General features: G+C 71.2%; 50 protein-coding genes and 4 tRNA genes (1 of these 54 running past the window's edge). 32 read left to right on the top strand and 22 right to left on the bottom strand.

Annotated elements, in window-relative coordinates:
* The 3 genes from ABZ297_RS10110 to ABZ297_RS10100 form a co-directional block, all read left to right on the top strand.
* Positions 1–72: the end of an aldo/keto reductase gene (locus ABZ297_RS10110; RefSeq protein ID WP_355342390.1), read on the top strand. The gene continues 768 nt to the left of window position 1, outside the view; the window shows 72 of its 840 coding nt (coding positions 769–840); its start codon lies beyond the left edge, outside the window; its stop codon occupies positions 70–72.
* A 258-nt stretch (positions 73–330) separates the two neighbouring features.
* Positions 331–885: a peroxidase-related enzyme gene (locus tag ABZ297_RS10105; RefSeq protein ID WP_355342387.1), complete on the top strand. Its 555-nt coding sequence runs from the start codon at positions 331–333 to the stop codon at positions 883–885.
* Positions 886–1,189: 304 nt separating this feature from the next.
* The gene (locus ABZ297_RS10100; protein ID WP_355342384.1) at positions 1,190–2,758 is read left to right on the top strand and encodes an NAD(P)-binding domain-containing protein; all 1,569 of its coding nucleotides are present in this window, start codon (positions 1,190–1,192) and stop codon (positions 2,756–2,758) included.
* Here the strand turns inward: ABZ297_RS10100 and ABZ297_RS10095 are convergent.
* The gene (locus tag ABZ297_RS10095) at positions 2,741–3,889 is read right to left on the bottom strand and encodes a glutamate--cysteine ligase (protein ID WP_355342381.1); all 1,149 of its coding nucleotides are present in this window, start codon (positions 3,887–3,889) and stop codon (positions 2,741–2,743) included. The two genes, ABZ297_RS10100 and ABZ297_RS10095, sit on opposite strands and share 18 nt — an antisense overlap.
* Positions 3,890–4,496: 607 nt before the next feature.
* Here ABZ297_RS10095 and ABZ297_RS10090 point away from each other — a divergent pair.
* The 3 genes from ABZ297_RS10090 to ABZ297_RS10080 all read left to right on the top strand — a co-directional run bounded on the left by ABZ297_RS10090 (position 4,497) and on the right by ABZ297_RS10080 (position 7,197).
* The gene (locus ABZ297_RS10090; RefSeq protein WP_355342378.1) at positions 4,497–5,459 is read left to right on the top strand and encodes an alpha/beta hydrolase; all 963 of its coding nucleotides are present in this window, start codon (positions 4,497–4,499) and stop codon (positions 5,457–5,459) included.
* Positions 5,460–5,738: 279 nt separating this feature from the next.
* Positions 5,739–6,107, top strand: coding sequence for a hypothetical protein (locus ABZ297_RS10085; RefSeq protein WP_355342375.1), 369 nt, complete (start codon positions 5,739–5,741; stop codon positions 6,105–6,107).
* 13 nt (positions 6,108–6,120) lie between these two features.
* The gene (locus ABZ297_RS10080; RefSeq protein WP_355342372.1) at positions 6,121–7,197 is read left to right on the top strand and encodes a hypothetical protein; all 1,077 of its coding nucleotides are present in this window, start codon (positions 6,121–6,123) and stop codon (positions 7,195–7,197) included.
* Between the two features lie 79 nt (positions 7,198–7,276).
* Here ABZ297_RS10080 and ABZ297_RS10075 read toward each other — a convergent pair.
* Positions 7,277–7,351: transfer RNA gene (locus tag ABZ297_RS10075), tRNA-Val, on the bottom strand.
* 451 nt (positions 7,352–7,802) lie between these two features.
* On the opposite strand from ABZ297_RS10075, the gene ABZ297_RS10070 reads away from it, so the two are divergent.
* The gene (locus ABZ297_RS10070; RefSeq protein ID WP_020547189.1) at positions 7,803–8,219 is read left to right on the top strand and encodes an SsgA family sporulation/cell division regulator; all 417 of its coding nucleotides are present in this window, start codon (positions 7,803–7,805) and stop codon (positions 8,217–8,219) included.
* An 11-nt stretch (positions 8,220–8,230) separates the two neighbouring features.
* Here the strand turns inward: ABZ297_RS10070 and ABZ297_RS10065 are convergent, their stop codons facing one another.
* Positions 8,231–8,881, bottom strand: a complete 651-nt coding sequence (locus ABZ297_RS10065; RefSeq protein ID WP_355342370.1) for a DUF305 domain-containing protein — start codon at positions 8,879–8,881, stop codon at positions 8,231–8,233.
* 83 nt (positions 8,882–8,964) lie between these two features.
* Between ABZ297_RS10065 and ABZ297_RS10060 the strand changes: the two genes are divergently transcribed.
* Complete coding sequence (locus tag ABZ297_RS10060) at positions 8,965–10,302, top strand: hypothetical protein (protein WP_355342489.1); 1,338 nt, start codon at positions 8,965–8,967, stop codon at positions 10,300–10,302.
* On the opposite strand, the gene ABZ297_RS10055 is transcribed toward ABZ297_RS10060, so the two are convergent.
* From ABZ297_RS10055 to ABZ297_RS10040, 4 genes are read right to left on the bottom strand one after another with little or no spacing between them, the layout of a single operon-like run.
* A complete protein-coding gene (locus tag ABZ297_RS10055; RefSeq protein WP_355342368.1) occupies positions 10,296–11,915 on the bottom strand; it encodes a serine/threonine-protein kinase in 1,620 nt (539 codons plus the stop codon). The two genes, ABZ297_RS10060 and ABZ297_RS10055, sit on opposite strands and share 7 nt — an antisense overlap.
* A 38-nt stretch (positions 11,916–11,953) precedes the next feature.
* On the bottom strand, positions 11,954–12,784 hold the full coding sequence (locus ABZ297_RS10050) for an aminotransferase class IV (protein ID WP_355342365.1): 831 nt from the start codon (positions 12,782–12,784) through the stop codon (positions 11,954–11,956).
* Positions 12,781–13,794 (bottom strand): chorismate-binding protein, encoded by a 1,014-nt coding sequence (locus ABZ297_RS10045; RefSeq protein ID WP_355342362.1) that lies wholly within the window; start codon positions 13,792–13,794, stop codon positions 12,781–12,783. The genes ABZ297_RS10050 and ABZ297_RS10045 overlap by 4 nt, the downstream gene beginning before the upstream one ends.
* Positions 13,761–14,678: a LysR family transcriptional regulator gene (locus ABZ297_RS10040; RefSeq protein ID WP_355342359.1), complete on the bottom strand. Its 918-nt coding sequence runs from the start codon at positions 14,676–14,678 to the stop codon at positions 13,761–13,763. Before ABZ297_RS10040 ends, ABZ297_RS10045 begins: the two co-directional genes overlap by 34 nt.
* A gap of 57 nt (positions 14,679–14,735) precedes the next feature.
* On the opposite strand from ABZ297_RS10040, the gene ABZ297_RS10035 reads away from it, so the two are divergent.
* Positions 14,736–15,923, top strand: coding sequence for a Rid family hydrolase (locus ABZ297_RS10035; protein ID WP_355342356.1), 1,188 nt, complete (start codon positions 14,736–14,738; stop codon positions 15,921–15,923).
* A 2-nt stretch (positions 15,924–15,925) separates the two neighbouring features.
* Here the strand turns inward: ABZ297_RS10035 and hutH are convergent, their stop codons facing one another.
* On the bottom strand, positions 15,926–17,476 hold the full coding sequence (gene hutH / locus ABZ297_RS10030; protein ID WP_355342353.1) for a histidine ammonia-lyase: 1,551 nt from the start codon (positions 17,474–17,476) through the stop codon (positions 15,926–15,928).
* A gap of 15 nt (positions 17,477–17,491) precedes the next feature.
* A complete protein-coding gene (locus ABZ297_RS10025) occupies positions 17,492–18,205 on the bottom strand; it encodes a helix-turn-helix domain-containing protein (RefSeq protein WP_355342350.1) in 714 nt (237 codons plus the stop codon).
* Positions 18,206–18,485: 280 nt separating this feature from the next.
* On the opposite strand from ABZ297_RS10025, the gene ABZ297_RS10020 reads away from it, so the two are divergent.
* The 3 genes from ABZ297_RS10020 to ABZ297_RS10010 all read left to right on the top strand — a co-directional run bounded on the left by ABZ297_RS10020 (position 18,486) and on the right by ABZ297_RS10010 (position 18,721).
* Positions 18,486–18,557: transfer RNA gene (locus ABZ297_RS10020), tRNA-Gly, on the top strand.
* Positions 18,558–18,571: 14 nt separating this feature from the next.
* Positions 18,572–18,645: transfer RNA gene (locus ABZ297_RS10015), tRNA-Cys, on the top strand.
* Between the two features lies 1 nt (position 18,646).
* A tRNA-Val gene (locus ABZ297_RS10010) sits at positions 18,647–18,721 on the top strand.
* Positions 18,722–18,833: 112 nt separating this feature from the next.
* Here ABZ297_RS10010 and ABZ297_RS10005 read toward each other — a convergent pair.
* Positions 18,834–19,127: a hypothetical protein gene (locus ABZ297_RS10005; protein ID WP_355342347.1), complete on the bottom strand. Its 294-nt coding sequence runs from the start codon at positions 19,125–19,127 to the stop codon at positions 18,834–18,836.
* A 270-nt stretch (positions 19,128–19,397) separates the two neighbouring features.
* Between ABZ297_RS10005 and ABZ297_RS10000 the strand changes: the two genes are divergently transcribed.
* The 3 genes from ABZ297_RS10000 to ABZ297_RS09990 all read left to right on the top strand — a co-directional run bounded on the left by ABZ297_RS10000 (position 19,398) and on the right by ABZ297_RS09990 (position 22,118).
* Positions 19,398–20,486, top strand: coding sequence for an LLM class flavin-dependent oxidoreductase (locus ABZ297_RS10000; protein WP_355342344.1), 1,089 nt, complete (start codon positions 19,398–19,400; stop codon positions 20,484–20,486).
* A 93-nt stretch (positions 20,487–20,579) separates the two neighbouring features.
* Complete coding sequence (locus ABZ297_RS09995) at positions 20,580–21,182, top strand: FMN reductase (RefSeq protein ID WP_355342341.1); 603 nt, start codon at positions 20,580–20,582, stop codon at positions 21,180–21,182.
* 174 nt (positions 21,183–21,356) lie between these two features.
* Positions 21,357–22,118, top strand: coding sequence for a chitosanase (locus ABZ297_RS09990; protein ID WP_355342338.1), 762 nt, complete (start codon positions 21,357–21,359; stop codon positions 22,116–22,118).
* Positions 22,119–22,179: 61 nt separating this feature from the next.
* Here ABZ297_RS09990 and ABZ297_RS09985 read toward each other — a convergent pair whose 3' ends face one another.
* Complete coding sequence (locus ABZ297_RS09985) at positions 22,180–24,303, bottom strand: glycogen debranching N-terminal domain-containing protein (protein ID WP_355342335.1); 2,124 nt, start codon at positions 24,301–24,303, stop codon at positions 22,180–22,182.
* A gap of 88 nt (positions 24,304–24,391) precedes the next feature.
* Between ABZ297_RS09985 and ABZ297_RS09980 the strand changes: the two genes are divergently transcribed.
* Genes ABZ297_RS09980 through ABZ297_RS09965 form a run of 4 tightly spaced genes read left to right on the top strand, consistent with a single transcriptional unit; the run spans position 24,392 to position 28,553 of the window.
* Entirely contained in the window at positions 24,392–25,396 is a 1,005-nt protein-coding gene (locus ABZ297_RS09980; RefSeq protein ID WP_355342332.1) for a LacI family DNA-binding transcriptional regulator, read from the top strand.
* Positions 25,397–25,454: 58 nt separating this feature from the next.
* Complete coding sequence (locus tag ABZ297_RS09975; protein WP_355342329.1) at positions 25,455–26,672, top strand: extracellular solute-binding protein; 1,218 nt, start codon at positions 25,455–25,457, stop codon at positions 26,670–26,672.
* A gap of 8 nt (positions 26,673–26,680) precedes the next feature.
* Entirely contained in the window at positions 26,681–27,721 is a 1,041-nt protein-coding gene (locus tag ABZ297_RS09970) for a sugar ABC transporter permease (RefSeq protein ID WP_355342326.1), read from the top strand.
* A gap of 1 nt (position 27,722) precedes the next feature.
* Complete coding sequence (locus ABZ297_RS09965) at positions 27,723–28,553, top strand: carbohydrate ABC transporter permease (RefSeq protein WP_355342323.1); 831 nt, start codon at positions 27,723–27,725, stop codon at positions 28,551–28,553.
* 10 nt (positions 28,554–28,563) lie between these two features.
* Here the strand turns inward: ABZ297_RS09965 and ABZ297_RS09960 are convergent, their stop codons facing one another.
* From ABZ297_RS09960 to ABZ297_RS09925, 8 genes are all read right to left on the bottom strand, one after another.
* On the bottom strand, positions 28,564–29,979 hold the full coding sequence (locus ABZ297_RS09960) for an L-fucose/L-arabinose isomerase family protein (RefSeq protein WP_355342320.1): 1,416 nt from the start codon (positions 29,977–29,979) through the stop codon (positions 28,564–28,566).
* A 180-nt stretch (positions 29,980–30,159) separates the two neighbouring features.
* Positions 30,160–32,220: a bifunctional aldolase/short-chain dehydrogenase gene (locus tag ABZ297_RS09955; RefSeq protein WP_355342317.1), complete on the bottom strand. Its 2,061-nt coding sequence runs from the start codon at positions 32,218–32,220 to the stop codon at positions 30,160–30,162.
* A complete protein-coding gene (gene rhaI / locus ABZ297_RS09950) occupies positions 32,220–33,365 on the bottom strand; it encodes an L-rhamnose isomerase (protein WP_355342314.1) in 1,146 nt (381 codons plus the stop codon). Before rhaI ends, ABZ297_RS09955 begins: the two co-directional genes overlap by 1 nt.
* Entirely contained in the window at positions 33,362–33,688 is a 327-nt protein-coding gene (locus ABZ297_RS09945) for an L-rhamnose mutarotase (RefSeq protein ID WP_355342311.1), read from the bottom strand. The genes rhaI and ABZ297_RS09945 overlap by 4 nt, the downstream gene beginning before the upstream one ends.
* A 14-nt stretch (positions 33,689–33,702) precedes the next feature.
* Positions 33,703–34,806 (bottom strand): rhamnose ABC transporter substrate-binding protein, encoded by a 1,104-nt coding sequence (gene rhaS / locus ABZ297_RS09940; RefSeq protein ID WP_355342308.1) that lies wholly within the window; start codon positions 34,804–34,806, stop codon positions 33,703–33,705.
* Positions 34,803–35,759, bottom strand: a complete 957-nt coding sequence (locus ABZ297_RS09935; protein WP_355342304.1) for an ABC transporter permease — start codon at positions 35,757–35,759, stop codon at positions 34,803–34,805. Before ABZ297_RS09935 ends, rhaS begins: the two co-directional genes overlap by 4 nt.
* A complete protein-coding gene (locus tag ABZ297_RS09930; RefSeq protein ID WP_355342301.1) occupies positions 35,752–36,804 on the bottom strand; it encodes an ABC transporter permease in 1,053 nt (350 codons plus the stop codon). Before ABZ297_RS09930 ends, ABZ297_RS09935 begins: the two co-directional genes overlap by 8 nt.
* Positions 36,801–38,297: a sugar ABC transporter ATP-binding protein gene (locus ABZ297_RS09925; protein WP_355342298.1), complete on the bottom strand. Its 1,497-nt coding sequence runs from the start codon at positions 38,295–38,297 to the stop codon at positions 36,801–36,803. The genes ABZ297_RS09930 and ABZ297_RS09925 overlap by 4 nt, the downstream gene beginning before the upstream one ends.
* Positions 38,298–38,419: 122 nt before the next feature.
* On the opposite strand from ABZ297_RS09925, the gene ABZ297_RS09920 reads away from it, so the two are divergent.
* Genes ABZ297_RS09920 through ABZ297_RS09905 form a run of 4 tightly spaced genes read left to right on the top strand, consistent with a single transcriptional unit; the run spans position 38,420 to position 41,988 of the window.
* Positions 38,420–39,754: a rhamnulokinase family protein gene (locus tag ABZ297_RS09920; RefSeq protein WP_355342295.1), complete on the top strand. Its 1,335-nt coding sequence runs from the start codon at positions 38,420–38,422 to the stop codon at positions 39,752–39,754.
* Positions 39,754–40,758, top strand: coding sequence for a substrate-binding domain-containing protein (locus tag ABZ297_RS09915; protein ID WP_355342292.1), 1,005 nt, complete (start codon positions 39,754–39,756; stop codon positions 40,756–40,758). The genes ABZ297_RS09920 and ABZ297_RS09915 overlap by 1 nt, the downstream gene beginning before the upstream one ends.
* Positions 40,759–40,790: 32 nt before the next feature.
* Positions 40,791–41,354, top strand: coding sequence for a hypothetical protein (locus tag ABZ297_RS09910; RefSeq protein ID WP_355342289.1), 564 nt, complete (start codon positions 40,791–40,793; stop codon positions 41,352–41,354).
* 28 nt (positions 41,355–41,382) lie between these two features.
* Positions 41,383–41,988, top strand: coding sequence for a cyclodeaminase/cyclohydrolase family protein (locus tag ABZ297_RS09905; protein ID WP_355342286.1), 606 nt, complete (start codon positions 41,383–41,385; stop codon positions 41,986–41,988).
* A 14-nt stretch (positions 41,989–42,002) separates the two neighbouring features.
* Here the strand turns inward: ABZ297_RS09905 and ABZ297_RS09900 are convergent, their stop codons facing one another.
* Positions 42,003–43,238: a transposase gene (locus ABZ297_RS09900; protein ID WP_355342283.1), complete on the bottom strand. Its 1,236-nt coding sequence runs from the start codon at positions 43,236–43,238 to the stop codon at positions 42,003–42,005.
* Positions 43,239–43,402: 164 nt separating this feature from the next.
* Here ABZ297_RS09900 and ABZ297_RS09895 point away from each other — a divergent pair, with 164 nt between their 5' ends.
* From ABZ297_RS09895 to ABZ297_RS09885, 3 genes are all read left to right on the top strand, one after another.
* Entirely contained in the window at positions 43,403–44,233 is an 831-nt protein-coding gene (locus tag ABZ297_RS09895) for a bifunctional 5,10-methylenetetrahydrofolate dehydrogenase/5,10-methenyltetrahydrofolate cyclohydrolase (protein ID WP_355342280.1), read from the top strand.
* Entirely contained in the window at positions 44,230–44,931 is a 702-nt protein-coding gene (locus tag ABZ297_RS09890) for a type 1 glutamine amidotransferase (RefSeq protein ID WP_355342277.1), read from the top strand. Before ABZ297_RS09895 ends, ABZ297_RS09890 begins: the two co-directional genes overlap by 4 nt.
* A gap of 92 nt (positions 44,932–45,023) precedes the next feature.
* A complete protein-coding gene (locus tag ABZ297_RS09885; protein WP_355342274.1) occupies positions 45,024–47,801 on the top strand; it encodes a WD40 repeat domain-containing protein in 2,778 nt (925 codons plus the stop codon).
* Positions 47,802–47,848: 47 nt separating this feature from the next.
* Here the strand turns inward: ABZ297_RS09885 and ABZ297_RS09880 are convergent, their stop codons facing one another.
* Both ABZ297_RS09880 and ABZ297_RS09875 read right to left on the bottom strand, forming a co-directional pair.
* Positions 47,849–49,462, bottom strand: a complete 1,614-nt coding sequence (locus ABZ297_RS09880) for an AMP-binding protein (protein WP_355342271.1) — start codon at positions 49,460–49,462, stop codon at positions 47,849–47,851.
* Between the two features lie 98 nt (positions 49,463–49,560).
* On the bottom strand, positions 49,561–50,682 hold the full coding sequence (locus ABZ297_RS09875; RefSeq protein WP_355342268.1) for an alpha/beta hydrolase: 1,122 nt from the start codon (positions 50,680–50,682) through the stop codon (positions 49,561–49,563).
* A 146-nt stretch (positions 50,683–50,828) separates the two neighbouring features.
* Between ABZ297_RS09875 and ABZ297_RS09870 the strand changes: the two genes are divergently transcribed.
* The 6 genes from ABZ297_RS09870 to ABZ297_RS09845 form a co-directional block, all read left to right on the top strand.
* The gene (locus ABZ297_RS09870; RefSeq protein ID WP_355342265.1) at positions 50,829–51,488 is read left to right on the top strand and encodes an endonuclease V; all 660 of its coding nucleotides are present in this window, start codon (positions 50,829–50,831) and stop codon (positions 51,486–51,488) included.
* Positions 51,489–51,676: 188 nt separating this feature from the next.
* On the top strand, positions 51,677–52,993 hold the full coding sequence (locus tag ABZ297_RS09865; protein ID WP_355342262.1) for an ABC transporter substrate-binding protein: 1,317 nt from the start codon (positions 51,677–51,679) through the stop codon (positions 52,991–52,993).
* The gene (locus ABZ297_RS09860) at positions 52,993–53,940 is read left to right on the top strand and encodes a sugar ABC transporter permease (protein WP_355342259.1); all 948 of its coding nucleotides are present in this window, start codon (positions 52,993–52,995) and stop codon (positions 53,938–53,940) included. Before ABZ297_RS09865 ends, ABZ297_RS09860 begins: the two co-directional genes overlap by 1 nt.
* 11 nt (positions 53,941–53,951) lie before the next feature.
* Entirely contained in the window at positions 53,952–54,797 is an 846-nt protein-coding gene (locus tag ABZ297_RS09855) for a carbohydrate ABC transporter permease (protein ID WP_355342256.1), read from the top strand.
* Positions 54,794–55,882 (top strand): substrate-binding domain-containing protein, encoded by a 1,089-nt coding sequence (locus ABZ297_RS09850; RefSeq protein WP_355342253.1) that lies wholly within the window; start codon positions 54,794–54,796, stop codon positions 55,880–55,882. The genes ABZ297_RS09855 and ABZ297_RS09850 overlap by 4 nt, the downstream gene beginning before the upstream one ends.
* Positions 55,875–56,732: Gfo/Idh/MocA family oxidoreductase (locus ABZ297_RS09845; protein WP_355342250.1), on the top strand; the 858-nt coding region annotated here is incomplete at its 3' end. The genes ABZ297_RS09850 and ABZ297_RS09845, both read left to right, overlap by 8 nt.

The following is a 56,732-nucleotide window of genomic DNA, read 5'->3' as shown; positions in this document are numbered from 1 at the left end:
ATCAACTCACTCGACCAGGGTGAGGCGGGCCGCCGCGGGCCGCATCCGGACACCTTCGACTACGTCCCGTAGTGACCTCCCGCCCCGCTCACGCCCTCCCCGCCGAGGGCCGGCCAGGTCTTGCGTCCTGAGCATCGTTGCGAGGCGCTCCCGGTGGCCGCGAGGGGCGCCTCGGCTGAGCGGCGTGCGCGCCGACGCGGGCGGTGCGGGTGCCGTGGCCGTACCTGAGTTCGGGCCGTCGGAGGCCCCGACCTAACACACACCACAAGATGCGGCGGAGAAACGAAAGACCAACGCTATAAGTATCCAAACTTCCACGAAGGGGTACTCATGGCTTTTATCTCCCTTAACTCCGACGAACCGGGAATTCGCAGTCTTTTTCTGTATCGTCCGGAGACCGCCCGCCCGTTGAACGAACTGGTGGAGGTACTGCTGTGCGGAGAGAGCTCCCTGTCCCGCGGAGAACGGGAGCTGATCGCGGCATACGTGTCGTCGCTGAACGAATGCCGGTTCTGCTTCTCCACCCACGCGGCGATCGCCGCCGCCCACCTCGACGAGGGCATGCCGCTGGTGGAGCAGGCCTGCGTCAACCTGAGCGCGGCGCCGGTCTCCGGGAAGATCCGGGCGCTGATGGACATCGCGGGCGCGGTGCAGCAGAGCGGCAATGCGGTCACCGAGCAGCACGTCGCCGCCGCCCGGGCCCTGGGGGCCACCGACATGGAGATCCACGACACCGTGCTGATCGCGGCCGCCTTCTGCATGTTCAACCGTTATGTGGACGGCCTGGCCACCTACGCCCCGGACGACCCCGCCGTCTACGCCGAGCGGGCGAAGCGGTCCGACGGTTATGTGGCAGGACTGACCGAATTGCAGGGCCAGGCCTGAGCGCCCCCGTTAGCAGGGGGTGCGGGACCGTAAAGGGCGACCATTAAAGCCGCTTTATCGCGTAATTTGGGAATAATTCGCCTATTGCTCGATCTGCGCCAAATGAGGGTTGACTTGGCCACGGTGATCGCTCACGCTGCGCGTGAAGTGTTCCGTCGCCCATCCCTTAAGGAGTGTCCATGGCGCATGTCACGCTGGGCTGTGATCAGCCGGGCGTTCCCGGCCCCTTCAGCCGTCGGCCGCAGAGCGCACGTCCCATGCGCGAGCGGCCCGGGGTGCCCGGCGAGCCGGGGCCGCGATGCCCATGACCGCGACCATCGCTCACCGTTATCTGATCATCGGCGCGGGGCCGGCCGGGTTGCAGCTCAGCTACTTCCTGCAGCGGGCCGGGGCCGACTACCTCACCCTGGAGCGTGACGCCGCCCCGGCGTCCTTCTTCCGCCGCTATCCGCGGCACCGTCGCCTGATCTCGCTGAACAAGGTGCACACCGCCCAGGACGATCCCGAGATCAAGCTGCGCTGGGACTGGAACTCCCTGCTCAACGACGCGCCCGAGCTGCTGTTCCCCCGCTACTCGAAGGAGTACTTCCCGAGCGCGGACGACCTGGTCGGCTACCTCGCCGACTTCCAGCGCGAGCACAAGCTCAACGTGCGTTTCCGCACACCGGTGGACCTGATCGAGAAGGTCGGCGGACGGTTCGCCGTGCACGCCGCCGGCCAGGTGTTCCACGCGGAGTGCGTCATCATGGCGACCGGCTGGGGCGGGCCGAACATCCCCGACATCCCCGGCATCGAGCTCGCCACCGGATATGAGGACATGCCGACGAGCGGGGAGGAGTTCGCCGACCAACGGGTGCTGATCATCGGCAAGGGCAACTCGGCGTTCGAGACCGCCCAGGCCCTGCTCCCGCACGCCGCCGTCATCCATCTCGCCAGCCCGCATCCCGTCCGGCTGTCCTGGACGAGCAAGCATCCCGGGGACGTGCGCGGCCAGTACGGCGCGCTGCTCGACAGCTACTGGTTCAAGACGCTCCACGGTGTGCTCGAATGCGACATCGACCGGATCTGGCGTGAGGATGACACGTTCAAGGCCGCCATCACCTACACCCTGGCCGAGGGCGAGCGGGCGCTGCTGGAGTACGACGCGGTGTTGCGGTGCACCGGCTTCCGGATGGACACCGGCCCCTTCGCCGACTCGTGCCGGCCCGAGCTCGCTCCGAACGGGCGGATCCCGGCGCTCGGCCCCGACTGGCAGTCGGTCAACGTCGACGGGCTCTACTTCGCGGGCACGCTGATGCAGGGTCGCGACTTCAAACGCGCGTCGTCCGCGTTCATCGACGGCTTCCGCTACAACCTGCGGACGATGTCGAGGCTGCTCACCGAGCGCTACGAGCAGGCGCCGCTCGACCACCAGGAGCTCCCGGCCGACCCCGACAGGCTGGCCGGCACGATGCTCGACCGGGTCAACCACAGCTCGGCGCTGTGGACCCAGTTCGAGTACCTGTGCGACGCGTACGTGGTCGACCCGGCCACCCGGCAGGTCCGGCACTACGAGGACCTGCCCGAGGACTACGCGGTCGAGCGATTCGCCGGCGAGGCCCAGGTCTTCACCGTCACCCTGAGGTGGGGCCGCCAGGACTACGGCGACGTCTTCGCCATCCAGCGCCACCCCACCCCGGACCGGGCCGAGGAGAGCGCCTTCCTGCATCCGGTCATCCGCCACTGGCGCCGCGGGGACCTGGCCGCCGAACGCCACCTCCTGGAAGACCTGCTCGCCGCATGGCGTCATCCCGTACGGCACGTGCAGCCGCTGTGCACGTTCCTGGCGCACGAGCTGGCCCCGCGGGACGGCGCGTCAGCCGAGAACTCCTGACGTGGTCTGCTCCACCAGATAGTCGACCACGTCGGCGGGCCGCCCCCGTTCGGCGAGGGCGGCCCGCTGACGTGCCGCCCCCGTGCCGGCCGCGCGCAGCCACGCCAGCCGCTCGGTCACCATCTCCAGGTCGCCGGTCTCCTCCAGAGCCGGCCGGCTGTGCCGGACGAGCGCGTCGAGCAGGTCGCCGGCGGTCAGCAGCTCGCCGGTGGCAGGGGAGATGCCGTACCCGTCCAGGCCGTCGCGGGCGGCCCGCCAGTACGCCACGCGCAGGAGCTCGGCCGACAGCTGTGGGCCGGGGTCGCCGGCCGCGACCCGCCCCAGCGCGGTCACCACCAGCGCCCGCACCACGGCGGCGAGCAGAGCCGACTCCTCCGCGGTGGCGGGCACGTCGGTCACCCGGATCTCCAGCGTCGGCAGCCGGGAGGACGGCCGGACGTCCCAGAAGATCGTTCCCGGGTCCACCAGCGCGCCCACCTCGGTCAGCCTGCCGACCAGCTCGTCGAACTCGGCCAGCGAGGAGAAGTACGGCGGGGGCCCCGCGACCGGCCACTTGGTCCAGCAGAGCGTGCGCCAGCTCGCGTAGCCGGTGTCACGGCCGGTCCACATCGGGGAGTTGGCCGTCATCGCGATCAGGACGGGCAGCCACGGCCGCAGATGGTTGGAGACGAGCACCGCCTTCTCCCGGTCGGGCAGGTGCACGTGGACGTGCCCGGCGCAGATGGCCTGCTCGTCGTGGAGCGATCGGTAGGTCGCGATCCCGATCTCGTACCGGGGGTGATCGGTGATCAGCGGCGGGACGACGTCGCCCAGCACCGGGGTGCCCGAGGCCACCACCGCCAGCCCGCGCTCCCGGGCCGCCGCCGCCGTGGCCGCGCGCATGCGCCGCACCTGTTCTTCCAGGTCGGACAGGTCGGCGCGCGGCGGCGTCTTGGCCTCCACCTGGAACCGGGTGATCTCGGTGCTCGTCCGCTCCCCCAGCTCCTTCGCGGCCTGCGCGATCACCTCTGCGGCCTGCGGAGACACCTCGCGCGTCAGGGGGTCGACGACCAGGTACTCCTCCTCCACCCCCACCAGCGGGCGGACGGCGTCGAAGGGGGCTGGCTGCGGGGATTCGGCGGTCTCCGTCATCGCTGCTCCGAAGGTGAGGGCTCGGCGTTGACCATCAACGTGCTCCGCCGCAACCGTACGTCAAGTCCGCGCACAATGATCTCAGTCGCGCCCCGAGGAACGTCGACCTCGCACATTGTTAGAAGCTCTAACCGCAACCTGGTGAACGCGCGATCAGTTTCTCATCGCCGATTGTCACGCCGAGGCCGACCTCAGGGAAATAGCAGGCCCTGAGAAGGCCGCCGATCCGGATTACGGAGTCTTCTGGGGAGGCGCTCCCGTCTCATGGACTGAGACGTCGTGGTGGGTCCGCAGGCCCGGCAGAGAGCACGATCGAAGAAGACGGCAAGATCTCCGGTCGTGCAGGATTCACTCGGACACATGACGCCAAGCGACCGGCGGCCTCCGCTGCTGCCACCCCCCAGCCTTGGTGTTGGTGGTGCGCGCCGACCGGTAATGGGCGCATTGCGGAAGTGAGCTCATGCCGCCGAAAGCTGGATGGTCACGTGGTTCTCTGCTCATGGAAAGGGAACTGGACATGCCGCTAGAGGAAACAACCGCGCGCGTTACCGTACAAGCACCGAGACCAAGGCTGCGCGTCACGAGACTGGGGCGAGCCGCCATCAGCGTGTTTGTCGCCCTGGTGGCCCTGTTCACCATGACCGCCGGCGCCGACGCCAGCGGAACGCCCAAAGAGCCCTCGACCGGCCCGGCGCTCTTCGCCCCCGGGTTCACGCATGGGAAGGTCGCCGTGGACGGCGGCACCCTCCACTACGTCATCGGCGGGTCGGGCCCGGCCATCGTGCTCCTGCACGGTTGGCCGCAGACGTGGTTGATATGGCGTCAAGTGATGCCCGAGCTCGCCCGCAAGCACACCGTGATCGCGTTCGACCTGCCGGGGCTGGGAGACTCCTCCATACCGACCGGCGGCTACGACAAGGTCACCACCGCACAGCGGATTCACCAGGCCGTCAAACGTCTGGGCTTCAACCAGGTGGCGCTGCTCGGCCACGACCTCGGCGCCCTGGTCGCATACCCCTACGCACGCGACTTCCCGACCGAGGTGACCCGGCTCGCCGCGATCGAGACGCCGCTGGCCGGCTTCGGTCTTGAGGAGCTGTACGGGTTGAGCTGGCACTTCCGGTTCAACTCCTCCCCAGCGCCGATTCCCGAGCAGATCATGGACAACGACGACGTCCCGACCTACCTCGGCATGATGTTCGACTTCAGTTACCGCCGGGACGCCGTGGATCGCGAGCCCTTCTACGCGGCCTATGCGGACCCGGCCAGGCGGACCGCGGGGTACGGGTACTACCGGGCGTTCGCCGGGGACGCGGAGAACAACAAGGCCAACGCGGCGAAGCGGCTGCCCATGCCAGTGCTGGGGATCGGTGGGCAGTATTCGTTCGGGCCCGGCGTCGCCGACTCCTTCCGCAAGGTCGCCGACGACGTTCGCGCGGCGGTGGCACCCGACTCCGGGCATTTCGTCCCCGAGGAGAATCCGAGCTTCCTGGTCGATTGCGCAGGCCTCTTCTTCGGCACCGAGAACACCACGCCGCCCCGGCCCGAACTCGCCGGCTGCGCACGGTAGCGCCGGGCACTCATCCGAGCCACCTGACCAGAGGCCGTACGCCGGCCTCTGGTCAGGCCTTTGCGCAGGCCTTCAACTGAAGCGGAGCCGACGGGGACCCGGTCCCGGGCGTGCCTTGCCAGGAGCCGCAAGCGTTCACGGTCGAGCACGTTGGAAGAAGAACTTCGCCGCCCCGATCATCACAATTGTGTGGTGATCCGTCCACATGCGCGACGCGAGAGTTCGCCGTGGTTCTTCGCAGTCTTGGGGCTCGTTGCGGGCTTTCTTCTCTTCCTCGCAGTGCCGAGTGTCATGCCCGCCATCCGGGCCGCCCGGACGGACGGGACGCCTGGCGTCTTCACGGCGGAGAGGCTCGACTGCGTCTATCACGGCCCGCACGAGCAGTGCACCTGGCTGGGCGACTTCCGCGCGGACAGCGGGGAGCGGCGGCAGGTCTCCCTGTACGGCAGCGACAGGGACACGCTCCACGTCGGCCAGCAGACCAAGGCTTTCGACGTCGGCCGGTCGAGCCGCGTATACGGCCCCGGGGGCTCCAACGAGTGGGTGTTCACCGCGCTGCTGCTCGCCGCGGGCCTCTCACTGCTCGTCTACGCGGTGAGGCGGCTCGCTCCGCGGAGTGCGCATTCCGACAGAAGCCCCGTCGCGTGAACAGCCTCATCCTGTGGGTGAACTGCCGCGACACCGCACTCCGGCCGCCATCTCGCCGCAGCGCCGGGCGCGACTGCGGACCACCCCCTCGCCGGAGGAGATCACGATGGCACGTCCAAGGAGCATGCCCGACCGCGAGGCCCTTCATCCCGCCCCCGCGACGTCCACCTTCGTCAACGGCGCCTTCCCTCGCAGGCGCTGGCTGGTCGTGCTGCTCAGCGCGCTCGGAGGCTTCCTGCTGACCGTCTTCTGGTCGGCGCAGTTCGTCGACCAGGAGATCGGCGACAGCGTCGCCAACGCGCTGCTCGGGCACGACGCGAAGGCGACACCGATCGCGGGAATGGCTGCGGGCATCACGTTCGCGTTCGTTTCCGGGCTGGCCGGCACGTTCACCGCCTGCAACGTCGCCGCGCTCAGCGCGGTGGCGCCCCTGCTCGGCGCCGGCGGCAGCCGCTGGGGGCGGCTGCTGCGCACGCTGAAGCCGCTGGGCTGGCTGTCGGTCGGCATGCTCGTGGTCTCCGCCACATACGGCGCGATCGTCGGGCTGGTCGGCACCCGCATGCCGCAGTTCTCGACCGCCCAGAACGTCGCCGGAAGCCTTTCGCCGCGCAGCATCCAGTCGATGGCCGTCTTCGGAGTGATCGGGCTCGTGATGCTGTACCTGGGCCTCGCGGCGCTCGGCATCGTGCCCGACCCCTTCGCCCGGATCGCCGCGCGCTTCCCGAACGTCCCTATGGTCTTCATGGGCGCGTTGATCGGCGGATTCCTGATCGGGCGCCCCTTCCCCCTGTTCCGGCAGATGTTCCGCGATGCGGCCGACAGCGGGAACCCGCTCTACGGCGCGGTCGCCTTCAGCCTGCAGTCGCTCGGGAACATCGTCATCATGTCGGTGCTGTTCCTCGCCCTGACCGTCGTCGCAAATGGTCGGCCGCAGCGGTGGCTGGCCGCGAAGCCGAGCCGGGTCGCCGTCCTGACGGCCTCGGCCCTCATCGTCGCGGGCGCCTTCACCTTCCTCTACTGGGACGTACGACTGCTCGCCGGACGGGGGATCATCCCGTGGTACCCGATCGTGGACTGGTTCCCGTCGTAGGGCACGAGAGTCGCAGGGCGCGAGAAAGGTCCCGGACATGACAAGAGGCCCTCTCCCGCATGGGAGACGGCCTCTGACATGGTGGGCGATACTGGGATCGAACCAGTGACCTCTTCGGTGTGAACGAAGCGCTCTCCCGCTGAGCTAATCGCCCGCCCTGTGCGGCCCTCGCGGTGCCGACGGGGAAAACCATACCGCACTTCGGGGGGTCCTGGCGAAGCGACGATCTCCCGATCCGGGGGGTAGCGACGAAGGCCGGTGGGGAATCGGGGGGAAAGGGGGCGGTTGCCCGTCGGTGTGGCTGCTCGTTGTCATACCATCGTCGTGTCCCGGAAGGTGCCGATCGTGATCTTTAGTAGGAAACGTTCTTGGTCGGCCCGCCGAGACAGGCTCCACAACTCGCAAAACCCTTGCAAATACGACCCGATTGATGCCGTTTAGCCAGGTAGTTGCCCAAATGTCCAGCTGTGATGTGCGTTACAGAAGGGCCTTGGAGCGGAATCTTTCCTACAGGTTTCTTCGTTCCGCGTCATAGCTCAGGACGAAGTCCGTCAGAGCAGTGAAAGCCCCGTGTGGGGACCTACGACGAAAAGGTTTGGCTGACGATGAACAGCACCACCGTCTCCGCCGAGCTTGGCCTTCGGCTTGTGGTCCCCGACCGTACTACCGTCCCCCTCCTTGCCGGGCTGAGCTATACAGCCGACGACCCGTATGCCATACGCATGGCCTTCCACGTAGGGAACGACGAACCGGTCGAGTGGATCTTCGCCAGGGAACTTCTGACCGTTGGCATCGTGAGACGTGTCGGCGACGGCGACGTGCAGGTCTGGCCTGCGCGCGCCGACGGCGAGCGCACCCTCCATATCAGCCTGACCTCACCGTTCGGTCAGGCTCTCTTCGAGGTGCCGCTGGCCCCGCTGACGGAGTTCCTGCACCGGACGTACGAGAAGGTGCCGGCCGGTCGCGAGACCGACTTCATGGATCTGGACGCCGAGCTCACCAACATGCTCTGGCCGTCCTGAACCAGCGCGTGTCACCCCGGCAGTGAGTCCAGGGTGGCGCGCATTCTGCTGATCTCGATGCTCTGGCCCGAGTAGACGTCCTTCGCCATCAGGCGCATGCGCTGGTCCTGGCCTGCCTTGAGTTCCTCGCCCGCCATCCGCACCGCTCCCCCGTGGTGCCTGATCATCAGGGTGAGGAACAGCCGGTCGAACGCGGCGCCCCTCGCCGCGCCCAGCTGGTTCAGCTCCTGCTCGTCGGCCATGCCGTCGCCCGTCTGGGCGTGGGCGTGACCGGCCGGCGCTGAGCGGCCGAGCTCGCCCAGCCAGTCGGTCATCAGCTTGATCTCCGGCTGCTGGGCCACGGCGATCTGTTCGGCATAGCGCCTGATCTCCGCATTTGTGGTGCGATCCTTGACCATGCCGGTCATTTCCAGCGCCTGCCGGTGGTGCGGGATCATGGCTTCGGCGAACCGGACGTCGGCCGCCACCGGCCCCGGCGGCTGTTCCCCCACCCGCTCCCCCGGGGTGGCCGTCCTGGCCGAAGTGCCCGGACCCTGTGGGACGATCACTGGTGCGCCGGTGCCCACGGCCTGTGGCTGCTCGGGTTCCTCGGCGCAGCCCGCGAGGGCCAGCGACGCCAGAAGGGCGACCAAGAACACGCGCGCCGGACTCTTCGCTGACATAGCTTCCATACTGAGTCAAAACGATACGGGGGACACGCGTGAACGCTGCCAAACTCGGAGGGGCGGTGGCATGCGTGTTGCTCATGCTCGTGTCCGCGTGCGCCGTCACGGCACCGAGAGCCGGGACGTCCGAACCCGGGAAGGGCACGGCGGAGCCGGGCCTGGCGGCCACCCCGGGAGCCGCAGGGAACGTCATGACGAGCGCCAACGTGACTCAGGTCGCCCACGTGCCCCGCGCAGCCCCGCTGGCCGGGGAGATGAACTGGAACACCGACCTGGCCTTCCAGGGCGACTACGCGTTCGTCGGCAACTTCGGCGGCTTCGCGATCTACGACATCAGCGACCCGACCAAGCCCAAGACGGTCAGCCAGGTGGCCTGCCCGGCCCAGCAGAACGACGTCTCCGTCTACGGCGACCTGCTGATCCTCTCGATCGACGAGCCGCGAAGCGACGAGACCTGCACGTCCACGACGAAGGAGCGGGTCTGGGAGGGCCTGCGGATCTTCGACATCAGCGACAAGACGAGCCCCAAGTACGTCGCGGCCGTCGCCACCGACTGCGGGTCGCACACGCACACGATGGTGCCGGACGGGGGGCCCGACGGCGAGAACCTCTACGTCTACGTCTCCTCCCCCGGCCCCGAGCCGGATTCGGTGACCTGCCCGCCGCCGCACGAGCTCCTGCAGATCGTGGAGATCCCCACCAAGAACCCCAAGGCGGCGAAGGTCGTGGCCAAGCCTCCGCTGATGGCGGATCGCCCGCAGCAGGGCACCGGCTGCCACGACATCACCGCCTTCCCCGAGAAGCACCTCGCCGCCGCCGCCTGCTTCGGCGACGGCTTCCTGCTCGACATCTCCGACCCGGTCAACCCCAAGGTGCTGCAACAGGTCCGCGACACGGAGAACTTCCAGATCTGGCACTCCGCCACGTTCAACAACGACGCCACCAAGGTCGTCTTCAGCGACGAGCTGGGCGGCGGCTCGGCCCCGACCTGCGACCGCAGGACACCCCCGACCAAGGGCGCCGACGCGATCTACGACCTGGTCGACGACCGGCTGGAGCTCCGGGGCTACTTCAAGATCCCGCGCGAGCAGCAGGAGAAGGAGAACTGCGTCGCCCACAACGGCTCGCTGATCCCGGTCAAGGGCAAGGACGTCATGGTCCAGTCGTGGTACCAGGGCGGCGTGTCGATCTGGGACTTCACCGACTCCAGCAACCCCAGAGAGATCGGCTACTTCGACCGCGGGCCGTTCACGGGCGGCGCGGCGGGCTCGTGGTCGGCGTACTACTACAACGGCTACATCTACTCCAGCGACATGCGCGAGGGCCTGGACGTGATCAGGATCGACGACCCGCTGACCGACCCGGCCAAGCAGGTCAAGATGGACGACTTCAACGTCCAGACCCAGAAGACCTACTGAGGCGCGGTGATCGTCCCTGACCGCCAGTGGCTGTAGCGGGTCTCCCAGGTGGAGCTCAGCATGTCGCCCTGGATCGGATACCTCCAGACGAGCAGGTACGACACGGGGCGGTCCTGGGAGTCCAGCTCGACCTTCCAGTTCAGGGTCGTCTTCGCCAGCTCCTTCTGCGTCCAGCCGCCGGCGATCTCCATGAGGATGTCCTGCAGGGTCTGCGGAGTCGTCACGGTGTCGAGCGAGCCGGTGTAGACGCGTCCCGAGCGGCGCACGGCGGGCGTCAGCGCGACCAGTTCGGTGATCACCGCGACCGAGGCCATCATCTCGATGAGCCGGACGTGGGTCACGATCTCGGACGGATCGCGCTCCTTCGTCTTGCGGCCGTTGATGTAGATGCCGTAGTCGGCGCCCTGGCGGATGACGACGGCGCTGACCCGCTTGTCGCCGGTGGCGGGCGTGAGAACGGACAGTTCGTAGCTCACCGCGTTCGCCCCGGACCCCGCGCCGAGGTCGTAGACGAGCCTCCCCTTGGCGTCGGCGTGGAAGTCGCTCTGCGACAGCCCTCCCTCGTAGGTGAGGTCGGCCATCGGCGTGGCGCCGAGCGCCGCCTGTAACGCCGCCATGAGCGCGCGCGGCTCCGCCGCCGGACCTGAGGGGGACGCGGTCACCGCCGCCGGGCTTCCCGAGGCAACCGGCGACGCGCTCGTGCCCGCGGCGGCCCTCCACCACAGCAGCACCCCGCTCGTCGCCGCGGCGGCCAACACGGCCCCGGCCCCGATCAGCACGCCCCTGCGCGACACCCGGGGCAGGCCCGCCTCCACGGTGCTCAGGTCCAGCTCGGCCGTCCCGTGTTCGCCGACCAGTTCGAGGAGCACGTCGCGGGCGGTGGGCCGGACGGCAGGGTCCTTGGCCAGGCAGCGCGCGACCAGCCCGCGCAGCGGCGGGGTGAGGTCGCCCAGGTCGGGCTCGGCCTGCAGGATCCGGTAGGCCACCGCGGCGATGCTGTCGCCGCGGAACGGCGGGCGCCCGGACGCGGCGAACACCATCGTCGAACCCCACGCGAACATGTCGGCGGGCGCGCCCACCGGCCCGTCGCCGAACTGTTCCGGGGCCATGTACCGGGGCGTGCCGGCCAGTTCGCTGTGGGAGGCGGTGAGCCCCGACAGCCGGGCGATGCCGAAGTCGATGACGCGCGGCCCGTCGGGCGCCATCAGCACGTTGGCGGGCTTGAAATCCCGGTGCACCACGCCGGCCCGGTGGATGGCGGTCAGGGCGGTGGCCGTGCCGATGGCCAGCCGGATCAGCGCCGCGCCGCCCAGCGGGCCGACCGCCGCCAGCGACGGGCCGTCGATGTACTCGCTGACCACGTAGGGCGGGTCGTGGTCGAGGTCGGCGGCGATCACGCGGGCGGTGCAGAACTCGGCGACCTGGCGGGCGGCGGCCAGCTCGCGGTCGAAGGACCGGTCGAGGTCGCCCGTCATGACCTTGATGGCCACGCGCTCACCGCCTGGGGTCTGCGCGAGGTAGACCACGCCCTGCCCGCCCTGGCCGAGCCTGCCCACGACGGTGTGCTCGCCTAGCCGCTCGGGATCGCCCGAGCGGAGCGCGCCGACAGCCACGTACGCCTCACAAGATCCGCTTGTGAGGCAAGGTTATATCAGGGGTTCAGGTCGGCCGCGGCACGCTCGGCGAAGACACGCATGGCCTTGGCGGTGATCGGGCCTGGGGCGACCGGCAGCTCGGTCTGGTCGACGAGCTTGATCGGCTGGATGTCGCGGGTGGTGGACGTGAGGAACGCCTCTTCGGCCTCGTACAGGGCCGACAGCGGCACGTCGACCTCGTCGCCGCCGCACCACTCCAGGACGAGCGCCCTGGTGACGCCCGCCAGCGGCCCGGCCTCCAGCGTCGGGGTGAGCAGGCGGCCGTCGCGGACGATGAAGATGTTGGAGCCGGTGCCCTCGCACAGGTTGCCCGCGAGGTTGCCGAAGATCGCCTCGCCGCCGCCGCGCGCCTTGGCGTAGGCGAGCGCCTTGGCGTTGTCGCCGTACGAGGTGCTCTTGACGCCCGACAGCGCGCCGCGCTCGTTGCGCGGCCAGGGGACGACGGTGACGTTCGCGGTGCCGGGGAACGGCTTCTGCTCGTCGACGATCACGACGGAGGTGGTGCCCTGGTTCCCGCGGTCGGAGCCGAGGGGGCCCGGGCCGCTGGTGTAGGTGATGCGGATGCGGCCGAGCGACCAGTCAGGGGCGACCGCCAGGCACTTGGCGACACCTTCTGCGATGGCGTCGACGTCGGGCTCGGGCAGGTCCATGCGCTGGGCCGACAGCTTGAGCCGGTCGAGGTGGCGGGTGAGCGCGAACGACTCGCCGTTCACGATCTTGATCGTCTCGAACACGCCGTCGCCGACCATCAGCCCGTGGTCGAACACCGAGACGGTGGCCATCGACGGGTCGATCAGTTCCCCGTTGACCCAGACAGGGATGTTCATGTGTCTCCTCCTGTGGATGCCAGTGCGATGAGTCTGGACGCCTTCAACTCGGTCTCGAGCCACTCCCGCCCGGGGTCACTCCCCCAGGTGATGCCCGCGCCCGTGCCGAACCGGATCTCACCGGCGGAGATCCAGAACGTGCGGATGCCCACGGCCAGCGCCGCCCTGCGACGGTCGGCGTCGACCCAGCCCACAGCCCCACAGTACGGCCCCCGGGGCACCGGTTCGAGCTCATTGATGATGCGCAGCGCTGACGACTTGGGCGCGCCGGTGACGGAGCCGGGCGGAAACGTCGCCGCGAACAGCTCCGGCCAGCCGTTGCCCGGTTCGAGCCTGGCCCGGACCGTCGAGACGAGGTGGACCAGCCCGGGATGCTCCTCGACCGCGCACAGCGACGGCACCTCGACGGACCCGACGGCCGCGACCCTGCCGAGGTCGTTGCGGACCAGGTCCACGATCATGACGTTCTCGGCGTAGTCCTTCTCCAGCAGGTCGCCGGCGGTCACGCCGGTGCCCTTGATCGGCCTGGACTCCACGACGTCGCCGTCGCGTGACAGGTACAGCTCGGGCGAGGCCGACACCACGCTGAGGCCGGGCACGTGGATGACGGCGGCGTGCGGCGCCGGGTTGCCGGCCGCGAGCCTGGCGGCCAGCGCGAGAGGGTCGGCGTCGTGCGCCACGGGCGCGCTCAGCACGCGGCACAGGTTCGCCTGGTAGACCTCGCCCTGCTCGATGTAGTCGCGGATGGCCCGCACACCGTGCTCGTAGGCGTCACGGTCGAGCGAGCTGCGCCACTGGCCGGGGTGCGGCCCGCGCCAGGCGGCGGCCGGACGGGGCAGCGGAGCCGGCCGTACGCGGTCGAAGCGGGCGCACGTCACCTTGCCCTCGTAGTCGACCACCACCGCCCACCAGCCTTCGCCGTCGAGGGCGGCGAGATCGGTCGTCAGATCGCGCACCCCCGTGGCGAGGACGTGACCTATGTGGGCGAAACCGTCGTACACGTCTGCCATTCTCCCAGGAGCCGGACGAACTCGAGCGCGGCGGGAAGCGGGGTCTCCGGCAGCGCCGCGTAGACCTTCCGCGCGGGCGCGAGCCCCCGCAGCGGGCGCAGCACCAGATCGGGCGGAACGGCCCGGGCCGCCAGCTCCGGCACGAGCGTCACCCCGAGCCCGGCGGCGACGAACCCGAACTTCCCCGACCATTCGGCCACCCGGAGCCCGCTGCGCGGCGTGAACCCGGCGGCGGCGCAGGCGGTGACGAGCAGCGTCGGCCGGCCGCGCGGAGCCGCCTCGATCCACGTCTCCTCGCGCAGGTCGCGCAGGTCGACGCTGTCCGCGCCGGCCAGGCGGTGCGCGCGGGGCAGCGCGACCAGCAGCCTGTCCTCGCGCAGCGGCAGGACCTGGCCGTCCTCCGCGGGCAGCCCGGCCGGGTAGTCGCTGATCACCGCGACGTCCAGCCTGCCCGCGCGCAGCCGCTCCATCAGCCGCGGGGTGAGCCCCTCGACCAGCCGCAGCTCGACGCGGGGCCGGCGGTGCGCGAACGCCTTCAGCGTGGCGGGGACGAGGTCGACGTTGGCGGTGGCGAACGCGCCCACGCGCAGCGTGCCACCGCTGCCGCCGTGGATCGCGGCCAGTTCCTCGCCCGCCCGGTCGAGCCGGTCGAGCACGGTGACGGCGTGCCGGTGCAGCGCCGCACCCGCCGGCGTCAGCCGTACCCCTCGGGCGAGCCGCTCGAAGAGCGGCCCTCCGGCCGCGCGTTCGAGGGCGGCGACGCGCCGGGAGACGGCCGACTGGGTGTAGCCGAGCAGCTCGGCGGCGGCGGTGAAGGAGCCGCTCCTGGCGACCTCGTCGAAGAGGCGGAGCGCGCCGGTGTCGAAGGCATTCACGTCAGTCATGGCTGGTATGCAATCTAGTCGGTGGTGGAATGCCTCGCATATCGGTTCACTAAGGACATGATTGCTTTTCTCGGACAGGGACGTATGGGCGTCCCAATGGCCCGGCGGCTCGTCGAGGCCGAGCACACGATCGGGCACAAGGTCACGACGTGGCGGCGCGGCGGCGTTCCCGTGGCGGAGGCGGTTGACGGGGCGGACCTCGTCATCACCATGCTGAGCGACCCGGCGGCGGTTCGCGAGGTGCTGACGGCCGCGCTGCCCGGGCTGCGGCCCGGCGCGACGGTGGTGGAGATGTCCACGATCGGGCCGGAGGCGGTGCGCGAGCTGCGCGCGCTGCTGCCCACCTCGGTCGGGCTGGTGGACGCGCCGGTGCTGGGCAGCGTCGGCCCCGCGGCCGAGGGCACGCTGACCGTACTCGCCGGAGGGGACGTGTCGGGCTGCCGCGACGTGCTGTCGGTGTTCGGCACAGTGCGCGAACTGGGGCCGCTGGGGGCGGGCGCGGCGATGAAGCTCGCCGTGATGAGCGCGCTCGTGCCCGCGCAGGTGCTGCTCACCGAGACGTTCGCGTACGGGCAGAAGCACGGCGTCGACCGGGACGCGCTGATCGACGTGCTGTCGGGGACGCCGCTCGGCGGGCTGGCGGAGCGCCTGCGGGAACCGTCCGCGGAGACCCGTTACTCGCTGTCACTGGCGGCCAAGGACCTGGGGCTGGCCGCCTGGGACGGCGCGTCGCTGGCCACGGCCGCCAGGAAGCGCCTGCAGCAGGCCGAGGCGGCCGGGCTGGGCGGGCGCGACCTGACCGCCGTCCTGACCGCCCCCCTGACCGCCACTGCCGGGCACGTCTCTGGAGCCCCCGGACGGCGGACCGTCCCGGTCAACCCCGCGACCGTGCCCGCGACCAACGGCTTCTACTCGCACGCCGTGCGGGTCGGCGACATGCTCTACGTCTCCGGGCAGGCGGCCTTCGACGAGCAGGGGAACCTGGTCGGCGAGGGGTCGATGACGGAGCAGGCCGAGCACGTCTTCCAGTGCCTGTCACGCGTCCTGGCCGACCAGGGGGCGACGTTCGAGGACATCGCCTTCATCCGGACCTACCTCACGGACATGGACCTGCGCTTCGAGTACGGACAGGTCCGCAGGAAGTACCTGACGGGCACGCCGCCGGCGAGCACGACCGTGGAGGTGTCGAAGCTGTTCATGCCCGGCCTGCTGCTGGAGGTCGACGTGATCGCCGCCCTCCGCTGACCTCAGGCCAGCGGGCCCGTCACGGACTCGGCGGCGGCCACCACAGCACCGTCGGCCACCAGGCGGACGGCCGCCTCGATCTCCGGAGCCAGGAACCGGTCGGGGCCGGGGCCGGGGATGGTCTCCCTCAGCGCGGCCACCACGGCGGCCGTGGCGGGGGCGGGCCTGAGCGGTGCGCGCAGGTCGAGGGCGCGGGCGGCGGTGAGCACCTCGACGGCCAGCACCCTGGTCAGCCCGTCGACCGACCTGCGCAGCTTGCGGGCGGCCGACCAGCCCATCGAGACGTGGTCCTCCTGCATCGCCGAGCTGGGGATGGAGTCGACGCTCGCGGGGACGGCCAGCCGCTTCATCTCCGAGACGACGGCCGCCTGCGTGTACTGGGCGATCATGTGGCCGGAGTCCACGCCGGGGTCGTCGGCCAGGAAGGCGGGCAGGCCGTGGTTGCGGGCGACGTCCAGGAAGCGGTCGGTGCGGCGCTCGGACATCGAGGCCACGTCGGCGGCGACGATCGCCAGGAAGTCCAGCACGTAGGCGATCGGGGCGCCGTGGAAGTTGCCGTTCGACTCGACCCGGCCGTCGGCGAGGACGGCGGGGTTGTCGACGGCGCTGGCCAGCTCCCAGGTGGCGACGTTCGCGGCGTGCGCGACCGTGTCGCGCGCCGCGCCCGCCACCTGCGGGGCGCAGCGCAGCGAGTAGGCGTCCTGGACGCGGGTGCAGGCGTTGGGGTCGCGGTGGCTGGCCATGATCGGCGACTCGGCGAGGATCCGCACCATGTTCGCCGCGGCCAGGGCCTGGCCGGGCTGCGGGCGCAGCGCCTGGAGCTCGGGGGCGAACACCGCGTCGGTGCCGAGCAGCGCCTCCACGCTCATCGCGGCGCTCACGTCGGCAGTCCTGAGCAGCCTGGTCAGGTCGTCGAGGGCGAGGATGAGCATGCCCAGCATGCCGTCGGTGCCGTTGATGAGCGCGAGCCCCTCCTTGGCGGCCAGCTCGACGGGCTCGATGCCGGCCTGCTTGAGCGCCTCGGCCGCGGAGGTGAGGTTTCCGGCCCTGTCGCGTACGACGCCCTCGCCCATGAGCACCAGCGCGACGTGCGCCAGCGGCGCCAGGTCGCCCGAGCAGCCGAGGCTGCCGAACTCGTGGACGACCGGGGTGATCCCCGCGCTGATCAGCGCGGCGAGCGTCTTGGCGGTGGTCGGCCTGATGCCGGTGTGCCCGGTCGCGAGCGTGTGCAGGCGCAGCAGCATGAGCGCCCGCACGACCTCGGTCTCGATCTCGGGGCCGCTTCCGGCCGCGTGCGAGCGCACCAGCGAGCGCTGGAGCTGCGCGCGCAGCGCCGGGTCGATGTGGCGGGTGGCGAGCGCTCCGAACCCGGTGGACACGCCGTAGGCGGGCACCGGGCTCTCCGCCAGTTCGTCGACCCGCTGGCGCGCGGCCGAGATCGCGGCCATCGCGTCGTCACTGAGCTGGACGGGGGCTCCGTGACGGGCCACTCGGATGACGTCGCCGAAGGTCAACGGCTCCGGACCGACGTTCACGACTCCGTTGTCGCGCATGATGGACTCTCTCGCTTAGGTAACCGGCGTATGCGATGTTAGCTCCTTACCGGAGAACAGTGCCGCCAGCCCCTCCCTGCCCGCCTCCGTCAGGGTCACCGCACGGGGCACGGCCTCTCTCCGGTACCAGCCGCGATCGAACAGCGCGGCGGTGATCGCGGCTCCGAGCGCGCCGCCGAGGTGGGCGCGGCGCTCGGTCCAGTCCAGGCACTCGGGGGCGAAGCGCCGCCTGGCCGCGCGGGCCGCTTCGACGTCCACGCCCAGGCCGCCGAGCAGCCGCTCCCCCGCCTCGGTGACCTCCTGGCCGAGCAGGCAGCCGCCCTGCCTGAGCTGGTCGAGCAGCGCCACCCCGGCCCGTCCCGCCAGGTGGTCATAGCAGGTGCGGGCCTCCTCCAGCCGCCGCGCCTGCCGTGACTGCCGCAGCGACCGGACGGGCGGGCGGGCGCTGATCCTCGCCATCACCTCCAGGACCTCGGCGATCTCGTGCCCGGCGAGCCGGTAGTAACGGTGGCGGCCCTGCCGGACGACGTCCACGAGCCGCCCGTCGAGCAGCCTGGCCAGGTGGGCGCTGGCGGTGGCGGCGCTCACGCCCGCCATCCTCGCCAGCTCCCCGGCGGCCAGCGCCCGCCCGTCGAGCAGCGCGGTCAGCATCGCGGCCCTGGCGGGCTCGGCGATCAGCGCCGCAACGGGGGCGATGTCGGCGTCGTGCGCGAGGTGTTCCACAGCCATACCTCGACGCTAACGCACGGACACTTCGACCCGGGGCGAAGCATCGAGGGGCCAACGGGGGCCATCCGGGGGCCTCGCGTCCGCTGGCGGCCTGTCGAGGAGGCTCGGATGGCGGCGGTGAAAGGTGCGGCGCCGGTCACCGGCGCGTCCAGAGGCCTGGGGACCGTGAACGGCGGCCAAACGCTCGGCGACAGCTGATCGCCCCTCCCGATCGGCTCCGGTTTGGGGACTCGGCCAGGATTCGCTAGAGTTCTCTCGTCGCCGCAGCCGCGGCGGCGATGCGGAAGTGGCTCAGTGGTAGAGCATCACCTTGCCAAGGTGAGGGTCGCGGGTTCGAATCCCGTCTTCCGCTCGGAGCTTCGACTCGGTGGAGTGGCCGAGAGGCGAGGCAGCGGCCTGCAAAGCCGTCTACACGGGTTCAAATCCCGTCTCCACCTCCAAGGACGATTAGCTCAGCGGGAGAGCGCTTCCCTGACACGGAAGAGGTCACTGGTTCAATCCCAGTATCGTCCACCACGCGTTGACGCCCCAGCTCCCGGCTCTTGCCGGGCGTCTGGGGCTTTTTCGTCGCCTGAAGGGGCGAGTGCGGCCGGAGTACATTCCCGGCCGCACCCCGGCCCGAAGCGAACTATCGGATGAAAACGCTGGCTCCAGCTTCGACGAACGCCGCGTCACCCTGCTCGACGGCGGCGATGACGTCTCCCATGCAGTTGATGCCCTCGAAGACGAAGGCGGCCTCGTTCGTTCCGTTCAGGATGCGCACCCCGTCGAGGCTGGGGACATTGATGCAGCCGCTGGGATCTATGAACCTCCGCCCGTTGATGAACAGGACGCCGTCCGCGGCGAAGGCGGAGCCGGGGAGGGTGATGGCGAGCGTCCCGGCCGCCGACAGGGCCGCGAGTGCCATGGTGAGGCGTCGCATGATGGTTCCTCCTAGACGCTGGGCTGCCGTTCACAACCCGATCAGTCACTCAGAGTAATCAGCCGAAAACCTAAAGTCAGCGATGGTGTACGGTGCGCCTGAAACCGCCCCTGGCCGCGCCAATCCGCGCGTTGAGCGGTGAGTAGCATCTCCGGCAGAAGCGGGCCCGAGAAGGGGGGAGCCCGACCGGTCCCGGCGCCCGGAATATCTGGGAGCGACACGACGCTTAGGGCAACTGTCAAAGTTTCAACAGTCAAGGGCGGTGACTAAGTGCAGTTCGGAATCTTCAGCGTCGGCGACGTGACCATGGACCCGACCACCGGCAGGACTCCAACCGAGCACGAGCGGATCAAGGCGATGGTCCGCATCGCACTCAAGGCGGAGGAAGTCGGGCTGGACGTGTTCGCCACCGGCGAGCACCACAACCCGCCGTTCGTCCCCTCGTCGCCGACGACCTTGCTCGGCTACATCGCGGCCAGGACCGAGCGCATCACGCTCTCCACGGCCACCACGCTGATCACGACCAACGACCCGGTCAAGATCGCCGAGGACTTCGCGATGCTCCAGCACCTGGCCGACGGGCGGGTGGACCTCATGCTCGGCAGAGGTAACACCGGCCCGGTCTACCCGTGGTTCGGGCAGGACATCCGCCAGGGCATCCCGCTGGCCATCGAGAACTACGCGCTGCTGAACCGGCTCTGGCGCGAGGACGTCGTCGACTGGGAGGGCCGCTTCCGCTCGCCGCTGCAGGGGTTCACCTCGACGCCGCGCCCGCTCGACGGGGTGCCGCCGTTCGTGTGGCACGGCTCGATCCGCAGCCCGGAGATCGCCGAGCAGGCCGCCTACTACGGCGACGGCTTCTTCGCCAACAACATCTTCTGGCCGAAGGAGCACTTCATCCGGCTGATCAACCTGTATCGGCAGCGTTACGCCCACTACGGCCACGGGACGCCCGAGCAGGCCGTCGTCGGGCTGGGCGGGCAGGTGTTCATGCGCAAGAACTCCCAGGACGCCGTCCGCGAGTTCCGGCCGTACTTCGACAACGCGCCCGTGTACGGGCACGGCCCGTCCCTGGAGGAGTTCACCGAGGAGACGCCGCTCACGGTCGGCAGCCCGCAGCAGGTCATCGACAGGACCCTGCAGTTCCGCGAGTACTTCGGCGACTACCAGCGCCAGCTGTTCCTGATGGACCACGCGGGCCTGCCGCTGAAGACCGTGCTGGAGCAGCTCGACATCCTCGGCGAGGAGGTCGTCCCGGTGCTCCGCGCGGAGTTCGCCAAGAACCGTCCCGCCGAGGTGCCCGACGCGCCGAGCCACGCGTCGCTGCTGGCGGCCCACGCGTCCGAGCCGGCCGCCTGACCACCGGGCGGCCGCCCGGCGCGGACGCCGGCACACCCGGTGTGAACGACTGGGGGCCGCCCCAAGCCCGGCCCCCGACCGGAAGGAGATCCGATGAAACTCGTCGTCGTCACGGCGGGACTTACACAGCCGTCCTCGACCCGCCTGCTCGCCGACCGCCTCGCGGAGGCGACCGGGCGGCGGCTCGACGGCGCCGCGGACGTCCGCGTGATCGAGCTGCGCGAACTCGCCGTGGACATCGCCAACAACTTCGTGACCGGGTTCGCGAACGGCAGGCTGCGCGAGGCGATCGAGGCGGTCACCGAGGCCGACGGGCTCGTCGCGGTCACGCCGGTGTTCACCGCGTCCTACAGCGGCCTGTTCAAGTCGTTCTTCGACGTCCTGGACACCACGGCGCTGGCGGGCAAGCCCGTGCTGATCGCCGCCACCGGCGGCACGGCCAGGCACTCGCTCGCGCTGGAGCACGCGCTGCGCCCGCTCTTCGCCTACCTGCGGGCCGTGGTCGCGCCGACCGCGGTGTACGCGGCGTCGGAGGACTGGGGCGGTGGCGGCGACGCCTTCACCGACGGGTTGTCCGAGCGGATCGCGCGCGCCTCGGAGGAACTGGCCGACCTCATGCTGCGCCGGGCCCCGGCCCGCGAGCAGGCGGACGAGGTCGTCCCGTTCGAGCAGCAGCTGGCGGCCCTCCGCCCATGACAGTCCTCCTGAGAGGCCCGGCTTGGGCCCTCCGCCCGTGACGGCCACCCCAAGGGGCCCGGCCTTCTTGACACGGGGGGCCCAAATTTCACAACATCCGCCCCATCTGTTGACTCCTGTGAGTATGGTTCGTTAGGAATCTTTCCTAACGAATCCCCCTCACAGGAGAGTCACGTGCTGCAGATCGCTCTCGTCCCCCTCCTCGCCCTGAGCCTCAGCGCTCCGGTCGACCTCACCGACCCGCACAAGAAGGACATCGCGATGCAGCTGGTGTCCAGCGCGGAGAACTCCTCCCTCAACTGGAAGGCCCAGTACGGCTACATCGAGGACATCGACGACGGCCGCGGCTACACCGCCGGGATCATCGGCTTCTGCTCGGGCACCGGCGACATGCTGGAGCTCGTCCAGCTCTACACCGACCGCAAGCCCGACAACGTGCTGGCGAAGTACCTGCCCGCGCTGCGCAAGGTCAACGGCAGCGACTCCCACAAGGGCCTCGACCCCGACTTCACCAAGGACTGGAAGACCGCCGCCAAGGACCCCGCCTTCCAGCAGGCGCAGAACGACGAGCGCGACCGCGTCTACTTCAACCCCGCCGTCAGCCAGGCCAAGCAGGACGGGCTGCGCGCGCTCGGCCAGTTCGCCTACTACGACGCGATCGTCATGCACGGCCCCGGCACCGACAAGCTGAGCTTCGGCGGCATCAGGAAGAGCGCCCTGGCCAAGGCCAAGCCCCCGGCGCAGGGCGGCGACGAGACGAAGTATCTGAACGCGTTCCTGGACGCCCGCAAGGCCGCGATGAAGGCCGAGGAGGCGCACGAGGACACCAGCCGCGTCGACACCGAGCAGCGGGTCTTCCTCAAGCAGGGCAACCTCGACCTCGACCCGCCGCTGACCTGGAAGGTGTACGGCGACAGCTACACGATCAAGAAGTAGGCTGCCGCGGGAAGCTCAGGGCAGGCCGGGCCGTGCCGGTGCACGGCCCGGCGAGGTGCCGTCAGGCGGGCAGGTCCAGGGTGAGGCCGGCGGGCAGGCCCGTCAGTTCGGCCGTGCCTGAGCGGTCGACGGAGACGGTCACGTCCGCGCCCGCCACCCTGAACCCCCGGACGGTCACCGCTCCCAGTGGCGCGCCCGCCAGCGGGCGCAGCGCGACCGTGCCGTTCGGGACGTCGGGGTAGAGCCCCACCGCCACCTGAAGGAGCGTCACGGCGGCGGCGGCCGACCAGGCCTGCGGCCGGCACGCCGCCGGGTACGGCACCGCCTTGCCGACCGTCTCCCTGCTGTCGCCCCCGTGCAGTTCAGGCAGCCGGTAGTCGAACGCCTCCCCCGCCGCCAGCAGCCCGTGCGCCAGATCGCCGGCCGGGCCGCCGTGCCCGGCTCCTGCCAGGCCCGCCATGACGATGGCCGTGTCGTGGGACCAGACGGACCCGCAGTGGTACGACAGCGGGCTGAAGGCGCGGTCGTCCGTGGACATGGTCCGCAGCCCGAAGGCCCCGGACATGGCGGGCCCGCCGAGCAGCTCGGCCACCCTGGCCTCCTCCGCCGCGGACAGCAGGCCGGTGCCGAGGAGGTGCCCGATGTTGCTGGTCAGCGAGTCGACGGGACGCTTGTCGCCGTCGAGCGCGAGCGCCGGGTAGCCGCCGTCGACCCAGAAGCGGTCGCGGAAGCGGGTGGCCATGCCCGCGGCGTACTCCAGCCACCGCCCGGCCCCGTCGCGTCCGAACGCCTCCAGCAGCGCGGCGCCCTGCCGGGCGGCGGCGTAGGCGTACCCCTGGACCTCGGCCAGCGCGATCGGCGGCTCCGCCTGCCGCCCGTCGCGGAAGCGGACGGCGTCGCCGGAGTCCTTCCACCCCTGGTTGGCCAGCCCGCGGCCGGAGGTGTCGATGTACTCCAGGAAGCCGTCGCCGTCGGGGTCGGCATGCTCGCCCAGCCAGCCGAGCGCCGCTTCCAGCGCCGGAAGCAGCGGCTCGATCTCGGACTCCGGCAGCCCCCAACGCCAGGCGTCGTGCAGCAGGCTGATCCAGAGCGGGGTGGCGTCGATCGTCCCGTAGTAGGCGGCGGGCAGGTTCATCCCGTCGCTGGCGAAGTCGTGCCGCCGCAGCTCGTGCATGATCTTCCCGGGCGCCTCTCCCGAGTCGGGGTCGAACCCCTTGCCCTGCCGTTTGGCCAGCACCCGGAGGGTGCTCGCGGCCAGTTCGGTGCCGAGGGGCAGGGTCATCCGGGCGGCCCAGAGGCTGTCGCGTCCGAACAGGGTCAGGAACCAGGGCACCCCGGCCCCGAGGAACGTCTCCTCCGGGTCGCCGGTCTCGGTCAGGCGGAGGGAGCGCAGGTCCTCCAGGGAGCGTTCGGCGAGCCGCACCAGCCGCGCGTCGTCGGCCTCGACCTGCGGCACGCTCCACTCCAGCGGGCGTGCGGGCGCGGCGACCGCGGCGGCGGGGTCGTCCACGACGGCCAGCCATCGCAGCGTGACGCGCTCTCCAGGGGCCAGCGCGACCTCCCAGGTGAGCCGTCCGCCGTCGTCGGTGAGGTCCGCCACGGCGTCCGTGCCCGTCGCGCCTGTGCCCGTCGCATCTGTGCCCGTCACGAGCACGCTGATCGGGCCCGAGCTCCACGCCAGCGCGCCGTCTCCAGCCTTGGACGCCTCGGCGGGCGGGGCGGTGCGCCCGGACTTCACCACCTCGATCGGGGCGAAGTCGCAGCTCACGTCCAGCGTCACGGTGGCCGTGACCGGGACGGTGGCCGTGGAGGCGATCTCCACGCTCTCCGACAGGCGCCCGGGGGTGACCTCGCGGACGCGGTCGACCCGCACCGTGGGGTCGGCGATCCGGTCGCCGAGCCAGCGGGCCAGTGACACGAAGCGGGTGTGCCCGGCGGTCCGCGTGGCGTGGCTGACCGCCTCCGGCTCTCTGCCGTCGATCGTGAGCCTGGCCTGTGACAGCGCACGCGAGTCCGCGTGGAACAGGCCCTGCACGCCGGCGGGCCTGATCTGGCCGTCCGTGCCGCTGAGCGCGGTCGTCGGTGCCAGCACGGTGCTGACCAGGTCGTGCAGCAGCGGTTGCAGGCGATGCGTGTCGTGGTCGAGCACGAGCGGCCCCCGAATCTTGACAGGCGGAACTTGCACGGTGAATAGTGCCTAACGCTCCGTTTACTTGAACGATCCAATCCTGCCATACTGCGATTTGAACGATCAAACCGATTTAAGAGGATTTGTGGCCGAAAAGGTGACGATCGCCGATGTCGCGCGGCACGCCAGCGTGTCCCGGCAGACGGTCTCGAACGTGCTGAACACCCCTGAGATGGTGCGCGAGGAGACGCGCGATCGGGTGCTGCGCGCGGTCGAGGAGCTGGGGTACCGGGTGAACCAGGCCGCGCGCCGGATGCGCACCGGCAGGTCGCGGCTGCTCGCCGTACGGATCGAGTCCACCCAGGACGGTATGAACGTCTTCGACCGGTTCCTGCATGGGCTGACCGAGTCGGCTGCCAGGGCCGGGTACCGGGTCATCCTCTACACCGCCGACGACGACCGGTCCGAGATCGGCACCTTCGACGACCTGCTGGGGGCGTACGAGCCGGACGCGTTCGTGCTGACCAGCACCCACTTCGGCGACGTGCGCACGTCCTGGCTGGCCGAGCACGGGCTGGCGTTCGTGACCTTCGGCCGCCCGTGGGGCACCCCGGACGGCGGCGCGCACCCCTGGGTGGACGTGGACGGCGCGGCGGGCACCGCCGCCGCCACCCGCCACCTGCTCGACGCCGGCCACCGCCGGATCGGCTTCATCGGCTGGCCCGAGGGCTCCGGCGTCGGCGAGGACCGCCGGGGCGGCTGGGCCAGGACCCTGGTAGCGCGGGGCGACCGTCCGGAGCCGCTGGAGCGGCGGACCGACGGGTCGGCCTCCGGCGGGGAGGCCGCCGCGCGGGAACTGATCGCGGCCGGCGCGACCGCGCTCGTCTGCGTCAGCGACTCCGTGGCGCTCGGCGCCCTGCAGGCCGGGGACGTGCCGGTGATCGGCTTCGACGACACGCCCGTGGCGGGCGCCGTCGGGCTGACCAGCCTGAGCCAGCCGCTGGCGGAGGCCGCGGCCCGGTGCGTCGGCGTGCTGACGGCGCTTCTCGACTCCGGGCTGCCCAACTCCGGGCTTCCCGGCTCCGGCGCCTCGCGGACGCCGGAGCACGTGCTGCTCGAACCCTCTCTCGTCATCCGGCGCTCAGCGTGAGTCGGGCATGAGTCCGGCCCCGCGTCCAGCTTGAGTCCACACTGAAAGGAACACCCCGATGAAACACCTCCCCCTCGCGGCACTGAGCGTCCTGGCCCTCGCCGCCACCGCGTGCGGCAGCGGCTTCGAGGACAAGCCCTCGGCCGCCCCCCAGAGCAGCGGGCCCGTCTCGCTGCGGGTCCTCATCGCCTCCTCCGGCGACTCCGAGACCGCGGCTGTGAAGCAGGCCGCCGAGGCGTGGGCGAAGTCGAGCGGCAACCAGGCCGAGGTGACCCCGGCCCAGGACATCCACCAGCAGCTCGGCCAGGCGTTCGCGGGTGGCACCCCGCCCGACGTCTTCTACGTGGACGCGGCCCGCTTCGCCGACTACGCGAGCGTCGGAGCCCTGGAGCCGTACGCGGACAAGATCTCCAACCCGGACGACTTCTACCCCAGCCTGCGCACCACGTTCACCCGCGACGGCAAGTTCTACTGCGCTCCCAAGGACTTCTCCACGCTGGCGCTGATCGTCAACGACGACCTGTGGAAGAAGGCGGGCGCCGAGATCCCGACGACCTGGGAGCAGCTCACGTCCGCGGCCGAGAAGCTGAAGGCGAAGGGGATCACGCCGCTCGCCCTCGGCGACACCCGCGACAGGATGGGCGCGTTCATGGTCCAGGCCGGCGGCTGGATCACCAGCCCGGACGGCACGAAGGCCACCGCCGACAGCCCGGAGAACCTCCAGGCCCTGGAGTACGTGCAGAAGCTGGTCAAGGAGAAGCTGGCGCAGTCCCCGAAGCAGCTGGGCGCCGACTGGTCGGGCGCGGCGTTCGGCGAGGGCAAGGCCGCGATGACGATCGAGGGCAACTGGATCAAGGGCGCGCTCAAGGCCGACCACCCGGACCTCAAGTACTCGGTGCACGAGCTGCCCGCCGGGGCCAAGAAGGGCACGCTGTCGTTCACGAACTGCTGGGGCATCGCGGCCAAGAGCGCCAACAAGGCGGCGGCGATCAGCTTCGTCGAGGCGATGACCAAGGCTGACCAGCAGCTGACCTTCGCCAAGGCGTTCGGCGTGATGCCGTCGCGCCAGTCGGCCAAGGACGGCTACGTCAAGGAGTTCCCCGGCGACACGGCGTTCGTCAACGGCGCCGACTACGCGCAGGGGCCGGTCAACGCCGCCAAGATGGACAGCGTCCTGTCCGACTTCGACGCGCAGCTCCAGCAGCTCGCCTCGAAGGACCCGAAGACGATCCTGGCCAGGCTGCAGAAGAACACGCAGTCGGCCCTGGGCGAATAATGCGTTCGATGACGCGCCCGCGCCGGCGGGGCGGCGGCCCCGCCGCGACGCCGCGACGCGGTGGGGAGGGCCTGACGGGCTGGCTGTTCGTGGCGCCCGTGGTGGTGATCCTCGGCGTGTTCATGCTGCTGCCGATCCTGATGGCGATGTGGGTCAGCCTGACGTCGTGGAACGGGCAGGGCAGCCCGTTCAAGAGCGGCGTGCCGTTCGCCGGGCTCGACAACTACAGCCGCCTGTTCACCCGCGACGACCTGGCGCGGGAGAACTTCATGATCAGCATCAGGAACAACTTCTACTACGTGGCGCTGGTCGTCCCGTTGCAGACGGTGCTCGCGCTGGGGCTGGCGCTGGTGGTGAACAGCCGGCTGCTGAAGGGCAAGTCGTTGTTCAGGACCGCGTTCTACTTCCCGTCGGTCACCAGCTCGGTGGCGATCAGCGTGGTGTTCCTGTTCATCTTCAGCAACTCGGGCGCGGTGAACCAGCTGCTCGCGATGTTCGGCATCCAGGGGCCGCAGTGGTTCTCGGACCCGCGCGGGATCATCCACGTGCTGCTCGGGATCGACGACCCGCCGGCGGCGCTGGCCGGTGACGGGCCTTTCGGGCTGTCGTGGTGGGAGTGGCTGTCGGGGCCGAGCGTGGCGATGTGCGCGATCATCGCGCTGGTCGTCTGGACCACCTCCGGCACGTTCATGCTGATGTTCCTCGCGGCGCTGCAGGACATTCCGGTGGCGCTGGAGGAGGCCGCGACGCTGGACGGGGCGCGGCGGTGGCAGCGCTTCAGGTACGTGACGCTGCCGATGCTCAAGCCGACGATGTTCCTCGTGCTGACGCTGGGCCTGATCGGGTCGTGGCAGGTGTTCGACCAGGTCTACGTGATGAGCCAGGGCAATCCCGCCAAGACCACGCTCACTCCGGCGTTCCTGTCCTACCGGACGGCGTTCCGCGACTTCGACTACGGCGCGGGGACGGCGATCTCGTTCGTCCTGTTCCTCATCATCGTGCTGCTGACGCTCTTCCAGCGCTGGGTCATGCGGGAAAGGAGGGGCTGACGTGCGCAGACTCGCCAGCGCGTTCACCGGGTACGCGATTCTGATCTTCTTCGCCCTGGTGTTCGTCTACCCGTTCGTCATCCAGGTCGCGAACGCGTTCAAGACCGATCCTGACGCCGCAGCCAACCCGCTCTCCCCCATCCCGCATCCGGCGACGCTGGCGGGGTTCGAGCGGGTCTTCCTCGAGACGGGGTTGCCGATCTGGTTGGGCAACTCGCTGCTGATGACGGTCGTGGTGACGCTCGGGCGGGTGTTCCTGGACTCCATGGCCGGGTACGCCCTGGCCAGGCTCCGCTTCCGCGGGCGCAGGACGCTGTTCGCCGCGGTCGTCGCGGTGCTGGCGGTGCCGGGTGTGGTGCTGTTCATTCCGAAGTTCCTGGTGCTGAACCAGCTCGGCATGTACGACAGCTACCTGGCGCTGATGCTGCCGCTGATCGCGGACGCGGCCGGGGTGTTCATCATGAAGCAGTTCTTCGAGTCGATCCCGGTCTCGGTGGAGGAGGCGGCTCGGATCGACGGCGCGGGCCCGTTCCGCACGTTCTGGTCGGTGGTGCTGCCGATGGCCAGGCCGGCGCTGATCACGCTGACGATCCTGTCGTTCCAGGGGTCGTGGAACGAGTTCCCGCACACGCTGGTGGCGGTGCAGGATCCGAGCCTGTTCACCCTTCCCCGCGGGCTGGCGGACCTGGTCAGCGGGTCGCTGGGCGGAGGCACCCAGTACCCGCTGAAGCTCGGCGCGGCTCTGCTCGCGACCGTCCCGGTCGCGGTCATCTTCGTCATCTTCCAGCGCTTCTTCATCCGCGGCGCCACCGAGGGCGGCGAGAAGGGCTGATCGCCGCCGATCACACCTCGACCACCTCCACGTCCATGAGGTCGGCCACCGCGCGCAGCTCGGCGGCGCGGTGGCCGGTGCCCAGGGCCCAGTGGTGGGAGATGCCGGTGGCGCTCCAGGCGTCGGTCCACTCGCCGGGGTCGCGCCCGAAGTCCACCCGGGACGTGGTGTTGCCGATCTTGAGGTGCGGCCCCGGCACGGTCACGCCCTCCGAGACGACGAAGCCGAAGCGGCCGTCGCGCCGCTGGAGCAGCCCGAACGCCGTGACGGGGCCGTGCGTGACGTCGAACTCGACCGACACACCCCAGCCGCGCTTGCCGTGGAAGACGCCGAGGCCGCGCAGCAGCGGCCTGCGCGAGCTGATGGCCAGGTGGGCGGGGCCGTCGTGGCCCATCTCGACGTGGCCGCGCAGGAAGTCCAGCGCCTGGAGTTCGGTGAAGGAGCCGCCGCCGCCGAGCCTGTCCATGATCATCATGGCCAGCGAGGTGCGCAGCTCGTACTCGCCCGCTGCCGGGACGCCCCGCGCGGTGAGCAGCGACGAGCCGAGGATCATGCCCGCGCCCAGCCGCTCGTGGATCTCGCCGTCGAGGCCCCGGTGATAGTAGGCGAGGCTGTCGAGCCGGAAGTCGGCCACCAGCCGGTCCAGCCCGGCCGAGACCCGCGCGGCCCAGGCGAGGTCCTCGGCGACGACGGTGTCAGCCAGGTCGAACACCTCGCGCGCCAGCTCCGTCCGCTCCTTGACCTCGGTGTCGGTGACGTCCTCCACCCGGACGCGCAGGTCGTCGAACTCCAGCACCTCGACGTGCCCGCCGAAGTTGACCGGCACCAGCGTCAGGTCGGTGGAGACGTCGAGCATGCCCGGGTAGAGGTGTCCCATCAGGCCGTGCCGCCCTCTGCGCAGCGCGGCCCGCACGCCCGCCGCCTTCACCCACCTCTCGATCCGGGTCCAGGCGCGCTCGTCCTCCAGGTAGCCGGACACGGACCTGAACGGGATCCCGGCCCTGGTGAAGGTGTTGGCCATCTCCGGCAGCGGACAGGCGCCGCAGTAGGCGAGCCACTGGCCGGTGTCGAACGTGTCGTGGTCCATCGACTCCGACGGCTGCAGGTTGATCAGCAGCACCGGGGCGCCGGTGCGCTGGGCGACCGGGAGCAGCATGGTCGCGGTCATGTAGGTGGTGAGAAAGCCGACGATCAGGTCGCATCCGGCCTCGCGCAGCCGCTCCGCCGCCGCCGCGCCCTCCTGCGCGTCGGAGACGAAGCCCGCGTCCACCACTTCGCAGCCGAGGGCGCGCATCCGTTCGCTCACGCGCGCTGAGGAGCGCTGGAGCTGCGGCAGCAGGTCGGGGAACTGCGGCCAGTACGCGCCCAGCCCGCCCGCGACGAGCCCGACCCTGGTGCGTGGCGTGGTGATCCGTTCGAGCGTCATCGAAACTCCTTGAACATCGGATCCCCGCCGTCAAGGCGGGGCAACACGGGGCAACACTGGGCAACACGGTGCGTCCCGGTCCCGGGGGCGGCGCCGCCCGGGTCCGGGAATCACCTACGGGGGCCGCCGCCCCCGGTCATCGGAGTCGGCCGGGGGACGCCGCCGGCCCTGGGTGGCGGGTCAGCGCAGGAAGGCGGCGGCCACCCCGGCGTCCACCGGGACGTGCAGGCCGGTGGTCAGCGACAGGTCGCCGCCCGTCAGCGCGAACACCGCGGCGGCCACGTGCTCCGGCAGCACCTCCCGCTTGAGCAGGGTGCGCTGCGCATAGAAGGCGCCGAGCTGCTCCTCCTCCACTCCGTACACGGCCGCGCGGTTGGCGCCCCAGCCGGAGGCGAAGATCCCCGAGCCGCGGACCACGCCGTCGGGGTTGACGCCGTTCACGCGGATGCCGTACTCGCCCAGTTCGGCCGCGAGCAGCCGCACCTGGTGCGCCTGGTCGGCCTTGGCCGCGCCGTAGGCGACGTTGTTCGGCCCGGCGAACACCGCGTTCTTCGAGGAGATGTACACGATGTCACCCCCCATCGCCTGACTTATCAGGACTCGGGCGGCTTCGCGGGAGACGAGGAACGAGCCCCTGGCCATCACGTCGTGCTGGAGGTTCCAGTCGTCCAGCGTGGTCTCCAGGAGCGTGCGCGACAGCGACAGCCCGGCGTTGTTCACCACCAGGTCGACGCCGCCGAACGCGAGCACCGCCTGCCGCACCGCCTCGGCCACCTGCTCCTCGGACGTCACGTCCACCTGCACCGCCACGGCCACGTCGGACGTCCGGTGCGCGGCCGAGGCGAGCTCGGCGGCGACCTTCTCGGCGACCTTCTCGGCGGAGGCGAGATCGCGGTCGGCGAGCACCACGCAGGCGCCCTCGGCGGCCAGCCGCCTGGCGGTCGCCGCGCCGATGCCCGAGCCGGCCCCCGTCACCAGGGCCACGCGCCCGGCGAGCGGCCTGGGGGCGGGCATGCGGCGCAGCTTGGCCTCCTCCAGCTCCCAGTACTCGATGCGGAACTTCTCCGCCTCGTCGATCGGCTGGTAGCTGGACAGGGCCTCGGCCCCGCGCATCACGTTGATCGCGTTGACGTAGAACTCGCCGGCGACCCTGGCGGTCTGCTTGTCCTTGCCGAAGCTGAACATGCCGACCCCGGGCACCAGCACGACGGCCGGGTCCGCGCCGCGCATCGCGGGTGAGCCGTCGGTGGCGTGGCGCCGGTAGTAGGCGGCGTAGTCCTCGCGGTAGCGGGCGTGCAGCTCGCGCAGCCGCACCAGGACGTCGTCGAGCGGCGCGTCCGGCGGCAGGTCGACGACGAGCGGCGCGACCTTGGTGCGCAGGAAGTGGTCGGGGCAGGAGGTGCCGAGCGCGGCCAGGCGGGGGTGCTCGGCGCGGGCCAGGAAGTCGAGCACCTCGGGCGTGTCGGTGTAGTGGCCGACCTGGCGGGCGTCCGTGCTCGCCAGCCCCCTGATCACGGGGAACAGCGCGGCGGCGCGCAGGCGGCGCTCGCCCGCGGGCAGCGGCTCGTGGACCACCGGGCCGAACGGCTCGGGACGGCCGTGCTCGGCGATGTGCCGCTCCGCCGTCCGGATGATCTCCAGGGAGTTGGCCTCGCACTCCGCGCTGGTCGCGCCCCAGGCGGTGATGCCGTGGCCGCCCAGGACGCAGCCGATGGCCTGCGGGTTGTCCGCCTTGATCGCGGCGATGTCCAGGCCCAGCTGGAAGCCGGGACGCCGCCACGGCACCCAGACGACCCGATCGCCGAAGATCTGCTCGGTGAGCGCGGGCCCGTCGGCGGCCGTGGCCAGCGCGATGCCCGAGTCGGGGTGCAGATGGTCCACGTGGGGGGCGTCGACCAGGGCGTGCATGGCGGTGTCGATGGACGGCGCGGCGCCGCCCTTGCCGTGCAGGCAGTAGTCGAACGCGGCGACCATCTCGTCCTCGCGCTCCACGCCGGGGTAGACCTCGGTCAGCGCCCTGACCCGGTCGAGCCGCAGCACGGCCAGGCCGGCGGCGGTGAGCGTGCCGAGGTCGCCGCCCGAGCCCTTCACCCACATCAGCTCGACGTCCCCGCCCGTCACCGGATCGGGCGCGCTCGCCTTGGCGGAGGCGTTGCCGCCCGCGTAGTTGGTGTTGCGCGGGTCCGCGCCGAGGGCGTGCGCCCGTCCGAGCAGGTCTCTCACGGCGTCGTTGTCGTGCATCAGGCCCCCCAGCCTGCCTGGGCGCCGCCCACGCGGTCGGCGACGATCTTCTCGGAGTATCCGGACCGGGCGTAGGCGGCCATCGGGTCGGGCGCGAGGCCCATCTCCTGCCGCAGCTCCGCGAGCAGCGGCCGGACGTCGGTGTTGTAGGCGTCCATGAGGACGGCGTTCGCGCCGAGCACGTCGCCCGCCCGCTGGGCGGCGGCGAGCGCGTCGCGGTCCACGAGCAGCGCCTTGGCAGTGGCCTCCTGGACGTTCATCACCGAGCGGATCTGGCCGGGGATCTTGGGCTCGATGTTGTGGCACTGGTCGAGCATGAACGCGGTCTCGTCGGTGAACCCGCCGCCGCCGATGACCTCGAACATGATCCGGAAGAGCTGGAACGGGTCGGCGGCGCCCACCATGAGGTCGTCGTCGGCGTAGAAGCGCGAGTTGAAGTCGAACCCGCCGAGCTTGCCCTCCCGCAGCAGGAACGCCACGATGAACTCGATGTTGGTGCCGGGCGCGTGGTGGCCGGTGTCGACGACGACCTGCGCCTTGGGGCCCAGCTTCAGGCAGTGGGCGTAGGCGCTTCCCCAGTCGGGCAGGTCGGTCATGTAGAAGGCGGGCTCGAACAGCTTGTACTCCAGCAGGAACCGCTGGCCGTCGCCGAGCCGCTCGTACACGCTCGCCAGGGCTTCGGCGAGGCGGTCCTGGCGGGCGCGCAGGTCATCCTGGCCGGGGTAGTTGGTGCCGTCGGAGAACCACAGTTTGAGGGTGTCGGACCCGGTCTGGTCCATGATGTCCACGCACTCCAGCAGGTGGCCGAGCGCCTTGCGGCGGACGGCCGGGTCCGGATGCGTGACGCTGCCGAGCTTGTAGTCGTCGTCCTGGAACACGTTGCTGTTGATCGCCCCGATGCCCACGCCGAGCTCGGCCGCGTGCCTGGCCAGGTCCGCGTAGGAGTCGACCCGGTCCCACGGGATGTGCAGCGCGACGGTCGGCGCGACGCCGGTGTACCGGTGCACCTGGGCGGCGTCGGCCAGCTTCTCGTAGGGGTCGCGGGGCACGCCCTGCTGGGCGAACACCTTGAACCTCGTGCCGGAGTTCCCGTACGCCCAGGACGGCGTCTCGATGCGCTGCCGGCGCAACAAATCCTTGATCATTTATCCCCGATTCCATCCAGATGGAAGACTTCGGCCAGCCTGACCAGCCCCTCGTCGGGCCGTCCCCGCTCGAAGAACTCCGCCATCTCCGCCTGCCAGCGCCTGTTCACGTCGGTGGCGGCCATGGCCGCCTGCGCCGCCTCGAAGTCGTCGGCCTCCAGGTAGCCGACGAGCAGCCCGTCGGCGGCGAGGAAGAGCGAGTAGTCGCGCCACCCTGCCTTCTGGAGGGCGTCGAGCATCTCGGGCCAGACGTGCCGGTGGCGCTCCCGGTACTCCTCCATCCGTTCGGGCCGTACTTTCAGTACGAAACACACCCGTTCCACAGGAACCTCTCTGCTCAGAAGTCGAACTGGTCGATGTTGGCGGCGTCGAAGGTGAACGGGGGGCCGAGGATGATCTCGCCGTTCTCGCCGATCGTGCGCTCCCCGAGCTTGCCCGCCTTGAACGTCTCGCCCTCGGCGCCCGTGATCTGCCCCGAGACCAGTGCCGCCGCCGCGTAGGAGGCCAGATAGCCGAGGTCCTTCGGGTTCCACAGGGCGAACTTCTCGACGGTGCCGTCCTTGACGAACTGCCGCATCTGGTTGGGCGTGCCCAGGCCGGTGAGCACGACCTTGCCCTTGTACTTGGAGCCGGAGATGTAGCGCGCCGCCGCCGACACGCCGACCGTGGTCGGGGAGATGATGCCCTTCAGGTCGGGATAGGCCTGCAGCAGGCCCTGCGTCTGGGTGAAGGACTTCTGGTCGTCGTCGTCCCCGTAGGCCACCTTGACCAGCTTCATGTCCTTGTACTCGGGTTTGGTCAGCTCGTCCTTCATGAAGGTGATCCAGGTGTTCTGGTTGGTGGCGTTCGCGGTGGCCGACAGGATGGCGATCTCGCCCTCGCCGCCGATCAGCTGCGACAGCAGCTTGACCTGGCTGCGCCCGACCTCTTCCGAGCTGGCCTGGTTGATGAACAGGTCGCGGCACTGCGGGGAGGCGTCGGAGTCGTAGGCGACGATCTTGATGCCCTTGGCGCGGGCCTGCTGGAGCGGCCCGCAGACGGCGTTGGCGTCGTTGGCGGCGATGAGGATGGCGTCGTGGCCCTGCTGGGTCAACGTGTTGATGTAGGAGATCTGCGAGGACGCCGAAGCGTCGGACGGCCCGACCTCCTTGGCCGCCCCCTGGTACTCCTTGGCCGCCTCGATGCCCGCGTTGTCGACGATCGTCTCGTAGGGGTTGTTGATCTGCTTGGGGAGGAATGCCAGCTTGATCCCCTGCTTCATGGGGGCGTTCGGATCGGCCTTGGCCGCCGAGGACGAGGCGGTGCTCAAGGGGGCCGGCGCGGGGGCCGAGGTGACGGACGACTTGGTGGTGCCCCCGCAGGCCGCCAGGCTCAGGGCGAGCAGCGCGGCGGCGCCGGTAGAGGCGAGGCTGGAGGCGAGGGTGGAACGCAGCGGGATCATGAGGTTCCTTTCAAGGCCGGCCTGACCAGGGAGACGAGGCGGGGGGTGAGCACCGACACGATGAGGAGCAGCCCGGTGACGATCGACTGGATCTCGGTCGAGACGTCGCCGAGCATCAGCAGGTTCCGCAGCAGCCCGATGAGCAGCACTCCGGCGATGACGCCGCCGAGGGTGCCCTTGCCACCGTCGAAGTCGACGCCGCCGAGCAGCACGGCGGCGATCACGGCCAGTTCGATGCCCACGCCGTTGTCGGCGCGGGCGGAGCCGTACCTGAGCGTGAAGACGATCCCGGCGAAGGCGGCGACCGTCCCGGAGACCACGAACAGCAGGAGCTTGACGCGCTTGACGCGGATCCCGGCGAAGAAGGCGGCCTGCTGCTGCGCGCCGATGGCGTACAGCGCGCGGCCGAAGCCGGTGGCGTGCAGCACCACCCCGACGATCGCGGCCAGCAGGGCGAACAGCGCGATCGGGTACGGGATCGGCGTGCCCGGCACGTCGTCCACTGCGAGAGAGACGTACGACGGCGGGAACTGGGCCACGGCCCGGTCGCCGAGGACGACGTAGGCCAGGCCGCGGTAGAGGGCGAGGGTGCCGATCGTGACGGCCAGCGACGGCAGGCCGAGCCGGGTCACCAGCAGCCCGTTCACCAGCCCGCACCCGGCTCCGACGACCACGACGAGCGGGATGATCGTCTCGATCGGCAGACCGCCGTCCCACAGCGCGCCGACCAGCGCGCTCGACAGCCCCAGTACGGACGCGACCGACAGGTCCACCTCGGCGGCGACCACCAGCATCGTCATGGCCAGCGCGATCAGCGCGATCTCGCCCAGGTCGCCGAGCGCGAACGACAGGTTCCCCGCCGTGGCGAAGCTGGGCGAGGCGAGCGAGCCGACGGCGACGACGGCGACCAGCAGCGCGCCCACCAGCACGTCCCAGCGCAGCACCCTAGCCATGGCGGCTCCTGTTCCTGAGCAGCCGGGCGACCCTGAGGGCGAGCACCCGGTCGACGCTGATCGCGAGCAGCAGCAGCGCCCCGGTGACGGCCTGCTGCCAGAACGGGTTGACCCGCAGCACCACGAGCGCGCTGCCGATGGTGGTCAGCAGCAGTGCGCCGAGCGCCGCCCCGTACACGCTGCCGACGCCGCCGGTGATCGCGACGCCGCCGACCACCACGGCGCTGACCACGAGCAGCTCCCAGCCGTGCGCGGAGTCGGCGACGACCGTGCCGAACCTGGCCAGCCAGAGCACCCCGGCCAGCCCGGCGAGGCAGCCGCTGACCAGGTAGCCGGCCAGGACCCTGCGCCGCACGGGGACGCCCGCCAGTCGGGCGGCCTCCGGGCTGGAGCCGATCGCGTAGAACTCCCGCCCGCTCGGGTAGGAGCGCAGGTAGTAGCCGATCACCAGCATGATCACGAGTGTGACCAGCGGCAGGTACGGCAGGCCGAGCACGCTGCCGTTGCCGAGCGCGAGCAGCGCCGGGGGCAGGTCCACCGCGTTGATCTGGCGGCCGTGGGCGATGTAGTGGTCGACGCCCTGGATCACGTAGAGCGTGCCGAGCGTGACCACCAGGGCCGGCACCCGGCAGAAGCTGACCAGCAGCCCGTTGAGCAGGCCGCAGGCGGCGCCGATCGCCACCCCGAGCAGCACGCCGGTCACGACGCCGCCGCCTCTCGCCAGCAGGTCGCCCGTCACGAACGCGACCAGCCCGACCACGGAGCCGACGGACAGGTCCAGGTTGCGGGTGATCACCACCATCGACTGGCCGACGGCCAGCAGCGCGAGGATGGCGGTGTTGAGCAGGATGTCCTCGATGCCCTGGCCTGACAGGAAGTTGCCGTTGACTCCCGCGGTCACGGCGACCAGCACGGCCAGCGCGACCACCAGGCTCAGCTCGCGGGCCCGGAACACGAGGTCGACCAGGCCGCGAGCACTTCGCCGCGCGGCAGGGCCTGCCTTCTGTCCGGGGCCTGACCCGGCGCGGGCCGTGGGGGCGCTCACGCGGCCCGTCCCGTGGCGGCGGTCATCACGCTCTCCTCGGTCGCGTCCGCGCGGGGGATCTCCGCCGTCAACCGTCCCTCGTGCATGACCAGCACCCGGTCGGCCATGCCGAGCACCTCGGGCAGGTCGGACGAGATCATCAGGACGGCGATCCCCTGCCCGGCCAGCTCCGACAGCAGCCGGTGCACCTCGGCCTTGGTGCCGACGTCGATGCCGCGCGTCGGCTCGTCCACGATCAGCACGGACGGCGCCGTGGCCAGCCACTTGGCCAGCACGACCTTCTGCTGGTTGCCGCCCGACAGCACCCCGACCCCGTCGCTGAGCCTGGCGAACTTGAGCCGCAGCCGCACGGCCCAGTCCCTGGCCCGGTCGCGCTCGGCGGCCCGCGAGATCGTCGGCCCCCTGCGCAGGGCGCGCAGCCCGGTCAGGCCGATGTTGCGCTCGATCGACAGCTCCATGACCAGCCCCTGCTGGCGGCGGTCCTCCGGGACGAGGGCCAGGCCGGCGCCCATCGCGGCCGTGGGGCTGCCCGGAGGCAGTCGCACGCCGTCCACGTGGACGGAGCCGGCGTCCCAGCGGTCGATGCCGAAGATCGCCCTGACGACCTCGCTGCGCCCGGCCCCGACCAGCCCGGCCAGCGCGACGATCTCGCCGCGCCGCACCTGGAAGGAGACGTCGGTGAAGACGCCCTCGCGGGTCAGCCGCTCCACCTGAAGGGCGACCTCGCCGGGGGTGGTGTCCTGCTTGGGGTAGAGGGCGCCGAGGTCGCGGCCCACCATGCGGCGGACCAGGTCGTCGTGCGTCAGCCCCGCGACCGGCTCGCTGGCGATCCACGCGCCGTCGCGCAGGGTGGTGACCCGCTGGCACAGGGCGAAGATCTCGTCCAGCCGGTGCGAGATGAACAGGATCGCGCACCCGTGCTCGCGCAGCGCCTCGACCACCGAGAACAGCCGGGCGACCTCGTTGCCTGACAGGGCGGCCGTCGGCTCGTCCATGACCAGGACGCGGGCGTCGCGGGAGAGGGCCTTGGCGATCTCGACGAGCTGCTGGTCGGCGATCGACAGGCCGCGCGCCGGCTGGTCCGGGTCGAGCGCGACGCCGAGTCGTCCGAACAGCTCGCGGGTCTGGGCGCGCATGGCCGCGCGGTCGATGCGGCCCAGGCTCGCGCGGGGCTGGCGGCCCATGAAGATGTTCTCGGCGACCGGCAGGTCAGGGAAGAGCGTCGGCTCCTGGTAGATGACGGCGACGCCGGCCTGCTGGGCGTCGGCGGGCCCGGCGAAGACGACCGGGCCGCCGTCGAGCAGGACCTGCCCGCTGTCGGGCCGGTGCACCCCCGCGAGGGTCTTGACGAGGGTGGACTTGCCCGCGCCGTTCTCCCCCGCCAGGGCGTGCGCCTCGCCGGCGAACAGCTCCAGCGACACCTGGCGCAGGGCCCGCACGGCCCCGAACGACTTGCTGACGTTCGCGAGCGCGAGTGTGGGGGGAGCACCCATGCCGCCTCCCGGCAACAAACGTTTTAACAACAGTTCCCCGGAATGTAGGCCCTTCACCAGCGGTCGTCAATGGGCCAACCGCCCTTATGGCGCATTCGTGATTGTTACGTTTTAATCGGTTCGTGCGATTCACCGCCGTGGACCTGGGCGCCTCAAGTGGGCGCGTGATGACTGCCGAGTTCTCCGCCGGACGGGTGGCGCTGTCGCAGGCGCACCGCTTCCCCAACCGGCCCGTCCGCGTGGCGGGCACGCTGCACTGGGACGTCCTGGCGCTCTACCGGGACGTGCTGGACGGCCTGCGCGCGGCGGGCCCCGCCGAGTCCGTCGGCATCGACTCGTGGGGCGTGGACTACGGCCTGCTCGACGCCCGCGGCGCGCTGGTCGGCAACCCGGTGCACTACCGCGACGCCCGCACCGAGCACGTCACCGAGCGCGCCGACCCGTACCCGGTGACGGGGCTGCAGTTCCTCCGCTTCAACACCGTCAACCAGCTGCTCAACGACGACCTCGGCCGGGCCGATACGCTGCTGCTGATCCCCGACCTGCTCGGCTACTGGCTGAGCGGCTCCGCGGGCACGGAGCGCACCAACGCCTCCACCACCGGCCTGTACGACGTGACCCGCCGCGACTGGGCCTGGGACCTCATCGCCGAGCTCGGCCTGCCCCGCCGGATCTTCGGCCCGATCACCGAGGGCGCCGCCGGCCCGCTGCGGGAGGACGTCGCCGAGGAGGTCGGCTACCCCACCACCGTCACCAAGGTCGCCTCGCACGACACCGCCTCGGCCGTGGTCGCGGTCCCCGCCACGACCGGCGACTTCGCCTACATCTCCTGCGGCACCTGGTCCCTGGTGGGCGTCGAGCTGCCGTCGCCCGTCCTGACCGAGGACAGCCGGCTGGCCAACTTCACCAACGAGGCCGGGATCGACGGCACCACCCGCTACCTGCGCAACGTCATGGGCCTGTGGATCCTCCAGGAGTGCCTGCGCGCCTGGGGCGACCCCGACCTGGAGCCGCTCCTGGACGCCGCCGGCCGGACCGGCACCGACACCGTCATCGACCCCGACGACCCGGCGTTCCTCCCGCCGGGCGACATGCCCGCCCGCATCGCCGCCTACTGCGCCCGCACCGGGCAGCGCGCACCGGAGGGCCGGGCGCAGGTCGTACGATGCATCCTGCAGAGCCTCGCCCTCGCCTACCAGCGCGCCATCGCCGACGCGGTGCGGCTGAGCGGGCGGCGGGTCGAGGTCGTGCACCTGGTCGGGGGCGGGTCGCGCAACGCGTTACTGTGCAGGCTCACGGCCGAGGCGACCGGCCTTCCCGTGGTGGCGGGCCCGGTCGAGGCGACCGCGCTGGGCAACGCGCTCGTCCAGGCGCGGGCGCGCGGCCTGGTCGGCGACCTGGCCGAGATGCGGGAGCTGGTACGGCGGAACGCTGGTGTGCGGACATGGGAGCCCTGATGAGCACGGTGAGCATCAAGGACGTCGCGGCGATGGCCGGCGTGTCGCCCGGCACGGTGTCCAACGTGCTGAACCGTCCCGAGAAGGTCGCCGCGGCCACCCGGGTCAGGGTCGAGGCCGCGATCAGGGACCTGGGCTTCGTCCGGCACGGCTCGGCGTCCACGCTGCGCGCCGGCCACAGCCGCACGGTCGGGCTGTCGGTGATCGACATCGGCAACCCGTTCTTCACCGACGTCGCCGCCGGGGTCGAGGACGTCGCGAGCGAGCGCGGCTACGCGGTGATCCTCGGCAACTCCTCGGGCAGCCGGGTCAAGGAGGAGCACAACCTGCTGGTCTTCGCCGAGCAGCGGGTGCGCGGGGTGCTGATCACGCCGTCCGACGAGGACCCGCACCGGCTCCACCGGCTGCGCGAGCGCGGCATCTGCGTGGTGCTCGTCGACCATCCCGCCGAGGGGGCCGACCAGTGCGCGGTCGCGGTCAACGACGTCACGGGCGGCGCGATGGCCGTCTCGCACCTGCTGGAGGGCGGCGCGGAGCGCATCGGCTACGTGACGGGCCCGGCGACGATCCGGCAGTGCCAGGACCGGCGACGCGGCGCGGAACGGACCCTGGCGGCGGCCGGGCGCGATCCGCTGACCCTGCGCGAGGTGGCGATGCCGGCGATGACCGCGAAGGCGGGCCAGCAGGCGGCCGAGAAGCTGCTGGCCCAGGGCGACCTGCCCGACGCGCTGTTCTGCGCCAACGACCTGCTGGCGCTCGGCATGCTGCGCGGCCTGCTCCAGGCGGGGGTCAGGGTTCCCGACGACGTCTCACTGATCGGCTACGACGACATCGACTTCGCCTCGGCCTCGACCGTCTCGCTGACCTCGGTCAGGCAGCCCACCTACCAGCTCGGACGGGTCGCGACCGAACTCCTCCTCGACGAGTGCGACAACCCCGGCACGCACGCCCACCAGCAGATCATGTTCCAGCCGGACCTCGTCGTCCGGGAGTCCACGCGGTAGGTTGTGGCCTAACCGACAAACGGGGGTTGATCATGACAAATGGCGCACGTCATGCGCTCGGAGTGCTCGCCGGGCTGCTCTTCCCTCCGCTGATCGCCGCCGGGCTGATGTTCGGGATCGGCGACACCACCACCCAGTACCAGCAGTTCGTCGTCTCCTGGCTCGGGCTCGCCGTGGTGGCCCTCAGCGCGATCCTGCTGGCCTTCCTGCTCGGCTCGCGGGTGTCGCCCATCGCCTCGCTCATGGGCGGCCTCGCCTACACCGCGCTCGGCCTGGTGCCGTGGATCGAGATGCAGGGCGTGCGGGTCCTTCCCGACGACTTCATCGGCGGCAGCCTCCGGGTCGGCTTCCAGACCCTGCTCTACAGCGGGACCTTCTTCCTGCTCGGCGTGGCGATGCTGGTGGTGTCGGCGTTCCCGTCGAGATGGCGTGGCGCGCGACCCGCCATGGCCGCCCCGCAGCACGCCCACGACCACGGGATGCCCTCGCCGTACCCCCCGCCGCCGCACACGTCGCCGTTCCACACGGCGCCGCCTCACCCGTCGCCGTACTCGACGCTGCCGGAGGACGCCACGCGGCCGATGCACCGCGAGTGAGACCGAGGTCGCCTGGCAGAATGCCGCCATGCGCGACACAAGGATCGTCGACTTCCTGAACCAGTTGGCCGCCCACGTACCGGCGCCGGGAGGGGGAGCCACCGCGGCCCTGCACGCGGCGCAGGCCGCCGCGCTGCTCGGCATGGTGGCCCGCTACACGACCGGGGAGAAGTACGTCAAGCACTCGGAGCTCGTCGTGAGCGTGATCGCCGAGACCGACGCGCTGAGGGCCAAGGCGCTGCGGCTGGGCGAGGAGGACGCGGCGGCGTTCACCGCCGTCGCCGACGCCTACCGGATGCCCAAGGGCGACGAGCGCAGCGCGGCGATCGCCGCGGCGCTGGTGGGGGCGGCCGAGCCGCCCGCCCGGGTGGTCGAGGCCGCGTCCCGGCTGGTCGAGCTCTGCGAGGTGCTGCTGCCGATCGGCAACCGCAACGTCATCACGGACGTGGCCGCCGCCGCCGACGCGGCCCGCGCCGCGCTGACCACGGCCAGGGTGAACGTCGAGATCAACGTGAAGGGCATCAAGGACGAGCGGGCCGCGGAGCAGCTGCGCGCCAGGATGGCGGGGGTGGATCCGGCCGTCGCCAGGGCCGACTGGGTGACCGCCCAGGTGCGCGAGGAGATCAACGCTTGACTTCCTCCCCCTCACTAAAGGAGGGGAGTTCCCACCCTCGCAGGTGAGGTTTCCTGCTTCGCAGCCGACTGCACCCGGGAGGGCCCGGTATGTCTCACGTCAGCTCCACAGGCGGATACCGCTTGACCAGCGGCCAGAATGTTCTTGGCGGCGTTGGTGTCCCGGTCGTGCCAGGTGCCGCAGGACGGGCAGTGCCACGTCCGGGTGTCGAGGGAGAGTTCGGCGAGCAGGTGCCCGCACGCCGAGCAGGTCTTGCTGGAGGGGTACCAGCGGTCGATCATGATCAGGTGCCGCCCGTGCTTGGCGCTCTTGTACTGCAGTTGGCGCCGGAACTCGCCCCATCCGCAGTCGGAGATGACCCGCGCCAGGCTACGGTTGCGGACCATGTTCTGCACGGCCAGGTCCTCGATCACGATCAGGTCGTGCTCGCGCACCAGGCGGGCGCTGGTCTTGTGCAGGAAATCGGCGCGGGCGTCACGGACCTTGGTGTGCGCGCGGGCGACCTTCGCCTTCGCCTTGTTCCTGTTGTTCGAGCCGCGCTGTTTACGGGCCATGCGCCGCTGGTAGCGGGCCAGATTCTTCGCCTTGCGTTCCAAATGACGGGGGTTGGCGATGCGTTTCCCGGTGGACAGGACCGCGAAGTCTTTGACGCCCAGGTCCACGCCGACGGCCGAGCCGATGGCCGGAGCCTGCCCGCCTTCGTCGGTGGTCTCGTCAACGGTTTCCGTGGTCTCATCGGCGGTTTCGACGGCGAAGGAGGCGTGCCAGCGGCCATCGGGATCGCGGGAGACGGTCACCGTCGTCGGGTTCAGCGTGGCAAGATCCACCTCGGGCCAGGACCACACGAATTCGACCGGCGCGTCCATCTTGGCCAGGAACAGCCGTCCATGCCTCCAGCGGAACGCCGAGCGTGTGTAGGTCGCCGACTGCTTGCCATGCCGGGACTTGAACCGGGGATAGCGGGCGCGTCCGGCGAAGAAGTTCACGAACGCCGTGTACTGGTGCCGCAACGTCTGCTGCAACGGCACGCAGGAGACCTCGAACAGGAACCCGAACTCGGGGTCACGCTTCAGCTCGGTCAGGTACCGGTTGCTCTGCGCATAGGACGTCGTGACCCCCTCAGCGCGGTAGCGATGCTGCCGCCACGCCAGCGTCTTGTTCCACACCAGACGTACGCAGCCGAACGTGCGGTTCAGCACCGCAGCCTGTTCCGGGGTGGGGTAGACCCGCACCTTGTACGCCGTGCGCACGATCGCATTTTGCCGCAGCACAGAAAGATCCATAAGGGAAAGGGAAAAGGTGACGTTATGTGCGCTTCGCGCCCTGGGTTGTCACGGCTCCGCCGGGCCACCCCTTGCGAGGGCCGGATTCCTCCCAGCCCTCGAGCTAAGGGACCGGGCTTCCTCCGGAGGTCATGGTGAGGACGCTGACAGGCAGGGAACTGGCCGCCTCTCTCAGGGCCGAGGTCGCGGCGCGGGTGGAGGCCGGCCCGCAGCCCAGGCTGGCCGTCGTGGTGGCCACCGCCGACGAGGCGAGCCTGTGGTACGTCCGGTCCATCGCGAAGGCCGCCGCGGGGGTGGGCATCACCTGCGACCTGGTGGACCTCGGCCCTGACGCGGAGACCGAGCGGATCAGGCAGACGCTCGCCCGGCTGAGCGCCGACGACGCCGTGCACGGCGTCATGCTGCAGACCCCGCTGCCCGCCGGAGCGTCGCTGCAGGACCTCGCGGGCGCGATCGACCCGGCCAAGGACGTCGACGGGGCGAACCCGCTCTCGCTCGGCCGTCTGGCCGCCGGGCTGCCCGCGTTCGCCCCCGCGACCGCCGCCGCCGTGCTCGCGCTGCTCGACCACTACGGCGTGGAGCTCTCGGGAGCCAGGGCCGTGGTCGTGGGCCGCTCGACCGTGGTCGGCAAGCCGCTCGCCCACCTGCTGCTCGACAGGCACGCCACCGTCACCGTCTGCCACTCGCGCACCCGCGACCTGGCGGCTGTCACGTCGACGGCCGAGGTGCTGGTGGCGGCCGTCGGCCGGGCCGGGCTGATCGGCGCGGAGCACGTGGCGCCCGGCGCGGTCGTGATCGACGTGGGCACCAACCCCACCGAGGACGGCGGCCTGGTCGGCGACGTGGACTTCGACGCGGTCGCGGGCAGGGCGGCGGCGCTGACCCCGGTGCCCGGCGGCGTCGGCCCGGTGACCACCGCGCTGCTGCTGAGCCACACCGCCCGAGCGGCGGGCCTGCGGTGAGCCTCCCGACCCACCGGATGCGTGACGTCCTGATCGTGCAGAACAGCCGGAGCGGCGGGCCCGGCCGGTTCGGCGGCTGGCTGGAGGAGGCCGGGCTCCGGCTGGACGTGGTCCACGCCCACGAGGGCGCGCCACTGCCCGCCCGGCTCCACCACGCGGCGATGGTCGTGCTGGGCGGCGGCTACCTGCCCGGCGACGACGACAGGGCGCCGTGGCTGGCGCCGACCCGCGACCTGGTCCGGCAGGCGCTCGCCGAGGAGGTGCCGCTGTTCGGCATCTGCCTGGGCGGGCAGATGCTCGCCGAGGTCGCGGGCGGGGAGGTGACCGGTGACGTGGGCGCGCCCGAGAACGGCAGCGTCCCCGTCACCATCAGGCCGGAGGCGGCGGAGGACGAACTCTTCCGCGAACTGCCCCCGGTCGTGCCCGCCATCGAGCACCACGTGGACGCGATCACCAAGCTGCCGCCCGGCGCCGTCTGGCTGGCCGAGACCGAGCGCTGCCCGTACCAGGCGCTCCGGGTGGGTGAGCGGGCGTGGGGGGTGCAGTTCCATCCGGAGGTGCTGCCGCCGCGCATCCGCGAGTGGGAGGTGACGGGTTTCGACCCCGACGAGGTGTACGCGCAAGCGGTGGCGGACGAGCCGATCTCGACGCCGATCTGGCGCGAGGTCGCGACCCGCTTCGCCAAACTCGCCACCTGACCGCGACGCACGTGGGGCTATTTGTTGGACTGAATGCCGATAAAAGGCCTTGTTCCGAGGAACCCGACCTCTGGCCAGTTCGTCGTACGTGCATGAAGGCCGAATGGATCGACCGCCCGGCCGAACTGGAGCGGCTGGTGTCGGCGCTGGTCTCGGGCGAGAGCGGCCTGGTCGCGCTCGTCCCCGAAGTGGACGGCGCCGAGGGCTTCGGCACGACCGCGCTGGCCGCCGCGGCCTGCGCGGATCCCCGGGTGCGCGGGCGCTTCCACAAGGGCATCGCCTGGCTGACCGTCGACGCCGACCCGCCCGAGATCCTCCGGGGCCACCTGATGGAGCGGATCGAGGCGGTGGGCGACGAGCTGGACCCGCTGGAGGTGGTCAGCGACCCGGAAGGCATGCTCGCCTGCTCGACCCGTCCCGGTGACGGGCTGGTCGTGCTCGACGGCCTGCGCCATCCGGCCCTGGTGTACGCCACCGCCATGCTCGCGCCCCACTCCAGCGTGCTCGCCACCGCACGGACCGCCGCCGGGCTGCCCGAGCACGCCACGGTCATCGAGGTGCCGCCGCTGGAGCGCGGCTGGCCGCTGCTGGTGGCACTCGCCGACGCGCTCCACACGGCCGCGCCGCGCGAGGTCGACCTGGCCGACGCGGGCGCGCGCACGGCGGCCGTGCACCGGGTGCTCGCGCAGGGCCTGCCCCGGCTCGGGCTGCCGGGCAGCGTCGAGCGCCTGGTGGAGCTGGGTGTGTTCGCCGGTGACGGGACGATCCCGGCGGGCCTGGTCCGGCTGCTCTGGCACGAGACCGCCGGCCTGTCGAGTGTCGACACCGAGCTGACCCTGGCCGGGCTCGGCGCCCTGGGCCTGCTCTCGCTCGCGCCCGACCGGCAGGTCGTGGTCCTGCCCGACGCGGTCAGGGCCTACGCGCGCGGCGCCGTCGGCAGCGAGGTGACCGCCGCCCTGGTCAGGGCGCTCGACGACGGCTCCGGCACGCTCGAGTCGGCCGAGGAGCGCTCCTACGTCCTCGCCCGGCTGCCCGAGCACTACACCGCGGCGGGCGGCGACGTGGCCGACCTGGTGTGCGACGGCGGGTGGATCGCGTCCAAGCTGGAGGTGTACGGCGTCACGGAGGTCGAACGGGACCTGGCGCGGGCGGGCACGCCGCTGGCAGAGCGGCTGCGCCACACGCTCGCCCAGAACACCCACCTGCTCGAACGCTCCCAGGACGGGGCCAGGCGGCTCGCCGTCCTGGCGGCCAGGCTGCACGCGGTGCCGGTGATCGCCCACGAGGTCAGGGCGCTGCTGCGCGGCCTCGGCTGCGCGTGGCTGGAGTGCCTGTGGGAGCCGCCGGACCTGGCTCATCCCGCGCTGCGCCGGACGCTGTCGAGCGAGTCGGGCGCGGCGACAGCCGTGGCCTTCGCCCCCGACGGCGGCTGGGTCGCCGCCGGGGACGAGAGCGGCACGGCCACGATCTGGAACGCCGACGGCACCGTCCGCGCCACGCTGGAAGGGCACGACGGCCAGATCAACGCGGTGGCGGTCGCCGCCTGCGGGAGCCGGCTGGCCACCGGCGGCGACGACGGCACGGTGCGGCTGTGGCGTCCTGACGGCACCGAGGAGGCGGTGCTGCGCGGCCACGACGGGCCGGTGTCGCGGGTGGCGATCGCGCCGGACGGCACCTGGCTGGCGTCGGCCGGCCCCTACGAGGACCTCCGGGCCTGGCGCGGCGACGGCACCCCGCTCTGGCACGCGCGGGCCGGCCTCGACCCTGGCGGCACCCTGTCCATCTCCTCCGACAGCACGGGGCTGGTGCTCACCGGCGGCACAGGCGCCCGGTTCTGGACGCAGGACGGCACCCCGCAGTGCACGGTCGAGGCGGCGCCGGAGGTCTGTACCGGCGATCCGGGCGTCCCGCTGCACTCCGGCCATCGCGGCACGGTGCTGGACGTGGCGCTCAGCCCGGACGGCACGTGGCTGGCCAGCGCGGGCGAGGACGGCACCGTCAGGATCTGGGACAGGGTTCGGCACGTCCCGCCCCCGGACGAGCACATGCGCCGCCGCAGGCTGTCGGCGGTCCGCGTGGCGGGTCAAGGCGGCTGGCTGGCCACCGCGGGCCCCGCCGGTCCGGCCCTGTGGGACGACGAGGGCAGCGCACTCGGCACGATCGGCGACGCGGGCGGATGCACCGCGGTCGCGATCTCCCCCGACGAGTCCTGGCTCGCGGCCACGACCGGCGACGGGGAGCTCTGGCTGGCCGGACGCGACGGCACGGTCCGCACCAGGGTGCCCGCCCGTCCGTGGAGCCGCGACGACGTGGTGATCTCCCCCGACGGCTCCTGGCTCGCCACCGCCGGTGACGAGGTCCGCATCTGGCGCCCGGACGGCACTCCGCTGCGCGACCTCCGGACCAAGGAGATGATCAGGTCTCTCGCCGTGGCACCCGACGGCTCCTGGCTGGCGGCCTCGGGCGACGAGCACGTCCAGGTGTGGCACGCGGACGGCTGGCAGGTCCGGGCGCTGCTCCGCCTGGAGGACGTGACCACGCTGGCCGTCTCCCCCGACGGCGCCTGGCTGGCCGCCGCCACCCGCGAGGGCGACATCCACCTGTGCGACCCCGACGGCGCGCCGCTGGTGACGCTGGTCGGCCCGCTGAGCCACCTGACCGGCCTGGCTGCGGGGCCGTTCGGCTGGTGGCTGGCCAGTACCTCGACGGACGGCGAGCTCCTGGTCTGGGACGTCGGCGCCGAAGCCGTCCTGGCCGGGCTCACGCTGGACGACACGCTCAACGGCTGCGCCTGGACGCCCGGCGGCACCCGCGTCTACGTGGCGGGCGACGCGGGCCTGTACGGCTTCAAGCTCAACCAGCCGCGCTAGCCCCGGCCCCTCGACCTCCGCACAGGCCGAGCTGACCGGCCCGGCCGTCAGGCGTTGCGCATGGCGGCGGCGGTGTGCAGGCCGAGGAGGTCCACGGCGAGCTCGCGCATCTCCACCTTGCGGATCTTGCCGGTCACCGTCATCGGGAACGACTCGACCACGTGCACGTAGCGGGGGATCTTGTAGCGCGCCAGCCTGCCCTGGCAGTACTCCCGCACCGCCTCGGCCGTCAGCGCCTGCACGCCCTCGCGCATGACGACCCAGGCCATCAGCTCCTCCCCGTACTTCTCGTCCGGCACGCCGATGACCTGGACGTCCGAGATGTCGGGATGCCGGTAGAGGAACTCCTCGATCTCCCGGGGGTAGATGTTCTCCCCGCCCCTGATCACCATGTCCTTGATCCGGCCGACCACGTTGACGTAGCCGTCGTCGTCCATGACGGCGAGGTCACCGGTGTGCATCCAGCGGGCGGCGTCGATGACCTCGGCGGTCTTGCCGGGCTCCTCCCAGTAGCCGAGCATCACGGAGTACCCGCGCGTGCACAGCTCGCCGGGCTCGCCGCGCGGCACGATCAGCCCGGTCTCGGGATGCACGATCTTCACCTCGACGTGCGGCATCACCCGCCCGACCGTCTCGGTCCTGCGCGCCAGGTCGTCGTCGACCCTGGTCATCAAGGACACGGGGGACGTCTCCGTCATGCCGTAGCAGATGGCGACCTCGCGCATGTTCATCTCGCCGACCACCCGCTTCATCACCTCGACCGGGCACGGCGACCCGGCCATGATGCCCGTCCGCAGCGACGACAGGTCGAACTTTCCCGACAGGGCGAGTTCGGCGATGAACATCGTCGGCACCCCGTACAGGGACGTGCACCTCTCGTCCTGGACGGCCCGCAGCGTCGCCTCCGGGTCGAAGCCGGGCCCCGGGATGACGATGCAGGCGCCGTGCGAGGTCGCGCCGAGGTTGCCCATGACCATGCCGAAGCAGTGGTAGAACGGCACCGGCAGGCAGACCCGGTCGGCCTCGGTGTAGTGGACCAGCTCCCCGACGAAGTAGCCGTTGTTCAGGATGTTGTGGTGCGACAGGGTGGCGCCCTTGGGGAACCCGGTGGTGCCCGAGGTGTACTGAATGTTGATCGGGTCGTCGAAGGCGAGCCGCGCCATCCGGTCGCGCAGCTCCCCGGCGTCGGCCGTCTCGGCCAGCAGGGCGTCCCAGGACGGGTCGTCCAGGTAGACGACGTCGGTGAAGCCGATCTCCGCCACCATCGCGCGGTAGTCGGCGGCCCGGTGGGCCAGCGCGCTGATCAGCAACCGCATGCCCGACTGCTTGACCACGTACTCCAGCTCGTGCGACCGGTAGCTCGGGTTGACGTTGACCAGCACCGCGCCGATCTTCGCCGTGGCGTACTGCACCAGCACCCACTCGGCGCGGTTCGGCGCCCAGATGCCGACCCTGTCGCCCTGTTCGACCCCCCTGGCCAGCAGCGACAGCGCCAGCCGGTCGACGTCGGCGTTCAGCTCGCGGTAGGTCCACCTGCGTCCGGCCTGGACGTCCACCAGGGCCTCCCGGTCGCCGAACCGGGCCACCGTGCGTTCCAGGTTCTCGCCGATGGTCTCACCCAGGAGCGGCGTCGGCGCTGCGGAGCTGGTGTACGACTGCATGGGCACAGTATGGGGACGCGACGGCCGCGCGCGCCAGCCCACAATCCGACAATCAACCCCCAAACACCGCACCTCGCCACTTTGGCGCCGTGCGGGCCTCAGCGCAGCGACTCGGCGATGGCGCGGGCGGTGGCCTGCCAGATCGGCGTTCGCGGGTCGATCACCGCGAAATGGTCGCCCGGCAGTTCCAGGTAGGTCACGTCGTCGCCGCACCGCTCGGCGGCCGCGGCGTACCGCCGAGAGAAGTCCACGTGATCGAGGTCGTCGTCCGCCCCCTGGACCACCAGCCGGGGCACCCGCATCGGCAGCCTGAGCAGCGGGCTCGCCTCCGCGAGCTCCTCCCGCAGGCCGCCGCCCCCGGCACCGTCACCTCGCGACGCCGGTTCGCCCTCCCCGGCACGCCCGCGTTCTCCGTCGGCTCCCAGGGCGGCGGCCACGGCGCCGGAGCTGATCCACCGCCTGTCGCCCTCCACCAGGTCCAGGACCCCGGCCAGTGACACCGCCAGAGCCATCCGCGACCCGTCGGCCGCGGCCCGCAACGCGAGCTGCCCGCCCGCCGAGTGCCCCGCGACCGCGACCCGGTCCAGGTCGAGGGGCGCGTCCACACCGCGGAGCGCCGCCAGCCCGGCGGCCACGTCGGACGTCGTCGCCTTCCACCCGTGCAGGTCGGGCCGCCGGTACTCGAGGTTCCACGCGGCGAACCCGCGCCCGGCCAGGTCGTCACAGAGCGCGTCCATGAGGTCGGCCCCCCAGATGGACCGCCAGTAGCCCCCGTGGATCAGCGCGACCACCGGATGCGGCCCCGCCGACTCCGGCAGGTGCAGCTCGGCCCACTGGTCGGCGTGCTCCCCGTACGGCACCCGCGGGGACGGGCGTCGCGCCCGGCGCACGGCGTGCCTGATCCCCCACTCCAGCCCGGACACGCCGCGCCCGTGGATCCGCGCCACTCCCCGGGGCCCGGAGTCCCGCCGGGTGAGATCGACCCAGACCACGCCCTCGGACGGTTCCAGCATGAGCCGCCGCACCTCGGGATCGTCCCCCAGCACCACCACGACCGCCTCGGACGCCCGGCCGGCGAGCGCCGCGCGCACCTCGTCCGCGCTCGTGGCGTGGCCGAGGGCGCCGCTGACGCCCAGGTCGGCGAACTCGCGTCCGGCGACCTCCCCGAGCAGCCCGCGGTCGGCCACCACTCCCGGCCCGACGATCACCCGCACGTCCATGGCCCGACACTAACGCGCCGCCCTCGGTCCGGTCAGGCCGGAAAGAGCGCGCTTCCGTGCCCTCGGGGCGCTTCGAGGCGCTTCGGGGCGCTTCGGGCCTTCGGCGGTCTGCGCGCTGAGTGCCGGAGAGGCAATAGCGTGGGCGGGTGCGTGTAGACCGGCTTCACCCGTGGCCCGCCGACGTCGCGGAGGCGGAGGCGATCCAGGAGCGCCTCCGTGACCGCGTCGAGCTCACCGGGCCCACCGCGTTCACCACGGTGGCGGGCCTCGACGTGCACTATCACGGTGACGACGAGCTGTCGGCCGCCGTCGTGGTGCTCGACGGCGGCACGCTCGACGTGGTGGAGCAGGTGGTCGTGCACGGCAGGGCGGCCTTCCCCTACGTGCCGGGCCTGTTCGCGTTCCGCGAGCTGCCCGCCCTGGTGGAGGCGCTGGAACGGCTGACCGTCACCCCCGGCCTGCTGGTCTGCGACGGGTACGGTCTGGCGCATCCGCGCGGCTTCGGCCTGGCCTGCCATCTCGGCGTGCTGACCGGGCTGCCCTCGCTGGGCGTGGGCAAGACGGCCTTCGTCGGCACGCATGAGGAGCCGTCTCCCGAGCGTGGCGCCTGGTCCCCGATCGTCCTCGACGGCGTCACGGTGGGCAGGGCGCTGCGGACACGGCGCGGGGTCAAGCCGGTGTACGTCTCCCAGGGCCACCGCATCGCCCTCGACACGGCCTGCGACCAGGTGCTGCGGCTCGCGCCGTCCGTCCGGCTGCCCGAGCCGATCCGCAGGGCCGACCATCTGGCCAGGCACGGCGCGTGACCCGGCCGTCGCGCCGCATACACCACGAAATCAACATGATGAATAGACAAGGAATCCCACCCTTTCGCTGCATTGATCGTGACAAAGGCGCCGATCAGCAGATTCATCCCTAAATCATGCTGTTGACGAGGTGATGAGTGGGTCGCCAGGATTGCCGGAACCCACCCCCTCCCCCCAGGAGCGTTCTCATGAACGGATCCCTCCCCAGCCGGGCGCTCAGGGCCACGGTCACGGCGGCCGTGGCGGGCGCGCTCGTCCTCGGCCTGGCCGCGTGCGGCGCTCCGGCCAAGGACGGCGCGGACGAGCTGGTCTACTGGTCCATGTGGAAGGCCGGCGAGCCCCAGGCCAAGGTGCTGGAGTCGGTGATCGCCTCGTTCACCGAGGAGACCGGCGTCAAGGTCAAGGTCGAGTGGAAGGGCCGTGACGTCGCCAAGCAGCTCGCCCCCACGCTCAACACCCGGAACGTCCCCGCCGACCTGGTCGACTCCGCCGACCGGTTCGTGAAGTCCACCTTCGTCGCCACCGGCCAGGGCCTGGACCTGTCCAAGGTCTACGACCTGGAGATCCCCGGGGAGCCCGGCAAGAAGGTCGGCGACGTGATCGACGCCAAGTACCGCGCGTACGCCACCACCGGCGGCACGTCCTGGCTCGTGCCGTACGAGGTGCTGGCCGAGCAGATCTGGTACGACGGCAACGCGCTCAAGGACGTGGCCGGCGCCCCGCCGCAGACCTGGAACGACTTCGTCGCCCTGCTGGACAAGCGGAAGGCGGCGCGGGGCGACGGCCCGCTGGCGCTCGACGCGGACATCGCCGACTACTCGGCCTTCTGGACCTACCACGCGATCCTGCGCGACCTCGGCCCGGGGGCGTTCGGCGCCGCCGCGACCGACAAGACCGGCGCCAAGTTCGACGACCCCAGGTTCCTGACCGCGGTGCGGAAGATCGAACAGCTGGTGAAGGGCGGCTACTTCGTCACCGGCTACGACGGCAGCAAGTTCCCGGCGATCCAGCAGAAGTGGGCCACCGGCGGAGCCGACTTCCTGCTGCTGGGCACCTTCGCGCCGAGCGAGACCAAGCCGTCGGCGAAGGAGGGCTTCGAGTACCGCTCCTTCCCCTTCCCCAAGGGGGCGACGGGGCAGCAGACCCAGGAGATCTCGCTCATCGGCTTCGCCATCCCGGCGCGGGCCGGCCACGCCGAGCAGGCCCAGAAGTTCATCGCGTACTTCATGAACAAGCAGCGGCTGTCCAGGATCGCCTCGGAGGCGAACAACATCACGCCGCGCGCCGACATCGAGGTGCCGGCCGTGCTGGCGGACGTGAAGAAGACCCTGGACACCGCCGAGACCCACGCCGCGCTCGACGGCGTGAAGATGGACCACGCCGACTGGTACACCAAGGTCTTCCAGCCGGTGAACACCGAGCTGCTCACCGGGAAGGCCACCGCGGCGGAGTTCGTGGCCAGGCTCAAGGCCGCGTCCGTCGACTTCTGGAAGCTCAACGGCTGATGGCCGCCACCGCTGTCCGAGAGCCGCGGGCCGCCGTCAGGGGGCCCGCCCCGGCCGCGCAGAGCCCGCTCGCGCGGCGCAGGCGACGCCTGTTCTGGCCGTTCATCGTCCCCGCGCTGGTCCTGTACGTCGTCTTCTACGTCCTGCCGACCCTCGCCACCGCCTGGATCAGCCTGAACAAGTGGGCCGGCGCCGGGCCGATGGAGTTCGCCGGGTTCGACAACTACCGGCGGCTGCTGCTGGACCCCGTCTTCCACGACTCCTTCCGCAACACGCTGACGATCCTGTTCGTGGTCGGCGGCGCGACCTTCGCGATCAGCTTCGTGCTGACGATGGTCCTGCGCGACCTGGCCGGGCGCAAGGCGGTCCGGGCGATCATCTTCTTCCCGAACATCGTCTCCGGGATCGTGCTGTCGATCCTGTGGGGGTTCCTGTTCCAGGCCGACGGCGTCGTCAACCAGGCGCTGCGGGCCTTCGGTGTGAGCCACCCGCCGAACTGGCTGGGCACCGAGAACCTCTTCTCCGTCATCATGATCGGCCTGGTCTGGGTGCAGACCGGGTTCTACACCACGATCCTCATGGCCGCCGTGGACCGCATCCCCAAGGACCTCTACGAGGTGTGCGACCTGGAGGGCGCCAACGCCTGGCAGCGCTTCCGGCACGTGACGCTCCCGCTGATGTGGGACGTCGTGGGGGTCTGCGCGGTCCTGTGGAGCATCAACGCGATCAAGATCTTCGAGTTCGTCTACGCCTTCGCGGGCGCCGCCGGCCAGCTCCCCCCGACCAAGGTGTGGAACACCGCCCTGTACGCCTACGCCGAGGCCTTCTCCAGCGGCGTGCCCAAGTACGGCTCCGCCGCCGCGACGGGCATGGTCATGCTCGCCCTGGTCGGCCTGCTGGTCGTGGTGCTGCGCCGGCTGTTCCGCCGCGACCAGGTCCAGTTCTGAAAGGACGCCCGATGAACGCACCCCGCGGGCTGCCCGGCCCGTCCAAGCTGCTCGGCGCCCCTTTCGCGTGGCTGTTCGCGCTGTTCAGCGTGGCCGTCGCCGTCTGGATGCTGCTGACCTCCGTCAAGTCGACCCGCGACATCTTCGCCAGCCCCTGGTCGGTTCCGGCCTCTCCCCGGTGGGACAACTACTCCCGGGCCTGGACCGCCAGCGACTTCGGCGGGGCCACGCTCAACACCGTCCTGCTGGTCGTCGGCACGGCGGTCGCGACGATCGCGCTGGCCGCCCCCGCCGCGTACGCGCTGAGCCGGATCCTGACCCGCTGGAACAGCGGCATCACCGCCTTCTTCGCCCTCGGCCTGGGCATCCCCTCGCAGGTGATCGTGCTCCCGCTGTACGTGATGATGAACGAGCTCTACCTGGTCGACAGCCTGACCGGGCTGTGGATCCTGTACGTGGCCACCTCGATGCCGTTCACGGTCTTCTTCCTCACCGGCTTCTTCGGGTCGCTGCCGAAGGAGCTGGAGGAGGCCGCCGCGCTCGACGGGGCCTCGCCCAACCGCACGTTCTGGAGGATCATGCTTCCTCTGGCACGCAGCGGCATCATCACCGCGATGATCCTCAACATCATCCAGCACTGGGGAGAGACCCTGTTCGGACTGATCTTCCTGCAGAGCGAGGAGAAGGCCACGCTCTCCCTCGCCCTGCTCGGCTTCCTGCAGCGGATGCAGTACAACGGCGCCGACTGGGGCGGCCTGTTCGCCGGAGTCTGCACGGTGGTGCTGCCCGTCCTGGCCTGCTATGTCTGGCTCGGACGGCGGATCATCGAGGGCATGACCCTGGGATCGGTGAAATGAGAGCAGAGCTCAAGTTCCAGCGGCTCGCGGCGCAGATACGCGCGGAGATCCGCTCCGGGCACTGGCCCGTCGGCGCGAAGCTGCCCACCGAGCAGGAGCTGGCCCGCATCCACGACGTCAGCCTCACCACCGTCCGCAGGGCCGTGGACGAGCTCGTCGACGAGCGGCTCGTGCTCCGCAGGCAGGGCGCGGGGACCTTCGTGGTCGAACACGCGCTGGCCGTGCCGAACCAGGCCGCGCTGGTCGGCGTGATCGTCCCCGACACCGCGCTGTACTTCCCGCGGGTGCTGGAGGGCATCGAGGAGACCCTGACCGCGGCCGGTGCCCGGCTGATGCTGGCCTGCTCGCGCTACGAGCCGTCGGAGGAGGACTCCGCGCTGGAGCGCATGCTCGACTCCGGCGTCGACGGCCTGCTGATCGTGCCCACCCTCATCGGGCGCGGCGACCCTGCCGCCGAGGTCGGGCGGCTGGCCGCGCTCCCGGTGCCCGTCGTGCTGATGGAGCGCGGGCTCGACGAGGGCGACGATCCCAGCGAGCACGTCCGCACCGACCACGAGGCCGGCGGGTACGCCGCCGTGCGCCACCTCGCGGCGCTGGGCCACACCCGGCTCGCCCTGCTCACCCGGTCGGGAAACCCGACGCAGCCCCCGCTCGTCCGCGGGTTCACCGGCGCGGTGGCCGCCCTCGGGCTGGCCGCCGCCGAGCCGTTCGCCGCACCCCAGGGCGAGTGGAACCCCCGGATCGCCACGGACAACATACGGAGGCTGGCCGCCGAGGGGGTCACCGCCATCGTCTGCTTCGGCGACAGGGAGGCGACCCTCATGCTCTCCGCGGCCCGCCGGCACGGCCTGGCGGTGCCCGGCGACCTGGCGATCGTCGCCTATGACGACGAGATCGCCGACCTGGCGGAGGTCCCGCTCACCGCGGTCTCGCCGCCCAAGCGCCACCTCGGCCGCCAGGCGGCCGAGCTCCTGCTCCGCCGCCTGCGCGAGCCCAACCTGCCCCTTCATCAGGTACGGCTGCGCCCCGGCATCGTCGTGCGCCGCTCCTGCGGCGCCTCCTCGGGGGAGACAACAAGTGACTGATCTTCGTCTGGGCCTTGTCGGCGCCGGAGCCGTCGGCCGGCTGCACGCCGAGGCCGCGCTCCGCGTCCCCGGCGTGCGGGTGACCGCCGTCTGCGATCCGAACCTGGACGCGGCCCGGCGCGTCGCCGACGGGCACGGGGTCGACGGGCACGGGGCCCGCGTGCACGCCGTCCACCACGACCTGATCGCCTCGGGCGAGGTGGACGCGGTCGTCGTCAACACCCCGCACGCGCTGCACACGGAGATCGTGCGCGACGCGGCGGCGGCCGGGCTGCACGTCCTCGTGGAGAAGCCGATGGCGACCACGCTCGCCGACGCCGACCTGATGATCGCCGCGTGTGCCGCGGCCGGGGTCACCCTGGCAGTCGGGCACGTCCAGCGGTTCCTGCCCGGCAAGGCCGCGGCCATGGCGGCGCTCTCGGCCGGGGAGGTCGGCGAGCCGTTGCTGCTGTCCGACCGGCGCGGCTCCGACTACCGGCCGGCCGCGCGTCCCGCCTGGTTCCTCGACCCGGAGCTCTCCGGCGGGGGCGTCCTCATCAACATCGGGGCGCACTGCGTCGACCGGCTGGTGTGGCTGTCGGGGCGGCGGGTCGAGCGGGTCGACGCCACCGTGAACGGCTCGCCGATCGAGACCGACGCGCTGGTCAGGCTGGTGCTGTCCGGTGGCCTGACCGCGCAGCTCGCGGTCACGGGCACGGGTCCGCCCCCGGCGCATGACGAGATCACCGTCGTCGGGGAGCGCGGCACGCTGTCGATCTCCTCGGCCGCCGGCACCGCCCTGCACCGCGACGGCGTCACCACGTGGCTGCACCGGCCCGACCCCGGCGACATCCCCGGCGCGTTCGCCGCC

The organism is Nonomuraea sp. NPDC005983 (assembly GCF_040614375.1).
In the GTDB taxonomy this organism is placed as follows: domain Bacteria; phylum Actinomycetota; class Actinomycetes; order Streptosporangiales; family Streptosporangiaceae; genus Nonomuraea.
Note: the sequence above shows the minus strand (reverse complement) of the source record. Positions and strands in the feature narration are given on the sequence as shown.

Coding starts and splice junctions, on each gene's coding strand:
- ABZ297_RS10105 (WP_355342387.1), top strand. CDS start 331: ATGGCTTTTATCTCCCTTAACTCCGACGAACCGGGAATTCGCAGTCTT.
- ABZ297_RS10100 (WP_355342384.1), top strand. CDS start 1,190: ATGACCGCGACCATCGCTCACCGTTATCTGATCATCGGCGCGGGGCCG.
- ABZ297_RS10095 (WP_355342381.1), bottom strand. CDS start 3,889: ATGACGGAGACCGCCGAATCCCCGCAGCCAGCCCCCTTCGACGCCGTC.
- ABZ297_RS10070 (WP_020547189.1), top strand. CDS start 7,803: ATGAACAGCACCACCGTCTCCGCCGAGCTTGGCCTTCGGCTTGTGGTC.
- ABZ297_RS10065 (WP_355342370.1), bottom strand. CDS start 8,881: ATGTCAGCGAAGAGTCCGGCGCGCGTGTTCTTGGTCGCCCTTCTGGCG.
- ABZ297_RS10060 (WP_355342489.1), top strand. CDS start 8,965: ATGCTCGTGTCCGCGTGCGCCGTCACGGCACCGAGAGCCGGGACGTCC.
- ABZ297_RS10050 (WP_355342365.1), bottom strand. CDS start 12,784: ATGAACATCCCTGTCTGGGTCAACGGGGAACTGATCGACCCGTCGATG.
- ABZ297_RS10045 (WP_355342362.1), bottom strand. CDS start 13,794: ATGGCAGACGTGTACGACGGTTTCGCCCACATAGGTCACGTCCTCGCC.
- ABZ297_RS10040 (WP_355342359.1), bottom strand. CDS start 14,678: ATGACTGACGTGAATGCCTTCGACACCGGCGCGCTCCGCCTCTTCGAC.
- ABZ297_RS10035 (WP_355342356.1), top strand. CDS start 14,736: ATGATTGCTTTTCTCGGACAGGGACGTATGGGCGTCCCAATGGCCCGG.
- hutH (WP_355342353.1), bottom strand. CDS start 17,476: ATGCGCGACAACGGAGTCGTGAACGTCGGTCCGGAGCCGTTGACCTTC.
- ABZ297_RS10025 (WP_355342350.1), bottom strand. CDS start 18,205: ATGGCTGTGGAACACCTCGCGCACGACGCCGACATCGCCCCCGTTGCG.
- ABZ297_RS10005 (WP_355342347.1), bottom strand. CDS start 19,127: ATGCGACGCCTCACCATGGCACTCGCGGCCCTGTCGGCGGCCGGGACG.
- ABZ297_RS09995 (WP_355342341.1), top strand. CDS start 20,580: ATGAAACTCGTCGTCGTCACGGCGGGACTTACACAGCCGTCCTCGACC.
- ABZ297_RS09975 (WP_355342329.1), top strand. CDS start 25,455: ATGAAACACCTCCCCCTCGCGGCACTGAGCGTCCTGGCCCTCGCCGCC.
- ABZ297_RS09970 (WP_355342326.1), top strand. CDS start 26,681: ATGACGCGCCCGCGCCGGCGGGGCGGCGGCCCCGCCGCGACGCCGCGA.
- ABZ297_RS09960 (WP_355342320.1), bottom strand. CDS start 29,979: ATGACGCTCGAACGGATCACCACGCCACGCACCAGGGTCGGGCTCGTC.
- ABZ297_RS09955 (WP_355342317.1), bottom strand. CDS start 32,220: ATGCACGACAACGACGCCGTGAGAGACCTGCTCGGACGGGCGCACGCC.
- rhaI (WP_355342314.1), bottom strand. CDS start 33,365: ATGATCAAGGATTTGTTGCGCCGGCAGCGCATCGAGACGCCGTCCTGG.
- rhaS (WP_355342308.1), bottom strand. CDS start 34,806: ATGATCCCGCTGCGTTCCACCCTCGCCTCCAGCCTCGCCTCTACCGGC.
- ABZ297_RS09935 (WP_355342304.1), bottom strand. CDS start 35,759: ATGGCTAGGGTGCTGCGCTGGGACGTGCTGGTGGGCGCGCTGCTGGTC.
- ABZ297_RS09925 (WP_355342298.1), bottom strand. CDS start 38,297: ATGGGTGCTCCCCCCACACTCGCGCTCGCGAACGTCAGCAAGTCGTTC.
- ABZ297_RS09915 (WP_355342292.1), top strand. CDS start 39,754: ATGAGCACGGTGAGCATCAAGGACGTCGCGGCGATGGCCGGCGTGTCG.
- ABZ297_RS09910 (WP_355342289.1), top strand. CDS start 40,791: ATGACAAATGGCGCACGTCATGCGCTCGGAGTGCTCGCCGGGCTGCTC.
- ABZ297_RS09905 (WP_355342286.1), top strand. CDS start 41,383: ATGCGCGACACAAGGATCGTCGACTTCCTGAACCAGTTGGCCGCCCAC.
- ABZ297_RS09895 (WP_355342280.1), top strand. CDS start 43,403: ATGGTGAGGACGCTGACAGGCAGGGAACTGGCCGCCTCTCTCAGGGCC.
- ABZ297_RS09885 (WP_355342274.1), top strand. CDS start 45,024: ATGAAGGCCGAATGGATCGACCGCCCGGCCGAACTGGAGCGGCTGGTG.
- ABZ297_RS09880 (WP_355342271.1), bottom strand. CDS start 49,462: ATGCAGTCGTACACCAGCTCCGCAGCGCCGACGCCGCTCCTGGGTGAG.
- ABZ297_RS09875 (WP_355342268.1), bottom strand. CDS start 50,682: ATGGACGTGCGGGTGATCGTCGGGCCGGGAGTGGTGGCCGACCGCGGG.
- ABZ297_RS09865 (WP_355342262.1), top strand. CDS start 51,677: ATGAACGGATCCCTCCCCAGCCGGGCGCTCAGGGCCACGGTCACGGCG.
- ABZ297_RS09860 (WP_355342259.1), top strand. CDS start 52,993: ATGGCCGCCACCGCTGTCCGAGAGCCGCGGGCCGCCGTCAGGGGGCCC.
- ABZ297_RS09855 (WP_355342256.1), top strand. CDS start 53,952: ATGAACGCACCCCGCGGGCTGCCCGGCCCGTCCAAGCTGCTCGGCGCC.
- ABZ297_RS09850 (WP_355342253.1), top strand. CDS start 54,794: ATGAGAGCAGAGCTCAAGTTCCAGCGGCTCGCGGCGCAGATACGCGCG.